Source organism: Paenibacillus anaericanus (assembly GCF_003994475.1).
In the GTDB taxonomy this organism is placed as follows: domain Bacteria; phylum Bacillota; class Bacilli; order Paenibacillales; family Paenibacillaceae; genus Fontibacillus; species Fontibacillus anaericanus.
Map to the genome: position 1 here is coordinate 1 of NZ_RZNY01000003.1, position 57,671 is coordinate 57,671.

Sequence of the window (57,671 nt, forward strand, 5' to 3'; positions counted from 1 at the left end):
TTTGCTGCACAGTTTCAGAAGAAATCTGCTTAATTCGCTAAAGGTAGTGTCCACTTTTTTGACAGAGGTCCAGTTATACAATTAAAATGTGAGGATTGGCAACTTAGCCAAATTTAACTGTACTTTGTGCAACTATTAGTGAAAGGGGACTGGAGTATAAAAAACATCACCCTCAGCAATCCTCTGTAGAACTAGGATGCTATGGGTGATGCCCTTATGTTTCTTCATTTTCTTTTTACAAATTCAAATGTACTACTTCTCCGGTTTTATCGGATTCAAACACAGCTTCCATCAAAGTCATAATGCGTAATACTTCTTCATTAGTTACGATTCGTTCAGCCGTATTTTCAATAGTATCAATAAAATTATAGTAGAAGTCACGTACGTCGCACTCAACTCTAGGTACTGGATACTCTGATACGGTATTCTCTGCACGTGGGGCCATCGTTTTGGTCAGTCCTGCACCAGCTACGATAGGTACGGCATCACTAGTATCTGCTTGATCCCATTTCGCGACTTTCCCGTTCATATCCCAGTCTTCGATTACCGCTGCACCGTTCAAACCTGTTACATACCATAGAGGCAATGTAATGAAATTCGTTGTTCCAACTTCCATCAGGGCCGTTCTTCCACCCTCAAAGGTGAGGTATACTTTCACACCATCATCAACTTCATGGCCTAAAATATAACTTAGTTTTGCGTAAACGCTCGTAACCTTTTCTGGGAACAAAATCAATAAGCGGTCTAGTAAATGTACGCCCCAATCTAGGAGCATGCCGCCACCATGTTTAAGATCATGACGCCAGTCCCCAGGGATTCCACGAGAACCATGAACCCGTGTCTCTACATAAAATACGTCACCAAGCTCTTTTTCATCGACAAGTTTCTTAATCGCTAAATAGTCTTCATCCCAGCGACGATTTTGATGAACCATGAACACTTTTCCAGTCTCTTCTGAAGCGCTCATTACATCCTTAACTTCTTGGCTGTTCATCATAGCTGGCTTCTCACAAATAACATGCTTACCCGCATGCAAAGCTTGTAATGTAATAGGGTGATGACTATCATTTGGAGTGGCAATTAAAATAATATCAACAGAGGGATCATCTAGTACAGCTTGATAATCCTCGTAAACTTTATAACCTTTCGTACGCGCTTCAGCTTGTCTCACTTCTTTAATATCATAGACACCCGTAACCTTAATTCGTGATACTTCTTCTAACTTCCGCCCATGCTGACTGCCCATTCCTCCATAGCCGACAATAACTAAGGAATAGATTTTATTATTCATATCCACTGTCTCCTCCTGCACTTGTAGATTAATCAGTTTAGTTTCTATAATATATCATGAATTTCAAGATGAATATCATGTTTACCTTACTATTATCATGATGTCCATGCATATGATCATCACGTCCATACATAGCGATGCAAACAAATAGTCCCCATAGTTCGGGGACTACTTATATGTATATTATTATGATCCCATGCCTTTTAAAACGAGTCAATGCCCATCACATGATCTTGCGGAACTGGGCCGATCATTCGACTGTCTTTACTATGGTTACGATTATCTCCCATCACAAATATAGATCCTTCGGCAAGAGTCCATACTTGATCAATACCCACTTCCATCTGTTCTTTAATATACGGTTCAAGTAACTCTTCACCGTTACGGTATAGTTTACCATCCTTAACTTCAATCGTATCACCAGGCAATCCGATGACCCGTTTGACATAAAAGATTTCTTCATCTGATTCCCCGGACATTAACCGAATAATAGGATGCTCTCTAATGTCATCCATTAGCGTACGCTTCCGATCAACTCGACTATCGATAATGACAACATCACCGTAATCAGGAAGTTTGTTTAATGTATGTGAAAATTTCCAAGCAAAAATCCGTTGATTATCTTTCAAGGTCGGTTCCATAGAATGACCATCTACCTTGTATGGTTGAATAATAAAAATGCCTATAATCATACTGAGTACAAAACCAAGTATAATCGAGATACTCCATCCTTGAATCTCTTTCCATACTTTCATATATGGCAAACCTCCTGTAGATGCTTTTCCTATATTATACATAAAATCATAGACTAATAAAATAGAGCGGATAATCCAGCCTATATAAGATAGGTTCGGATTGGGTTTTGTGAACTTCACCCCACAACGTTAACCGCCTCTATAGCAATCACTCTGTGGACCAAATAAAAACATACATTAATATTTTGTTTCTGGACACTATAGATCTGTAAACAACTACAAAAAGGAGCGATTTAAATGGGTGTTTTAAGTGGTAATCCAAAAGATGAACCTATGCATTATGGCGAAATTTTTGGTGTATGGGCGGCCTCCGTGGCTGCCAGAGGTGCAGTATCCTGCTATCAGACATATCTAAACCACGCTGGTGACAAAGACCTAAAAAAAATACTTAATGATCTTATTGATCAAGCTAAGTTGGAAATTAAAGAGTTGGACACAATACTCAGTGATAACGGGATTCCTTCAGCACCGATTATGCCTGATAAACCTCCTGTAAAGCTTGAAGACATTCCTGCGGGTGCAAAATTTAGTGATCCTGAAATAGCTGCTAAAATTGCTGTAGATACTTCCGCTGGATTAGTTGCTTGTAGCCAAGCTATGGCTCAATCAATTAGGGAGGATATCGGCGCCTTATTTGCTAAATACCATCTCACTAAAGCTGCTTTAGGACTTAAAATATTGAAGCTAAATAAAGAAAAGGGTTGGCTCATCCCTCCTCCTCTTCAAATAAAGAGACCTGAGTCTGAAAAATAAATTGAATCCCAATCCCGCTCATCGAGCGGGATTTTATTATTTAGCGTGCTATATATTCTTATTGGGATACTATATATAATATATAATTACTATAGGAATTACTTATAGCATAATCTCTTATATCTTTGTCATGGAAGGTGAATTCATGGAACTCAGACAACTCCAATATACGTTACAAATCGCTGAAGAAAGAAATTTCTCCCGGGCTGCTGAAAAGCTTCATATCGCACAACCTTCACTCAGCCAGCAACTATCCAAACTAGAACAAGAACTCGGTGTCAAACTGTTTCATCGGAATACCAGTTCAGTTGAACTAACACATGCGGGTGCTAGCTTTATTACACATGCCAGAAAAATTATGGATGCCGTCGAACAACTGCGTCAAGAGATGGATGATATCTCCCAGCTTCGTGCTGGCCGCGTTATTATCGGAAGTATGCCGATTACTGGCTCCCATCTACTACCTTATGTCCTACCTGCGTTCAAAGAGGCTTATCCAGAAATCAGTGTCACTTTACTAGAAGATACTTCACTCAACTTGGAAAAACTGACGGCAGGCGGTGGGACTGATCTCAGCTTACTTTCACTACCACTGCAAGAACCAACTTTAACTTATGAGACGATCTGCGAAGAGAAAATTGATTTGGCTGTACCACCCAATCATCCCTTAGCAAAGCTTAAATCAAAACCAGGTGGCGTTTCACTAGAACAACTTAAAGACGAACCGTTTATCGTTCTTAAGAAAGGTCAAGGCTTCCGTAAAATAGCACTAGATTTATGCAGAGACGCGGGTTTCGAACCTAATATCGTTTTTGAGAGTAACAATATTGAAACCGTGCAATCCCTTGTAGCAGCAGGCATGGGCATTACACTCGTTCCTAGATTTATCGCTCGGGCGGAACGAAGTGAATTGATTCCAGTGTATGTGCCACTTTCTAGTCCCGTTCCAAGCCGTACTCTAGTTATCGCTTACCGCAAAGGACGTTATTTGTCCAAAGCGGCTGAGGCATTTATTGAAACTTTTAAATTAACGATGAAAGAGCATCTCCAAGATGAAAATGAGACGCAAGGATAAGTTTACTCACACATGCCATTTCCGTAAAGCTGTGGACGCCGATCTTCGAAGACAGGAATTCTATTTCTAACTTGATCAACCAGTGAAAGATCGATCTGGCCTGTAACGATTTCTTCTTCTTCACTACCTTCGGCGACAATCTCGCCCCATGGATCGATAATCATGGAGTGTCCGAAGAAGGAATCGCTACCACTGTCCCCCGTCCGGTTACATGCGACCACATACATTTGATTCTCTATCGCACGTGCCATAAGCAGTGTACGCCAGTGATGCAACCGTGGATGTGGCCACTCAGCCGCAACAAACATCACCTTCGCCCCATTGAGCGATAACGTTCGAGCCAATTCCGGAAACCGGATATCATAACATATCGCAGCTCCTGCAACGACTTCATCCAATTCAAAAGAAAGTGTTGCCTCACCAGGGGCTAAATACTTCTCCTCCTCCATTAAGCGAAACAAATGGATTTTGGAATATGCTCCTACCTCTTCTCCCTTGTTATTGAAGATAATCATCGTATTGTACACTTTACCATCCCGCTGTTCAGCTATAGATCCTGCGATAACATGGATATCATGCTTTTTGGCAAACGTCGAAACCCATCCCCTGATCTCTCTCCCATCAGGGTCAGCAAGCTCGGAAATTTGCTCCAGCGCATAGCCGGTATTCCACATTTCCGGCAGTACAATGACATCTGGTTTGATTGGAGCTGCCGCCGCATCCTCCATCCAGCGCTGCATGGTTTCACGATTGCACTGTGGCTCGCCCACCTCAATATGAGTTTGCAGTAGTGCTATATTCCAAGATGTCTCCCTCTGAGTCATCCTAATCATCCTTTCTATCACATAACTCGCATTTGTTTCATCATAGTGTCCGCTTCATAATCCCGTCAATCCCATCTATACAACCCGGATAAATCATGTTAAATTAGCAATATTATATTTTTGGACCGGAGTGTTGCAGGATGAATTCAAGATCACCACAACCATTTGGCGGAAACTCTTCGTTTCCAATTGAACCCGCCGAAATCATGAAGAGATTGCCAACACAATTTTTCGCTTCATTAGTTGAGCGAGTTAACCATGAAATAGCGAGTGGACATGATGTCATTAATCTTGGTCAGGGTAATCCAGACCGCCCAACACCAGATCATATTGTTGCAGCTGCACAAACTGCGGCCTCGAACCCACTCTATCATAAATATTCCCCCTTTCAGGGATATCACTTTCTAAAGGAAGCCGTAGCGAAACGCTATCAGGAGGATTACGGTGTCACTCTGGACCCAGAAAAAGAGATTGCTATCCTATTTGGTGGAAAGACAGGACTGGTCCAAATCAGTCAAATTTTGTTGAACCCAGGTGACCTCTGCCTGGTCCCGGATCCCGGTTATCCGGACTATTGGTCGGGTGCCGCATTGGCTGGAGCAGAAATGTCGTTTATGCCCCTGCGTGCAGAGAATCATTACCTTCCAGACTATGACGCCATTTCCCCACGAGATCGTGAACGTGCAAAGTTAATGTTTCTGAATTATCCCAACAATCCGACCGCGGCCACGGCACCTCTTTCTTTTTACGAAGATACAGTTAATTTTGCGGCCAAGCATGGCATTGTCGTTGCCAGCGATTTCGCTTATGGTGCTATTGGATTTGACGGCAATCGTCCCATAAGTTTTCTACAAGCGGAGGGTTCTAAAGAAGTCGGTGTAGAATATTATACGCTCTCCAAGACATATAACATGGCAGGTTGGCGTGTTGCTTTTGCTCTTGGTAATGAAAAAATCGTCTCTCTCATCAATTTGCTGCAAGACCACATCTATGTCAGTCTATTCGGAGCCATTCAAGAAGCAGCTAAAGTCGCATTAACTTCTTCACAACAAAATGTGAGCGATCTGATTAGCACCTATGAGTCCAGACGAAACGTATTGTTTACGGCCCTAGATGAGATAGGCTGGGAAGCAGAAAAATCCAAAGGCTCCTTCTTCGCCTGGCTTCCTGTACCCAAAGGCCATGATTCCGACTCATTCGCAAAGCTCTTGCTTGAAAAAGCCAAAGTGGCTGTTGCACCAGGTATTGGATTCGGCCGGCATGGGGAAGGTTTTATACGCGTCGGCTTGCTAAGTGAGGAGGAGCGCATGCGGGAAGCGGTACTACGTATTGGGAAACTCGGATTGTTCTAATTGCCCCCGGTGAAATGGATACATCACTATAGTAAAGCATTTTGTTTTGCATTGCCCTGAAACGCATGTTATTCTATCAGTAATTAATATCGTTCGTCGTTCGTGACACATCAGTAAACGTGTAGACGGGACCAGTAGGAGAGATCAACGGAACCTCAGAGAGTAAATTCCTTAGGCTGTGAGAATTTACGGTTCGTCCCCTTCGAAACCTATCCCCGAGCGGCCGGTACATGATACCGGACAGCGCCCCTGTTACCGGGCTTAAGTTGGATGAGACTCATCATCAATAAAGGTGGTACCGCGGAAGTTAAACTTTCGTCCTTTGCGCTGCAAAGGCGAAAGTTTTTTTATTTTCTACTAAATTAAGGAGTGATCTCCATGCTACCTCGCATTGTCGTCAAAATTGGAAGCAGCTCACTGACCTCGCTAGAAGGGGGATTAAACCGAGAAGCGATATCATACTTTGCTGCCGAACTATCTGCACTTTATCGTGCGGGATATCAACCCTTACTTGTTACCTCTGGAGCGGTTGCGGCAGGATTCCGTGAAATCGGATACCCTGAACGACCCAAGTTGCTCCATGAGAAGCAAGCTGCCGCAGCCGTCGGTCAGGCTTTGCTCATGCAGACCTATCGCGAGGCACTCGCCGTACATGGTATTCTCTCGGCTCAGGTGCTATTAACTCGTTCCGACTTCCATAATGTGAAAAGAACAGGCAACGCCAGTATGGCGGTGGAAGAGTTGCTCAAACATAATGTGCTACCTATCATCAATGAAAATGATACCGTGTCTATTGATGAATTAAAGTTTGGTGACAACGATACCCTATCGGCGCTCGTAGCGAACCTGCTCAAAGCGAGTCACTTGATCATCCTGACGGACATGGATGGACTCTATACCGAGGATCCAAGGATTAATCCCGCTGCAACCCGGATAAATCAAGTCGATGAGATTACAGATGCGATTTATAGCATTGCTGGCGGCGCTGGCTCCTCTGTTGGAACCGGTGGTATGCGCTCCAAATTAGATGCAGCAAAAATCGGTGCCTTTGGTGGCGTACCCGTGTTTATCGGCAAAATGAATCAACCGGGTGAAATTTTATCCATACTTCAGGGAACAGGTAAAGGAACTTATTTTTCGACCCAATCCGCTTCCCTACCGAGAAAGAAACAGTGGCTTGGATTCCTCTCCACCCCTATAGGTTCCCTTGTAGTGGATGCAGGAGCTGAAGAGGCCCTTATCCGTGGCGGACGTAGTCTTCTTCCTGTAGGTGTGCGTAAGGCCAAGGGTCATTTCCATGCTGGAGATGTGGTAGAGGTGTTTAACGGAGATGGTGAAATTTTGGGACGCGGAATTGTGAATTACGATGCGGAACAGTTACAAGATATCCTAGGTTTGTCTAGCGTGGATGTAGTGAAGAAGATTAATAGTGTCCATCGCTTAGAAGTCATCCATCGTGATGAATGGATTTCTTTAAAATCATAAATAAATTTGAGGAGGTTACACAATGAGTGAAGTAAGACAAAAAGCCGAGCTTGCTAAACAAACAACTTCTATACTGAATCGTCTGACGACCGAACAAAAAAATGAGGCTCTGCAGATTATAGCTACAGCACTTATTGCAGGGAGTGATGCCATCATCGCTGCGAATGAAGAAGACTTGATTCGCGGACGGGAGAATGGGACATCTACCTCATTGCTAGACCGACTGGCACTTAATCATGAGCGAATCAAAGACATCGCTGAGGGACTTAGACAAATTGTCGATCTACCTGATCCAGTTGGCGATATCCTTGAAACGACAGATCGCCCTAATGGGTTGCATATTGTTAAGAAACGTGTACCACTCGGTGTGATAGGCATCGTTTATGAAGCTCGTCCAAATGTGACCGTCGATGCCGTGGGTCTATGCTTGAAAACGGGGAACGCCGTTGTCCTTCGTGGTGGTTCATCAGCACTTTCGTCAAATCGCAAAATTGTGGAAATTATCCACAGTGCCTTGGCCACAAGCGCCATCCCAAGCCATGCTGTTCAATTGATTGAAGATCCAAACCGCTCATCCGTGGATGAAATGCTGAAGCTCAACGGTCTGCTCGACGTTGTAATCCCTCGTGGAGGCAGTGCGCTTATCCAGAATGTCGTTCAGAACGCCACAGTTCCGGTCATTGAGACTGGTGCAGGGATTTGTCATACTTACATTGATGGTTCTGCTGATTTGGAAATGAGTGCGGCAATTGCGATTAACGCGAAGGTACAGCGTCCATCCGTATGTAATTCTATCGAAACTCTGCTCGTTCATGAGACCTTCGCTAGAGCACATCTAAATGATCTAGCCCAACGTTTTCGTGAAGCTGGGGTAGAGCTCAGAGGCTGCGATCAAACTAGAAACTTTGTAGATTGGGCAATACCCGCTTCAGATGAGGATTTTGCTACTGAATATAACGATTATATTCTAAATATTAAAGTCGTTCATGATCTAGATGAAGCTCTGGCTCATATCCAACGTTTCGGAACCAAACATTCCGAATGTATTGTTACAAATAACAGACTTCATGCCGAACGATTCCAACAAGAAGTTGATGCTGCCGCTGTATATCATAATGCCTCTACCCGCTTCACTGACGGCTATGAATTCGGCTATGGAGCAGAGATCGGTATTAGCACCCAGAAGTTGCATGCTAGAGGTCCAATGGGTCTTCCTGCTCTGACTTCGAGTAAATATATCATTGATGGTAACGGCCAAATCCGACAATAAACGTAGCAGTAACAGTTGATATGCATCCCTACACAACGACAGGAGGTCCATTATATGAACTCAATTACATCCGTATCCAATTCCCCGCTGTCCATTTGCTTCAATGGTGCTGGTTCAATGGCAGAAGCTATTGTACGTGGACTTATTGCGCGCGACGTAGCGAAACCTGAACATATTTCAATGCTAAATCGCAGTAATCAAGAACGTCTAAAAGAATTGTCCGAGAAATACGGCGTTGTTACTGGTAACACGGAGGAAACTAAACATGAATTATTAGCCCAAGCCTCCGTCATTGTGCTGGCTATGAAGCCCAAGGACGCTGGAGCCGCCCTCAAAGCACTTGGTCCACTACTGAAGGAGGGGCAATTGATCGTCTCTGTCATTGCAGGGCTCTCTATTGATACAATGCAAGCTTTGCTCGGTGTCAAAGCTCCGATAGCTCGTACTATGCCCAATACTTCTAGCTCAATTGGACTTGGCGCAACTGGGATCTCTTTCTCGGCGGAAGCATCCCAAGAACATATCAACCAGGTGCTATCCATGTTCCAAGCTGTGGGTATAGTTAGTGTCATTCCCGAATCCAAAATGGAAATATTGACCGGGATATCCGGCAGTGGCCCCGCCTATATTTACTATATGATGGAAGCTATGATTGCTGCAGGAATCGAAGGTGGACTGACACCGGAGCAAGCGCGTGAGTTGACAGTACAGACTGTACAGGGCGCAGCTTCCATGATGACTGAAACAGGCGAAGATCCAGCCAAACTTCGTGCGGACATTACCTCACCGAATGGCTCCACGCAAGCGGCACTTGAAGTTTTGGCCGCAGGTGATTTCACGGCAACGGTTAAAGCTACTGTTCACCGTTGTGCTGAGCGTTCACGAGAAATGGGTGAGGCTGTAAAAGAGGCTCTACTATGAGTAGTTATTGCACTGCAACCTACAGGATTTATGATGAAAAAGGTGACTTTCAACGTAAAGCCCAGTCTATTGCAGTTGGGATGACTGTGGGTACATGGACGGAACTCCCTGGGACCAAGCAGGATGAAATGCGCAAACACTTAGGTCATGTTGAACGTGTTGAGGTACATGAGCCCGAAAGTGGAAATCAGGTTGAACGGTATGCTGACGTTTCTATTTCTTACCCGGATATCAATTTTAGTCGAGATATTCCTGCCTTACTGATTACCACCTTTGGCAAAATCTCAATGGATGGAAAGATTAAGCTAATCGACTTAACCTTCTCGAAGGATTTTCTCAGTGCATTCCCTGGACCCAAGTTTGGCATCTCCGGTATTCGTGAGTTGCTGGGTGTGAAGGAAAGACCTCTCCTTATGAGCATTTTCAAATCCGTTATTGGTTATGATTTGGATGGGCTTAAGGAGCAATTTATGGCTCAAGCACTTGGCGGAGTGGATCTCATCAAAGACGACGAGATTCTGTTTGAGAACCCTCTTACCCCCATTGAACAGCGTGTTCGAGTATGTCTAGAAGCCGCTGAAGAGGCGGAGCAAATCACAGGGAAGAAGTTACTCTATGCTGTAAATATTACAGGACGCACATCTCAACTCAGAGATCAAGCATTAAAGGCTATCGATACAGGAGCGTCTGCGCTCCTATTCAATGTATTGCCCTACGGTTTTGACGTTCTGCATGAGCTTAGTAGTGACCCTGATATTACGGTCCCCATTGCTGCTCACCCTTCTCTAGCTGGTGCATTCTACCCTTCTCCTCATTATGGTATTTCTGCATCCTTGCTTCTGGGCAAGCTCATGCGGATTGCGGGTGCTGACCTTGTCCTTTTCCCATCACCATATGGATCAGTCGTTATGCCACGAGCAGAAAATTTAGCCATTCAGCGCGAACTGCTTAGTTCTGAACTTGCGCTTAGAACTAGCTTTCCGGTTCCATCAGCGGGGATCCATCCGGGCCTAGTCCCACGCATTCTAGAAGATTTCGGCACCGATGTCGTCGTTAACGCTGGAGGCGGTATCCACGGCCATCCTGGCGGAGCCATCAACGGCGGCCTAGCATTTGTGCAAGCCATTGATGCCGCTCTAAACGGCGTACCATTGGAACAGGCCGCTGAACACATGCCTCAATTAAAAGCAGCACTAGACATCTGGGGAGGATCACGATGACCACAAACAAACAGCCCGTTATTTTCTGTGATTTTGATGGAACGATTACAACAAGCGATAATATCGTAGCCATCATGGAGCATTTCAAGCCAGCCGGCAGTGAAGATGTAATGAAGAGAATATTATCCCACGAGATTTCCATTCGTAAGGGTGTCCATATCTTATTCAACCTAATCCCTTCCACGGAGCGGGAAGAAGTAACTCAATTCGTCCTTCAACAGGCGCGGATTCGTGAGGGTTTTGGTGAATTTCTGAGCTATGTTCGAGAGCGTAACATTCCGTTTTACATCACAAGTGGAGGCATTGATTTCTTTCTTGAGCCGATAGTCGACCCGTATAACATTCCTAAAGAACATATTTATTGTAACGGTGCTGATTTCAGCAGTGACCATATTACCATCACTTGGCCACATCCGTGCGACGAGGAGTGCAATAACGACTGTGGCATGTGTAAAGCAACGGTTATGCGACGTTTTCCCCAAGATCTTTACGAGCGAATCCTCATTGGCGACAGTCTAACCGATTTCGAAGGAGCCAAGCTAGCCGACCAGGTATACTCCCGTGCTTCTCTGACTAAGAAATGTGTAGAATTGGGCGTACCACACACACCATTTGAGACTTTCTTCGATATAAGGGATGATCTGATTAAGCGGGAAGGAGAACGATAGAAGATGAATTTTGCTGATATAACGTTAGAGGAGAAACAAGTCGCGCTTGCTGATCTGCGAAACATCAAAGAGCAGTTCGCTTCCCGGGGCTGGTTCCCTGGTACGAGCGGTAATCTCTCTGTTCGGGTCGGTGATTTCTCTCCTGATAACTTCCACTTTGCAGTAACCTCTAGCGGCAGGGATAAGTCAGTACATACACCTGAGGATTTCCTGTTTGTAAATGCCTCTGGCGAAGCTTGTGAATCAACCAAACTTAAACCGAGTGCTGAAACACTCATTCACGCAAAAATTTACCGCATGACGGGCTGCGGCGCTATTTTCCATGTGCATACGGTATTTAATAGTCTATTAAGTGAACGTTATGGAGATACGGGGTTTGTTCCTGCCCAAGGCATTGAGCTCATCAAAGGGCTCGGCATTTGGGAGGAGAATGCAGCAATACAAATTCCAGTACTACCTAATTATGCAGATATTTCAGCCATTGCAAAATTGATTCCTTCCTCCCTACAATCAGACATTCCAGGTATTCTGTTACGTAATCACGGCATATATGCTTGGGGCAAAAATGTGTTTGAAGCCAAGCGGCACTTGGAGGCATTCGAGTTTATTTTCGAGGTGGAATATCGGAGATTAGCTCTGGGTTGAGGTGAAACCAGAACTTAAGGATCTAATTTGCAATAAGACGCTGCGGAGTCGGATGGTTCATCGCTACGTTTGCACTTTATGCCTAACTTAATTCTAGACTTCAGCTATAAAAGGGTTCCTTTTAAGAGGTACATAACCTCAAAAGGAACCCTTTTCCCTATCAATTATCCTGACTGTTTTTCCAAGCCACGTTTACAACCATTCCTATTTAATCATTATTTAAGATCAATAATCCAAATAACGCTATGAAGCAAACTGTACCGATTAAAGCTATAACATTTAATATTTTATTAGTCTTTATTTCAGTTTTGAATAATTTGTAGAGTACAAAGTAAACTCCAATCCCAAGAAGTCCACCTAATGTATTTCCAATAAAATCGGTTATATCGGTAGCACCAATCGCAAATATGAATTGGAATACTTCAAACACCAAACTTACACTTACTATTGGAGCAACCCTTTTTAAAAATGTCCAATCCGGCTTCAACATACTTATATAAATTCCAAATGGAACAAAAATAAGTATATTATTCATAATTTCATTAAAATCAATTTGATTGTTAATAATAACTGACCCAACAAATGGAATTAAGTTAATTCCTCTAAAATTAGGTAGATCTTGAAACGAAAAACACATTTTAAATAATATGATCCATGTTAGTGCTAAACAATATACAACCAATAAACTCATAGTAAATATCTTTTGATGTCTCTTTAATTTTTCTATCATAATTTACCATTCCTTATAATGGTTCTCATTTTATTCATCTCGTTTTCCATCATCTTCATCAGCAGTGTGAATCAAGTCGCCATTCTCGACATCATCTAAATTCCGCCCGTACAGCGCACATCTGCCGATAGTTAAGTGCATGTTAAAGACTATTTTTTTGGGGAATGGTATCTATCATTTATCTCAATCGGTCATCTTCATCATCCCAATATACGTCATGTTTCTTTGTCTTCGATAATAGCTTCAATCCGCCGCCGATCAGGAGCAGAGAAATCACGGCCGGACGTAAGTATGTGTCGATCCGATGATATAGCCGAAACTCTGGAAAATAATTATTCAATAACGGGACCACTACATTCATGCCAACATAATAAATACCCAGAAGCACCAGTACTATGCCAATCCAATGCTGATGATTGGGTTTACCTTGGATCAAGGGAATGTCTGCTAACGGCTCTCTTTCATAACGGCTCGTCGACTGAAGTCCGTCAAAGAAACTGTAGAACCAGATCACGGGAAGTATGAATAGAAACACCGACATCCTTAGGACGTCAATAATATAGAAACTCCCTAGAAACAAAACCATAAGTTGTAACCCTCTCTTTTGCATACCCAGATACATTTGTCCTGCACCTGGAAAAGCCGAGAGTAAGGTAGCGAGTACTTTACTGCGTTTACCTTCGGTTCTTCCCGATTCCCACTCGTCAAATAGAGTGCGATCCACGAGAAATTCACCCGCTTGCTTACGATGAATAAGTTGAACCGCATCGAACATGCAATATAGCCATATAATTGGCAACAGACCGAGAAATAGAAGAAACACAGATTGATTCGTAACACTAGTAATGAATAACATCATGGTGATCAGTCCAAAGAAGGATATGAGAAACGACAAGCCCCGCTGCATCAGACCCAATTGGAAATGTCCTAGACCAGGGATAAATGACAACAATATGGTATAGAATCGTTCTGCTGACTCATCTCTCCGTATCATGGGATCTTCGGAATACTGGTCCGACAGCTCCCTCTCCCTGGCTTTAGGCTGTTTCAACAACAGAATTAGAAGATCAAGCATAGATATAACCCAGAGAATGAGCCCCCCTGTAGCAGCAACAGCGAAGATCCCACCCTCGTTGAATACCATAGCCAAGAATGCTCCCCCAAGCAATCCCCCAAAGAAAAAGATCGGGTAAATGATCCCCCTTCCTTTTCGACCCCAGTATAAATGGCCCAGGCCAGGAATGAAGTTCAGAATCAAGGCTAACAATCTATTACGATAATATGGCAAATTCATTCATCCTTTCTAGTAAATCACGGTTTAAGTTTATCAATCCATCCCGAAGTCTTATCGAGCAGTTGTTGACTAATCGACGGCCTATCCGTCTGGTGGATAACTTGTTCTGCACCGAAAGTCAAAAAATCGAACAAGCCACAAGACATTAGAATGACAGTTACAGATGCTGCTATAACATAATGGAATAAAGGATGCCTACTCCACTTACGTGGCCACTTTGGCAGACTAGAAACTTTAGGCCCGAGTTCATCGATAGGCAGCGACTTCATAACTTTATCTGTGAATCGCTTCTGATCTAACAAATTAGGCAGTTCATGTTCGAGTGAAGTCAGCGCCGTTATATACGCCTCCAGAGATTCATCATCTTGTAAAAGAAGACTCTCAAGCTCTTCATCACTTTGTTGAATAGCATCTCTACGAATATATTCTTTCCAGACATTTTCCTTGTTGTCGCCCGGCTTATTCATCTCCACTCCTCCTCCTTCTTCCAATGTTCGCGAATCCAAGCTCTTGCACGGTATAATCTCGATTCTACTGTTTTTACAGCGATTTGCTGATCCGCTGCAATTTCTTCATATCCTTTTTCCTCTAGATAAAATGCCGTTACAATATCACGATGTCCCGGCGGAAGTTGTAAGATTTTATCTTGAATTTGTTGGCTATGTTCATTATCTATGAGTCCTTTTAGGATATCATCATCCTGCGCAGGGATTTGAAGAGCGACATCTACGGGGTCCCACTGTTCTTCTCTGCGGCGGTCCCGCCTTCGTTTCATATCGATCGCTTTGTTTACGGTGACACGAGTTAACCAGGATTTAAACCCTTGGGAACGGTAACCGGGGAGAGACTTATAGACTTGTAGGAATGTTTCTTGGGCTGCATCTTCCGCTTCCTTCGCATCATGCAGTACAGAATAGGTTACACGATATACATAGTTCCCGTATTCTTGCACTATTTCGCGAAAAGTATCAGTATCGCCCTGTTGAAATTTCAATATAAGTGATTCTACATCAATAGTTCTCTCCTCCTTCCCCAATATAGTAAACGACACAAGTATGGCTTACCCCTGCATGAAAATAAAACTTTTTAAAAGTTTATTTGGCTCAACACTAATTCAGTGTTTGATAAAAAGCATCATGTAGATCAATACCGCTACGCGGACGGATTATCCTTACGATCGCTGTTGCCTCCAAATTTGTTTGAATATATCTCTATAGCGGTAAAAATTTGGAGGCAAAGGCGACCGCTGCGCTTCTTCAGGACAATTCCGCCCTCTTCGCTCTATGATCTGCATATACTTCTTCTATTAACAAGCACTGATTACGGTTTAGAGCCGTATAGTGCTGACGTCAGATGACCACCCCGCTTCTTCGGAACATTCCGTCCTCTCAGAAGCAATCTATATAGTAGGTTCAACCTATAATAACACACTAAAAAGAGGCGTCTGTATACAGACACCTCTACCAATTTTTGTTGTAGTATAGTTAAAAACGATTAAGACGAACTCTCAGAAAGTTATAGATTTCCTCGGAAATGTTAACATTGCAGCATGATTCAAGTCCTTCAAATCCAGGGGAGGAATTTGCTTCACAAATTTTGTAATGGTCCCCATCGAATAGTAGATCAATCCCGGCAATGTCCAGATTCAGTAGGCGTGAAGTTTCCAATGCCAGCCATTCAATTTCGGCATTGATCTCGAAGGGCTCTACTAAACCGCCACGAGAATAGTTAGCTTTGAAACTATCACTTCCAGAAATACGTTTCATTGCGGCGACAGCTCTACCGCCAATAGTGATAACACGAAGATCTATTCCGCGACTCGACTCTACGAACTCCTGTAAAATCATAGTAGCATTCTCTTTGTAAGCACTAATCATCTCGAGCAAATCAATGAACTTAGATCTCGTCTCTGCTAAGAATACGCCGCTTCCTTGTGAACCAGAAATCGTCTTCACTACGACGGGGAATCCAAGATGCTTCTCAACTAGATCAACATCAACTTTGGAACGGATCAACATAGTCTTGGGTACGGGAAGATTATGTTCCGCCAAAATTTGTAGTGTGAACAGCTTGTCCTTTACAGTATCAATACTCTGTGATGAATTAAATGTTCGAACACCGAGCCTTTCCAGATGACGAATCAGGGCCAGTCCAAAATAATTCGTCCCCGCTCCCATTCGTGGCAACACGAAATCCGGTAATTGCTGCACTTCACCGTCTACCATTACACTTTTGCGATCATCACGTGTCACAATCAGTTCAAACTGTTCGGGTGATAAAACCCGGATATCAATATCTTGCTTCTCAGCCTCTCGAACTAGACGACCGAGTTCAAACGTCTCAGGCTTCACTTCATTTGCGCCACTCTTGTAAATGATCCAGCCTCTCAAGTTCATTGCCTCCCGCCACATAGGCCCCAAAATCTTACTACTTCAGAATAACATACAAAACAAAAAGAAACAGCCCACCTTCGTAAGGTGAACTGCTTCTTTACTTATCATCATCTTCTATTCGTTTTTATGAACGGCCACGGAACTTTTGCGTGTATGCCTTGGCATCCTCAGCGGTTTGCACGCGGTTCCGACTCCACTCAAGAAGGATACGATCAATGTACCGAAAATGTACTTTCCCAGCAAACACAGCTTCCTTAAGCGACAATAGAATAAGTTCCTCCGGATAACCGTCTTGATCAATCCAACCTGAGATTGTTTCACACTCCATTGGCGACAATGGACGAGCGAATTCTTTCTCAAAAATAACGAATAGATTCCGAACCTGTTCCTCTTGCGGCTGTGGCGAAACCTCGCGGTCCCTCATGCTTTGCCGAGCGGCTGCCCGCTCTTCAGCAATATATTGCCCAAGCCGATCATACATCCCAGACAAATTGTATCGCTCGGAATGGATTCCCGTCGTCTCGTCTTTCTCCTCATCAATCGTAATCCATCCATCTTTCATCAGGCGCCGAATCATCGTAGCTACTGTTCCAGTGGATGTTCCCATCCGTTGTTCTAATTCGTCAATAGATGGAAAATCATTATGCTCCACCTGAAGAAAAGCCAGTAATTGCATCAGAAGCATGACTTCAGCATCATTGAGATGAAGCTTACGATAATGAGAGAGAAGTGCATATGGCACATTGACCGTTCCGACTTCCATTCCGAACGATATTCCTTTAGCCCAGACTTTCCAACCTTCAGTCATAGCCATACTTTCTCACCTTTCTTCATTTCACTACAAGTCAGGTGAATAAACTTCCATAACCTAATTACGGATAAAGGCGATACAACGTACGTGGGAACGGAATTGTCTCCCGCACGTGATCTAGTCCACAAATCCAAGCCACAGTACGTTCAAGCCCTAAACCAAAGCCAGAATGCGGTACCGAACCGTATTTACGCAGATCCATGTACCATTGATATGCTTCTGGTGAAAGATCATGTTCCTTGAAACGGGCCTCCATCAGTTCCAGATCGTCAATACGCTGAGATCCTCCGATGATTTCACCATAACCTTCAGGAGCAATCATATCCGCACACAGAACTACTTCTGGGCGATTCGGGTCAGGCTTCATATAGAATGCCTTAAAGCTGGCAGGATAATGAGTAATAAATACTGGCTTATCATAATTCTCTGCAATTGCTGTTTCATGAGGTGCACCAAAATCATCACCCCAAGGAATATCAAAATCTTTGCTGTGCAGGAATTCAATAGCTTCATCGTAAGTGATCCGTGGGAAAGGAACCGTAATATTCTCCAGCTTGGAGATATCGCGACCTACCGCTTCCAGTTCAGCACGGCAATTCGTCAATACGGATTGCACGACATGTGCGATGAACTGTTCTTGCACTTTCAAACTCTCTTCATGATCAACAAAAGCCATTTCCGGTTCAATCATCCAAAACTCGATTAAGTGACGACGTGTCTTAGATTTCTCAGCGCGGAATGTTGGACCGAAGGAATAAACTTTACCAAGGGCCATCGCCGCAGCTTCCATATAGAGTTGGCCACTTTGTGTTAAGTATGCGTCCTCTTCAAAATACTTGGTATGGAATAGGTTAGTTGTACCTTCTGCTGATGTTGGAGTCAAGATCGGTGGATCCACCAAGGTAAATCCATTCTGATCGAAGAACTGTTGCACAGCACGGATAATTTCTGCACGAATGACCATAACAGCCCGTTGTTTCGCCGAACGAAGCCATAAATGACGGTGATCCATAAGGAAATCAACCCCATGCTCCTTCGGAGTGATCGGATAATTCTCGGTTAAATGAATTATTTCAATCTCAGTTACTGTCATCTCATAACCAGATGCACTACGTGGTTCCTCACGAATTACACCTGTCACATACATCGAAGTTTCTTGTGTCAAACTTTTGGCACGATCCCAAGTTTCTTCTGACACTTCGCTCTTCACTACTACACCTTGAATATAACCAGTTCCATCACGAAGTTGCAGGAACTGGATTTTACCACTGGAACGTTTATTGTTCAGCCAACTACCGATAATAACGGTCTGATCGACGTATTCATTAACCTGACGGATCACGGTTTTGCTCGCCATGACACAATCTCTCCTCTAACGTAACAAAATATTTATATTATTTTTCTTCCTGTACGATACGATGTGTATCGCGAGCAATCACTAGCTCTTCGTTCGTTGGAATAACGAGTACTTCAACCTTCGAATTCGGAGTTGAAATACGACGTGGATCCCCAGAGCGAATTTTGTTGAGTTCTTTATCTAACTCCACACCAAGATAAGTCAGGTTCTGACATACTTTCTCCCGAACGATCGCGGAATTTTCACCAACACCTGCTGTAAATACGATCACATCAACACCATTCATTGCTGCAGCATATGAACCAATGTATTTGCGAAGGCGATATTCGTACATTTCAAAAGCAAGCGTCTCATTTGGTTCGCCAGCTTCCCAACCGTCTGTAATATCACGCATATCGCTACTCGAGCCAGAGATAGCAAGCAATCCACTATGTTTGTTCAACATTGAGTTTACTTCGCTTAGCGACAATTCCTCTTTGTTCATAACAAACGTAACAATAGCTGGATCTAGATCCCCACTACGAGTTCCCATCATTAAGCCTTCAAGTGGTGTTAATCCCATAGAAGTATCTACAGATTTGCCACCCTTAACAGCTGTTAAACTTGCACCATTACCAATATGACAAGTAATGATCTTCAAGTCTTCAATTGGACGATCCAAATATTCTGCAGCAGCTTTACTTACATATTCATGAGAAGTACCGTGTGCGCCGTAACGACGAACATGATGTTTCTTATACAATACTTTCGGAATAGGGTACAAATATACTTTCTCATCCATTGTTTGATGGAAAGCCGTATCAAATGCCACAACCTGAGGAACTCCTGGCATATTTCTCTCAGCAGCTGTAATCCCCATAATTGCTGGTGGATTGTGCAAAGGCGCCAAGTCAAACAAACGGCGAATTTCTGATTTCACTTCGCCAGTAACAAGTACAGAACCTTTAAATGCTTCCCCACCATGTACAACGCGGTGACCGACAGCTTGAATCTCTCCCACGGACTCTAACACGCCGTGTTCTGGATCTGTCAGCATATCAAGCACTTTACGAATCGCTGTGTTATGTTCAAGGATTTCACTGACTTCTGTCACTTCTTCTTTACCCGTAGGTTTATGATTCAGAATGGATGAATCCATTCCGATCCGTTCTACTAGTCCTTTTGCCAGAACTGATTCATCAGTCATATCATATAATTGGTATTTCAAAGAAGAACTTCCTGAGTTGATTACTAGTACTTTCATGTCCGGTCACCATCCTTGTCGTATTTGAAAAATCCTTCGCCGGTTTTAACACCAAGATTACCTGCACGAACCATTTTCTTCAACACAAAGGAAGGACGGTATTTCAACTCACCAAATTCACGGAACATACGCTCAAGAGCAGCCAATACAGAATCCAGACCGAAACGGTCAGCCATTTCGAGCGGGCCATACTGGAATTGATAACCGATGCGCATTGCAGCATCAATATCTTCAGCAGTTGCAACGCCTTCACCAAGCACGTGAAGTGCTTCATTGATCATCGTGCAAATAATTCGTGATGTAACAAAACCAGGGGATTCATAAACCATAACACCCCGTTTATCGACAACTTCTTCAACGAAGCGTCTTGTATCTTCAAAGGTCGACTCTGATGTCTTCAAGCCACGAATAATCTCTACCAGATTAATCCGGGATACCGGATAAATAAAGTGCATACCGATTACGCGCTCCGGATACATCGTCGAACCAGCAATTTCTGTTAAGCTAAGCGTTGATGTATTGCTCGCAAGCAGGATATTGCTTGGGCACACTTGATCAAGCTGCTTGAATATTTCCTTTTTTGCATCCAAATCTTCCGAAATGGTCTCGATCACCATATCGCAGGTGCCTAGTTCGGCAAAATGGGTTACTTTATGAATTTTAGATAAGATAAGTTTCTTCTCCGCCTTGGTAATCGCCCATTTCTCAAGCTGCTTATCCAGGCTCGTCTCTATCATGCTGTACGCATGGTTTAATTTTTCTGGAGTTTCTTCTACAAGTAATACATCTAGTCCTTTAGCCGCCAACATTTCGCTGATGCCTTGGCCCATCGTACCGCCACCAATGACACCTATTCTTTTAAAATTCATAATTCAGTCGCTCCATCCTTTCGTGGTCTCTACATATATTGTACCCTTCGTGTCGAATAATACAATGTTTTATACCCAACATCTAATAATATCTTAGCACGAGCAAAAAGTAAAAAAAAATAACCGGCATCATTTTTTATGCCGGTAATGTGATACTGTCACGAAATTGACAACGAAATTGTTCACCAGAGAGTCTTTCCTCGCTCAACAGGATATCCAGTGATTGATCAAATACAGCAGAATGATCCATTAATAGCTGTTTTGTTCTAGAAAATAATTCGTCCAGAATTAAGGCGTTCTCTTTCATAAGCACTTCTTTGGTCACCATATCCATATTGACGATACCGAGCGAAGTCATTCCCGATGTCAACATCGTATGGACAATATTTAATGCCTGCTCAAAATCATTACTTGAACCTGTGCTACGTCCGCCGTAATAAATCTCTTCTGCAGCCGCACCAGCCAGCGTAACCATGATCTGACCTTCTAAATAACCCTTGGTATACAGGTATTTCTCTTCCTGAGGATTATGCCGAACATACCCTAGTGCCCTTCCACGCGGGCTAAGGACGACTTGATTTACACTTCCAGGAGAAACGACTTCAGCAGCTACAGCATGGCCCAATTCATGAACCGCAACACGGCGCTTTTCTTCCTCCGTCGATTCACGGTCCGTCTTCTCACCCATCATGACTTTGTCAATCGCTAGCGATAAATAATTCTGGTTAATCTCAGTTTGATGATCACGCATGGCATAAATAGCTGCTTCATTCATTACACTTTCAAGTTGAGCCCCCGAGAAACCATAGGTTTCCTCAGCAACTTTATCCAGACTTACATTTTGCGCAAGCGGTTTGTTCTTCGCATGAAGTTCCAAAATGTGTCTACGGCCTTTCTTATCAGGAAGATCCACTTGAATATGCCGATCAAACCGACCAGGACGCAGCAGCGCACTATCGAGCATTTCTTTCCGGTTGGTAGCAGCTACGAGCAGAATTCGTGGTGTTTCCGAAGAATACATTCCATCCATTTCAGTGAGTAATTGGTTGAGTGTCTGATCATACTCCCTTTGCTGACCACCTTCCCTTTTACCACCAATCACATCAATTTCATCGATAAAAATAACCGCATTTTCTTTTTTCTCTTTCACAGCACGAGTTCGGGCATCTTTGAACAAATCACGGATGCGTCCCGCACCCACACCAACATACATCTCCACGAATTCACTACCCGAAGCTGTAACGAACACCGCGTCTGTATATTGTGCAGCGGCTTTAGCCAACAACGTCTTCCCAGTTCCGGGAGGACCAGTTAGTAGAATACCCTTGATAGGTCTAATACCAAAGTTCTTAATATCATCATGACGAACTAGAAAATCAAGTGCTTCTCTAAGCTCCTGCTTAGCGCTCTCTTGACCCCCAATTTCTTCAAATGTTAACTTGTCTATCCCCTTCTTCTTTCGATTGCGACCTTGCAGAGCACCAACCGCAATTCCTCCTCGTGATTTAGCTACTGCAAATAGGGCTGCAAGCATGATCAGAACAATAATAATGGGTACAATATTCACCCCTATATAAGCCAAGAAAACCAAAAATACTGGCACAAATCCAATCGCAACCTCAATCATTGATTTACGCATTGGACCATACCCCCATTTTCTGCGGAATGCGAGGCAAGATAATAAATTTGCTATTTTCTCCATTAGTCAAAGTAATGTATACATTTTTATCATCTATTTCCGCACTCGTCTGTAATGAGTTATCTTGTTGCTCAAGCTTCTCCAAGGTAGCTGTGATCTCTGTATATTGTTTGTTCTCCATCGCCTGTGCTACGGAGAACAATGCCTGCTCCCATAATTTATCTAGAGCAGGTGAGGAATTATCCTCAACGTCCAATTTCAGTGTGCGATTTCCGATAAATCCTTTTCCGTCCTGTTCTATATGTTTGACCAAACCACTAATATCGGTTCCTGGTTCTAATTTCAGTTTCAAATCAACCTGAGTGCGGGTAATATCAAACTGAACAGCATTAACACCCTCATATTCTGTCACCAGTTTTTTTAGGGGATTTTCAACCACCCACTGGCGATAAGCAAACCACCCACCAAACAACAACAGTGCTGATACCGCAACCGTTATAACAATCGGCCAGGTACGAAGTTTCACTTTAATGTCCCCCTTATGATGATAATATGTGTTGATATATATTAACTTGTATACTATTTTTCAACTAAATCGATATACTATTCGTATATCATTTCAACAAATAAAAGTATATCACATCATACACGCTAATTCGAATGGAAGGTGTGACTATATTTAAAATTTTATATTATTTCGCAGTTTAAACTATGCATGCACCACACAAATAAGCCATGTGCAAAATGTTCATTATCAACATTCGTGCACATGGCTTATTTAAATGTAATTACCTAGCGATTCGGTAGTGTAAACACCTCAGAGAGTGGTTCGCCGCTGCTGAAATTGTAGAAACGATAATAATGATGTGCGTTCTCTTTATAAAATAACTGCCACACTAATTGATCGTTATAAATTCCAGGAACCAATCTTACAATATCAATTTCCGGAAAGCGTTCATGTATGATCGCTTTGACCTGGGCTTCAGTTGTTCCTTCTGAGAGAGGGACTACTCGGGATTCTTTTCCTTCTTGAATCCATACCATGACTGCTTGCCCCGATTCATCCTTACCTTCTACAACCCAGCACACTTCATCCCAAACCGATTTATATACTTTCTTAACATCGCTAATACCGGCTTCCTGCTGTGCTCGTACTACCGCGGCTTGCTCGCCGCTCCACAAATCCTGTTGGATATAGATATAGAAACGGTGAAGACCAAAGAGCACGATCAGCAGGGTTAGGATAGAGATTAGTATCCATTTGGTTTTCTTCTTCAACCTTCTCTTCCACTCCCCGTTAATGACTTGTTTGAGCTATGACGACGAATTAACGAGATAACAATCCTTCATAAGCTGCTTGCGCTTCATAACGCACTTTTTCTTCGTCAATAGTCAGCGCAGCCCCATTCTTAATCACTTGTTTGCCGTTCACCCAAACATGCTCCACATCTTTCGCTCCGGCCGAATACACTGCATGAGAAATATAATCGGTTCTTGGTAGAAAATGAGCCTGCTCCGTATTCAGAGCAATAAAATCGGCCTTCATTCCCTGGGCCAATTTGCCCGTATCCTGTAAGAAAACTGACTTAGCACCATACTCTGTACCCATCTTGAGTGCTTGTAATGCCGGTACAGCAGTTGGATCACCAGATACCCCTTTATGAATCAATGCAGCCAAACGGATTTCCTCAAACATATCAAGGTTATTATTGCTAGCAGCACCATCTGTACCAAGTGAAACGGTAACACCTGCTTTGAGTAATTCAGGCACTCGAGCAACACCGCTAGCGAGCTTTAGATTGCTACCTGGATTATGGGATACTCCTACTTGATGTGCTGCCAGGATTTCGATCTCCTCATCATTCAAATGCACAGCATGTGCAACAAGTGATGGACGAGAGAACATACCCATATTGAGTAAATGTTGAACCGGTCGCATGCCATAATCACTCACATTTTGTTCCACTTCAGTCTTAGTCTCCGACATATGCGTATGTAACGGCAAATTAAGATCGTGGGCTGCCTGAACAAATTTCTCGAAGAAATTAGGTGCACAAGTATAAGGTGAATGTGGTGAAAGCATCGTTGTGATCCGTCCGTCTGCTTTGCCATGCCAGTCACGAGCAAATCCAACAGCTTCATTTAACTTCTGGCGTTGTTCATCTTCAGAGCAGAACCCAATTGCACCACGCATAAGAACAGCACGTATACCCGATTCTTCTACTACTTTGGCCACTTGGTCCATATGGTCATACATATCTAGAAAGGTCGTCGTCCCACCTTTTAGCATTTCAAGCACGGACAATGAAGTCCCCCAATACACATCACTACCTGTAAATTTAGCCTCCATAGGCCACATTTTATCCTGAAGCCAAACTTGTAGGGCAAGATCATCCCCATACCCACGTAACAGTGACATCGCCGCATGTCCGTGCGTATTTACCAAACCTGGAAGGAAGAGAAGGCCTGCTCCATCAAAAATTTCTGCTCCTTCTGCACCTTCAGGGCGTTCCTCACCAATATACGTTATCGTATCTCCCTCAACCAACATATAACCATTAACTACGGGACGTGCATCGTCCATTACCGCAATCGTCCCATTTTTAATTAACCACTTATGACTCATCCAATTCTGTTTCCTTTCCATTCAAATAATAGGCTAAACTCAGGAGGTCCGTTGTAAAATCAGCCGCATGAATACGCACCTCAGGTGGGACCTTCAGAATTGTAGGAGCGAAATTAAGGATTGCTTCTACCCCTGCAGCTACTAGAACATCAGCTACTCGCTGCGCCTCTGTATCCGGAACTGTAATAATCCCGATTCGGATATTATTCTGTTTGACCGATTCTACTAATTCCTCTATTGGTTGTACCGTAATATTATTGATTTTGCTACCAATCTTCGACGGAAAGGCATCAAAAATACTCACAATTTTCATATTATCCTTCAAGTAAGCATTGTAATTGGAAAGTGCTTGTCCCAAGTTACCAGCTCCGACCAAAGCTACATTAATTTGTTGGTCCAAGTTTAAAATTTGACGAATTTTCTCAATCAGATAAGAAACGTCGTATCCAATCCCTTTACGACCGAAATCACCAAAATAGGCAAGATCCTTACGAATTTGTGCCGGATTGAGTGCCAGTTTCTGACCCAACTCTTGTGAAGAAACTGTAGGTACTTCCCTTTGACTTAATTGATTTAGAAAACGTAAGTAAACGGGTAATCTTCGTACCACGGCATCCGATATTTTTTCTGATTTCATGCATTTTTCCTCCTAATCTGATAAAGAAGAACCTTGTTGTTCTTCAGCGACCAGCCATTCCGAAATACGTGGAACCATCTGTTCAAGTGGCATATGCTCCATCTTCGGTCCGGGTAATGAATATAAAAAGTATTTTCCGTAGTAGGATTCCAAGATGCGCGTATCATAAACAACCACAATTCCACGGTCTTGCGAAGAACGGACCAGCCGTCCAAAACCTTGCTTAAAGCGGATAACCGCCTGCGGCACAGACAACTTCATAAAGGGATTCTTCTTCTCCTTCTGAAGTCGCTCACTCTTCGCTTCAATCAACGGATGGTTGGGAGGTTGGAAAGGTAAACGGACAATTGCCAAGCTGGTTAAAGCTTCACCTGGAATGTCTACACCTTCCCAGAAACTACTCGTTCCAAGCAGAACGGAAGCACTCTGCCCTTGAAACCTGCGAGTTAACTTACTACGATTACCACTATCCATCCCTTGGCCTATTACCGTAATTCCCCGTTGAGACAGCAGTTCCTTAAGAGGATCATACACTTGCCGTAACATTCGATAAGAGGTAAACAACACCAACATTCGACCTTGTGTTACAGTTGCAGTGTCTGCTAAAGACTGCACAAGCGTATTGACAAAATGATCATCTCCTACGCTCCCCTTAACACTCGGGAAATCCCTTGGAATTACTAGGAGTGCTTGATCACGGTAATTAAATGGAGATGGAAGCACTGAAGTAACCAATCTATCTTCGGAGGCAGCCTCCTGAAGTCCAAGCTGTTCAATCATATATTGAAATGATTTATCGACCGACAATGTCGCCGAAGTCATCACTACACTCTTCTTCTTATCAAAGAAATACGATTTTAATTGGGCGCTCACATCAATTGGAACAGCAAAGATCTGTAATGATCGACTACGGTAATTACCATTGCCTTCGATCCAGTACACCGTATCCTCGTCATCCAGTTTGATGAAAGAACGCAAACCATCACGCTCGTTTGCGATATCTTTGAATAATCCACTGATATCCGTCATTAAACCTTCAGATCCGTAATCATCTGGCTCTTCCCTAATCTCACTTAGCATGCGTTCTCCCTTGCGAAGCACATCGCTCAGAATAACATAAATCTGATTCTCTAATGCTTCAATAGCATCCCATTCCTTGGGCTTCCTATTTGGAAGTAACCGAAGAACGAACTGTCCAGGATCTCCTGGAGCTGCATCACTGCGGTCAGGCATGAGCACGAAGAGCATTTCGCTGAGCTTATCCCAGCTCTCTTTCACATCCAGCAGAGAACGATATAAGCCATCAATAATAGAACACCACTCTGATGACTTTTCACTCTTCGTATTCTGAAGGGCGCTTCTAAGACTCGGAAGTTGTCCTGTCTTACTATCTTTGAACAGACGTGTCAAAGTATGCACAACAGTAAAGTACTTTAATTGAAGGCCCAGATGCTTTCCGGCTACGTCTTCTAAATGATGAGCTTCGTCAATAACCAATCGCTCATAGCTAGGAAGCAATTGATGTCCCGCTTGAATATCTGTGAACAATTTGGAATGGTTAGTAATGACTACATCAGCGATACCAGCCTCATGCTTAGCACGATGATAGAAGCATTTGCGGAACCAAGGACAGGAACGACCCAGACAGGAGTCCGACTCACTAGCCACAGTCTCCCAGAAGTCCCCCCCACGATTCCCCATGTTGAGTTCCTCATCGTCTCCGGTCTCCGTTTGGGTCAACCATACAATCATTTGTGCGGCGATCATTACTTCTTCTTTTGGTGTTGCAAAGTCTTTTCTATTTATTTTATGTTCAAATTTTCTCAAACACAAATAATGCTGTCTTCCTTTAAAAATGGCAGCTCTAAATGGAAAAGGCACTACTTCAGTCAGTAATGGAATGTCACGCTCGCGCAGCTGTTCCTGTAGATTAATCGTGTGAGTGCTGACCATAACCTTGTCATCTTGTTTCACACTATGGTAAATGGCAGGCAGAAGATACCCTAGAGATTTACCTGTTCCAGTTCCGGCCTCAATTAATAAATGCTTATCTTCTTGAAAAGCCTGCATGACTTCGTCAAGCATCAAGTTCTGTGCTTCTCGCTCTTCATAATTTGGCAGTTTAGCACGTAGTCGATCTCTTACCCCATCCATAAATTGCTGGAATGTCACATTACCCAATGGATTAGTATCGTCACCATACCTAGCAGGAATCATCTCCGTCCAATCATCTACTTGGAGGGCGAATTGCCGATAATAGGTATGACCTTTCGGATTAGGATCAACCTGTTGTTCCTTTTCTTGCAACATGGCATCAAAGAACCAACCTAAATCACTATCTTCTCCTGCAAATAAATCGGACAAACGTTGCAAGGTGAGCAGCGGCAGACCCTCAATTTCCTCCAAACATTTTATGAAGATCAGAGCTGTTGCCAGAGCATCGCTATCCGCCTGATGTGGACGATCATGCTGAACTTCAAACTCTGAAGAAACTTGGCTTAGCTGATACGAAGTCAGTGAAGGAAAAATAATCTTCAAGAAATCCATCGTATCGAGAATTCGTCCGGTAAATGGTAAGTAACCCGTTCTATCCAATGAGCTCTGCAAAAAGTTGAAATCGAAAGCCACATTATGACCTACAAGCACAACATCATTAAGTAATGGAACCATTTCCATCATAACCACATCAAGATCTGGTGCATCCTTAACAAGTTCATCCGTAATGCCTGTTAACCCCGTTATAAACGGTGGAATTGATACTCCTGGATTAACAAAGGAAGAATAAACGTGGGACACAGTAAGATCATCATCTATAATGGCAAGCCCTACTTGGATAATTTCATCCGAGGACTGATTACCTGTCGTTTCAAAATCAAGTACAGCATATTTCATTGCGTTTATAAGTCCCTTTCATCCCAGTCTCTTTAACAGCATAACAGAAGATTTCAATTTTGAAAATTAGTCCCTCCAACATAACAAAGCGATGCGCACCATACAAAGGGTGTTCGCATCGCTATTCAATGGAAGGATTTCATTCTGCGTTATATCAGCGATGATAATTGATTCCCGAATTGTAGCTTTCCGGAGTGATGCATACATGCTTCCAAATTAGCGAGAGGTTCGGGCAAGGACGGATCGCTGTGATGAGCCATTGTAAAATACTCCTTGGCTTTCACACGCACTCCGCGATTCGCTTCAATACATCCAAGTGCGTTATAAATGATTCCACGTAAACGTTTATTAGCTGCACCTTTTAGTACTTGTTGAAATTGTGAATCTGCCGCCTCATGTTGTCCCATATGCAGATGACACATGCCCAAGTATGCGTGTGTGAGGAAACTATTAGGGAACTGTTCCAATACATGTTCGAATTGCCCCATTGCCTGTGGATACATCAGAAGTTTGTAATAACCTTGCCCCTTCACGAAGGCGTCATTCTTCATCACCAAATCCGGTGGTTCAAGTTCCTGGCTTTCTTCAGGACTCCCCCAATTTTGGCGTAAAATACCCATCTTCTCTTCGAAACAAAGCCATTCCTCAATAATGCCGTCACTCATATGCTTGAGCAGGTTCCATTTATGGCCTAGATCCTGCTTATGCACTCCTTGGGCCACCGGGTAATGCCGTGTTATTTCATCCAGCATATCATTCATTTCCGCAAATACATGCTGAAACATCATTTGCACCCCACCCTTAACGAAGATGAACTCTGTATTTAACTTACGTTCATTTTCTGTTAATGGAGCACTTTTCATTCCCGTAGGTATTAATTGCATAACAAGGGGGCTTTATTTACTGCAAACCACTAAAATTAGCGGATAGTCGAGTGAAGCTCTTGATCCGCTTTTTCCACTGGATGGTTATTCTCGCCTACAAAGACAACCGTTGGTTTATGACTTCTGAGTTCCTCAGCAGACATTTGCGCATAGGAGATAATAATAACGTTGTCTCCTGGTTGTACCAACCTAGCAGCTGCACCATTCAAACAAATCACACCACTGCCTCTTGGGCCAGGGATAACATAAGTTTCTAGTCGTGCACCGTTGTTATTGTTGACAATTTGTACCTTCTCATTTTCCAGAAGATCAGCAGCTTCCATCAAATCTTCGTCAATTGTTATACTCCCGATATAATTCAGATTGGCTTCTGTTACGGTGGCACGATGGATTTTCGATTTCATCATCGTTCTATACATGGTTGATGACACCTTTCTTAGTTAGAATTATATTATCGATTAAGCGTGTCTTACCAAATCGTACGGCAAGTGCAATTAGAACATCCTCTTCACTGTCCTTCAAGGAAGTTATATCATCCAAAGGGATCATCCCTGGAAATTGGGTAAACTCTACATAATCAATTTGAGCTAATGGTTCTGATTGAATCATTTGCTGAATTTCTTGTCTTAACTCCCCCACAGTCACATGCTCAGACTCCTCAGCTTTACTCCTAGCCTGCTGAAGACTTCTGGACAACACTAATGCTGCCTTACGATCCTCAGGGCTTAGATACACGTTCCGTGAACTGAGGGCGAGACCATCATGCTCCCGCACGATGGGACAAGGTATAATTTGAACATCCATATTGAGATCCCCAACCATTTGGGAAATAACTGCAACTTGTTGAGCATCCTTCTGTCCGAAATAAGCATGATTGGGTGAAACGATGTGTAACAGTTTGCCAACCACAGTCGTCACTCCGTCGAAATGACCTGGCCGAGATGCACCACATAATTTAGCAGTCAATTCTTTGACCGAGATCGTCGTCTTGGTCGGACGTGGATACATTTCTTCCACACTAGGTAGAAAAACCACGTCAACTCCCTCTTGTTTAGCCAGTGCCAAATCTTTCTCCGCATCACGTGGATACGTTTCGAAATCTTCATTAGGGCCGAATTGGATTGGATTCACAAATATACTGAGCACGACCAAATCATTTTCCATACGAGCCCTCTTCATTAGACTAGCGTGACCTTCATGTAGGAATCCCATTGTAGGCACTAATCCAACACTCAAGTGCTGTCCAGAGCGAGCAGCGTTAAATTTAGTGTCCTTCAAATAAGCTCTTAAGGCACTGATTTCTGTAAAAACTTTCATGAGTGCGACTCCGCCTTTCCTTTGCCATAAAGTTGATCAAGCACACCTTCTTCTGCAGCAAACACGTGATCTTCCCCTGGAAAAACGCGAGTTTTAACTTCTTTCACGTATTCTGAAATTCCACTTCGTATTTGATCCCCGATATTGGCATAAGTTTTTACGAAGCGCTTTTCCCTATATTCGGAAGTATATTTTAGCACATCATGGTATACCAACACTTGACCATCACATCCACGACCTGCACCGATCCCAATTGTCGGAATAGAGATTTCCGCGGAGATAGCAGCGGCTACTTCCTCAGCAACCAATTCTAGTACGATGGCAAATGCACCAGCCTGCTCCAATGCTTTCGCATCCTTAATCAATCGGCGGGCATCCGGCTCGTCTTTCCCTTGTATACGATATCCTCCAATTTGATTGACCGATTGAGGTGTCAAACCGATGTGGCCTAATACAGGCACACCTGCTTGGACAATGGTTTGAACCGTAGTAGCAATTTCAGCTCCACCCTCCATTTTAACCGCATGAGCATGACCCTCTTGCATCAATCGACGCACATTCCGTAATGTCTCATCTATACTTCCGTGGTATGTCATAAAAGGTAAATCCGTTACGATAAAAGTGTGTTCTGCTCCCCTTGCTACGGAGCGAGAGTGATACACCATGTCATCCAACGTTACCGGAATGGTTGAATCGTAGCCTAGTACCACATTTCCAAGTGAATCACCAACTAATATTATATCGATATCGGCTTCCTCCGCCAGTTTGGCTGAAGGATAATCATAAGCCGTGATCATCGTAATAGGATTACCCTCTTGTTTCATTTTTTTTATTTTGACAATATTCAATGCTCGTTTAACTGACATTTTTGCCCATCTCCTTCATGATTTCTATATCCCCACCGACTTTAACGCCCATGACAAAAAACCTTTTAGTATAGGCACTAAAAAGGTCCGAAATCTAAAGAAGAGTCACTTTCGATCGTCCCTTCTGTCTCGGTCCTTTACGGCTCAGAGCAGAATCCAACGTTACCAATAACAAATTCAAGAAATTTTCATAAGTCACACTGTCATACCGCCATGAGTGCAGTTTAGAATAACTAATACCGCCTCATGCCAACAGTATAACAAAATACGCCTTATATTTCATCCACCAAGTTGTACTTCTCCTGAGTAAATATTTATTCGCTGGCCATCCTTACTAATTAACGTCAGAGCTCCCGAAGGATCCAATCCTTCTGCAATCCCTTGAATGTCGCCACGAGCCGTTTTAACGGTGATTTCTTTACCCATGGTAATCGATAACGCTTCCCATAGATGACAGATCGGACCAAACCCTTGTTCCACATATAATTCATACAACTTTTCTAATTCGTTCATTACTGCACCAATCAGCACGGCCCGATTACAATCTTGACCGCTCTCCATCTTGAGCGAAGTAGCGATTGCTAATAACTCCGGCGGATAATCTTCAGGCTCTAAATTCACATCGATCCCGATACCCGCTATACAATAGCGGATCAGTTCATCCTCACCAACGGACTCAATAAGGATACCACATACCTTGCGTCCTTGAACCAACAGATCGTTTGGCCACTTTATCCCGGCATCTACTCCTGTGACCGCTCTGATAGCCCGACAAACCGCAACAGCACATAATAAAGTGAGTTGGGGAGCACAGGTTAATGGAAGCTCAGGCCTCAGCAGAAGGCTCATCCATATCCCTTTACCTGGAGGTGATAGCCATTTCCTACCTTGACGTCCACGACCACTAGTTTGCTCCTCAGCAATGATAAGACTGCCAGAAGGAGCGCCTTGTTCAGCGAGCAACCGCATTTCCTCCTGAGTCGAGGTTGTCACATCTATAAGTTTCAGACGCCTTCCGAACGAATTTGTCTTCATTGCCTCAATCACTGCAGTAAACTCCAGCTTATCCGGTGTATGAACTAGTCGGTAGCCTTTGCGCGATACGGCTTCAAACTCATAACCTTCTAAGCGAAGCTTGTTGATTTGTTTCCATACTGCTGTCCGGCTGATACCCAAGCGACGGCTAATTTCTTCACCCGATATATACTCCCCAGGATTTTGTAGTAACATATTCAATAGTTTGTTATCTTTCATCTCGGTTCACCACAGCTTTCGCTTGTTCCAATAGTATGTCTTTGTCATTGGGCAAGTCGCCCAAGGCCACACTAAGTAACCATTGTTTCATCAACTTACCGAGCCATGGACCTCCCGGTTTACCGGTGATCAAGAGAACTTCATTTCCGCTTACAGCTAAATCCTGAACCCGATGTACTGACAAACTTTCATGCCATAGTCTCGTCATCTCTAACGAACTAACTTTTGAATCATTCGCTCCTCCATGATCCCCATTGCAGCCTTCAAGCAGTATAGCTTGTCGTTCTAGCCATTTTTCCGTTACAGACTTACCGAACCTAACTTGCAGTGTTGTCCACACTCTACGCAGTTCCTCTTCATTATGGGGACGAACTTTAGCTTCCGTCCACGCTTCATCAAATTGCACAATCTCTGCCGTCCCTTGTGCGACCGCATTGGAGAATGTCCAAGCCTTCATAATGCGTGACGCCTCATCCCCTTGAATTCCTAAACCTTGTATTAATAGAGACCATCGTACTTCTGGTTCATTTCCTTGAATCTTACCTAAGGTCTCAAGCAAATCTTTACGAATATCATTAATTGAAGGTACTGGAACTTTCGTGTAATGCAGCAACCCACTTCGATCTAATAAGGCAAGTCCGCGAAGAGGATGCGGACCAAGAACAATCCGTTCAAGTTCTGCACGAATGCGCTCCATCGCAATGTAAGACAGCTTGTCTCTGCCAGCGAGTAGTCCACGCCACATGCTCTTTACAGGACGAAAACCAAATATGGAAGCAAAACGAATCCCCCGCATCATCCGAAGTGCATCTTCGTCAAAGCGTTCTGAGGCATTTCCTACGCACCGAATTAGCCCAGCTTCAATATCTTCCCGGCCATGAAACGGATCCATCAGAACACCGTTTATGTCACGCGCAATGGCATTCATAGTAAAATCACGGCGCTGTAAATCCTCCGTAATATCATCTACAAATTGCACGCTTAAAGGGCGACGATGATCCGCATAGGAAGACTCCTTACGGAATGTCGTCACCTCAAATTGATAATCTTCCATTAAAACAGTAACTGTTCCATGCTGAATTCCCGTTGGCACGGTACGTTCAAACAAAGAAATGACTTGCTCAGGACTCGCTGAAGTTGCGATGTCCATGTCATGAATCGGACGGTCCATCAGTTCGTCTCGTACACATCCTCCGACAAAAAAGCACTGAAAGCCACTTTCGAGTAACTTACGCAGCACATCTTCCCCCTGACGCAACATCAGGGGGTTCACCTGTTTCCAGGAATTCATGTTGAAACCTCCTTACCCGCAAGTCGGGTTTAAATGAGGTGCCTCCCGATTAAGAACCCGGTAATAAATTGATTCATATTGGGCCGTTATCACATCACTGCTGAATTCATTTCTCGCTCGTAATAAGCAGGACTCTCTCATCTCTCTAGCGAGCTTCTCATTCTTAAGCAACAAAATACTGTAATCCGCCATTTGACGTGTAGCTCCGATCGGAGCAAGAAAACCAGTTTGGCCATGTGACACAAGCTCCGGGATCCCTCCAGCCACCGTTCCAACTGTCGGTACACCACAAGCCATCGCCTCTAAAGCAACAAGACCAAAACTCTCCTTCTCTGAAGGAAGAAGTAATATATCTGCCATGGAAATAACATGTGCGATATCATCCTGCTTGCCGAGAAAATGCACCCTGTTCTCTAAACCCATTTCTTTAATTTTCATTTGAACCTTCGGTAGATCTGGACCTTCCCCTACAAGTAAAAGGCGAGAAGGAACCTGTTCATTTACCATCTTGAAAATGTCGACGACATCGCTGACCCGCTTCACTGGGCGGAAGTTAGAAATGTGCATAAGCACCTTTTCATCTTGTGCAGCGAAGTCACTGCGGCATGCAATTGCATCACGCGGATGATAAACTCGTTCATCTACAAAATTGTAAGTCAGATCAATATCTCTTACTATATCCAATACTTCACGAGTTTCCTTCATCAGATCATGCGACACACTAGTCACAGCGTCACTTTCATTGATGGCTAACCGAATCAAGTCCTTGAGTGATTCATCCTGCGCTAAGACAGTAATATCCGTTCCATGCAAAGTCGTCACAACCTTCAAATTATCCCCGACCATTTGCTTCGCTAGGAAAGCACATACCGCATGAGGTACAGCGTAATGAACATGTAGAATATCGAGCTGTTGTGACTTGGCCACTTGGGCCATTTTTGTTGCTAGAGATAAATCATACGGAGGATATCGAAACACATAATAATCGCTGACATCTACTTCGTGATAAAAAATATTCTTATGAAAACTTCCTAAGCGAAACGGAACGCTATGCGAAATAAAATGAACTTCATGGCCTTTTTCAGCGAGAAGCTTACCCAGCTCAGTCGCCACAACCCCCGATCCGCCTAGTGACGGATAACAGGTAATGCCAATTTTCAAGAATCGGTCCATAAATCGGGGGCCTCCTTAATAATCATGCTTCTCTATAATTTATGTGTTAATGGGCCCGAATAGATTTACTAAGTAAGGTGATTTTACTGCAAAACCTTCGGCATATGAAATAAGCTTACGTTGGCCTAGCAGAGCATCCCTAGCTTTAACCCGCTCCACATATCCCTGATTCAATGGAGTAGGGGCTACGTCTAATCCTGGGGCTGCTTGTCCAAATTGAGATTGATAACATCCAAGTGCTTCTTCCTTCTTCTCATAATAATCAGTAACATCCACGAGTAAATCGGGAGTTCTCCAATCATTAATGAAATAGAAGTATAGATCAGGAGCAGGAACTGCCGGCATATCTGGCATATAACGACGAAGTTTCGCGTTAAATACAGCTTCCTCAACTAGCTTACTGCATGCTATATGATCAGGATGACGGTCTTCCCAATAAGGAGCAAAGATAATACTCGGCGAATACTTACGGATGGCTCCAGTAACTGCAGCAATGTTATCCGGTGTTATGTACAAGCCGCGATCAGGTAGTCCCAAATTGCTACGCATGGTAATACCTAGCACCTCTGAAGCAGCTGCAGCCTCCATTTTGCGCAACTCAACGTTTCCATTAGAGGACAATTCTGCCTCGGTCAGATCACATATCCCAACTCTTGAACCTGCGGCAACTTGCTTGGCAATTAATCCAGCCATTCCAATCTCGGCATCATCTGCATGTGCACCAAAGATTAGAATATCAAGTTCCTGACTCATTACGAAAGTCCCGGCTTATGTTGTTCTAAGAGTTCACGCCAACCGAAATCACCACGATCTAATGCACGAACAAGAATTTCTGCTGTGGCCATATTCGTAGCCACCGGAATGCCGTGTACATCACAAAGACGCAGCAATGCCGTAATATCCGGTTCATGTGGCTGAGCCAACAATGGATCGCGAAGAAATATTACGAGATCCATCTCGTTCTGAGCAATCAGTGAACCGATTTGTTGGTCTCCACCAAGCGGTCCGGATAGAAAACGTTGAATTTGTAAACTTGTGTTTTCCATTATTCTTAATCCTGTAGTTCCGGTTGAATAAAGTTTCTTATCCTTGAAAACATGTTCATATGCTATAACGAAGTTAACAATATCGTCTTTCTTCCGATCATGTGCAATAAATGCTATATTCATCATCTGTTTTATCTCCCTTATCAGTCCACAAAATGTTCGAATCCGTAAATCATACCCTCATATTCCAGCACTTTCTTAATCGCTATATTAACCCCTGGCATATATCCAGCCCGCTCGTAAGAATCATGGCGAATTTTAAGCGTTTGACCAAATCCACCAAAGATAACTTCTTGCTGCGCGAACACCCCTGGGAGACGCACGCTATGAATGCGGAATCCGCTGTAATAACCGCCTCTTGAACCATCAATCAACTCTTCTTCCTCAGGATTCCCTTGACGAAGTTCTTCTCTGTTCTTAGCGATCAATTCAGCCGTCTTCACCGCAGTTCCGGAAGGAGCATCCAGTTTCTGGTCCCCGTGATACTCAATGATCTCTAGATGAGGGAAATATTTAGCTGCTTGAGCAGCGAACTTCATCATTAGAATAGCACCGACGGAGAAGTTAGGAGCTATTAATCCACCAATACCGCGTTCCTGGCACTGCTTGTCCAGATCCTCGATCTGTTCCGGAGTAAAGCCAGTGGTACCAACTACGGGTGATACACCCAATTTAATAGCTAACACAGTATTGCTATAAGCTGATTGCGGCGTGGTAAAGTCAACCAGCACCTGCGGTCTACTCTCAACCAAAGCCAACTCCAAATCCTGACTTAGAGTAACACCACATGGTGGTAATCCGACAAGTGTTCCCGCATCCAAGCCTTCATCAGACAAGTTAACGGCGGCCACGAGCTGTAGTGTCGGGTCCTCCAATACCATCTTCACAACTTCCTTACCCATTCTGCCAGCAGCACCGGCAACAGCTACTCTGATATTTTCTGCCATAATAGTATTCCTCACTTTCTCTTGGATAATGGTTTGTAGGCTCATTCTACTACAGCATATGAACACATCGCCTATTCGGTGTCCTTTTTACTCCAACGATTGGCATCGCGCGTAGCAAATTTGTGCATGACTTTGTCATGTGCTTTATTCAAATCGATCCCCAGGGAATTAGCGAAACAAATCGTAATGAACAAAATATCTCCGAGCTCAAGCTCAATGGAATTATCTGGTTCATTGTCCTTTTTGGGCTTTTCCCCATAAGTATGATTCACTTCACGCGCTAGCTCGCCAACTTCCTCACTCATACGAGCTAACATACTTAGTGGACTGAAGTAGCCTTCTTTAAATTGGGAGATATAATCGTCAACTTCACGCTGTAACTCCGCAAGAGATTTTTCTTTCAAAGATGGGTCCTCCCGTCCATTGGCTAGGTTTTACAACTATGTTATCGTAAAGACGTTTTGAAAACAAATCATTTTTTAATGTGTCCAAAAAAAGGTATACTAAGGAAGAATGGACAAATTTACTTTTACAATTCAAACAGGTGAGGTATCGGATGAATACATCGAAGTTATCAAGTTATGCAAAAACAGTGCTGCCTATCTTCCTTGGAACTGCAATTTACGCTTTTGGGTTACTTTATTTCATTATACCCAATAAGCTGATGGAAGGTGGCCTTACTGGTGTAACTATTCTGCTTAATTATGCGTTTGGCATCTCTCCTTCGATCTCAAACTTTGTACTCAATGTCCCTTTATTTTTCTTGGGATGGAAGATTCTTGGCGGACGCCAGATCATTTATACCGGGGTAGGAATCTCATCGCTCACATTCTTCCTCTGGTTATTTGAACGTTTAATTGAAACCGGATGGATTGTCCCTTTTTCCACAGAGCACGACTATATTCTTGTGGCTCTGTATGCAGGGGTAACTCTGGGAGCCGGTCTCGGCATTGTATTTCGTTTCGGGGGCACGACTGGTGGTTCAGATATCATAGCCCGGATATTAGGACGTAAATATGGATGGAGTATGGGGCAGGTTATATTAATGGTTGATGTTATCATTATTGGCTTGTCGCTTATTTATATCAAAAAGGAAAACATCCTCTATACGCTCGTAGCTGTATACATAGCTTCTAAGGTAATTGACTTTATCCAAGAAGGTGCTTATGCCGCCAAAGCATTCACAATTATTAGTGACTACGCTCCGGAAATTGCAGATGTTATTACGAAAGATATGGAGCGTGGAGTTACGTTGATACCCGCGATTGGGGCTTATTCTAAACAGGCCAAGCACATGGCATATTGCGTTGTCTCAAGGCAAGAGATTCGGCGACTAACAGGGATTGCTAAATCTATCGACCCTAGGGCGTTTATCATTATCAGCGAAGTGCATGATGTTCATGGAGAGGGATTCAAGGAAGAATAAGATTAGTTGATGCTCAACATTAAAATGAGTGCTTAAAATACCAGTAATGCAGATGATCGCTACGATGACGGATTATTCTTACGATCGCTGTTGCCCTTAGATTTCCTGAATTTATTCAACCCTTAGAGGTAGAAATCCAAGGGCAAAGGCGAACGCTACCGCTTCTTCAGGACAATTCCATCCTCTCCGTTATGATCTATGTATGTTACTGATTCAAGCAAACACTTATTTTGGTGTTGTGCCTATTGGAGGGGGGACAAAAAGAAATACGGCTACCTCCTAGGTAGTAGCTTTTAATTTTGGCCCTGTTAAGATTTAATATGATAATTTTAGAATAAGAATGGGAAACCCATTATATAAGGGTTTCCCATTCTTATTCTAAAGTAATGAACGAAATTATTAATTACCATTCCAATGATAGATTAGTTGCACAACTCCAGAAGAGAACGTTCTTGTATTAACCATTTTTAAATTCAATCTACGTTTTATATCAATAAACATCGGTTTTCCTTCTCCTAAAATAACAGGGTGAATAGATAATCTAAATTCATCAACAAGCCCTAAATTTATAAAAGTTGTAATGAGGCTTGCTCCGCCATATAGCCAGATGTCTTTACCAGGTTTATTCTTCAATTTGTTTACTTCTTCAGCAATATTTCCATTGATAAATATTGCTTGATTATCAGTCTCTATTTGTGTTCTGGAGAACACATATTTCGCTTTGCTATGAACCAAATCCCAAATTTCTTTCTCGGTATCAGAGGCTTTGGTTTTGGGAATATATTGTCCCCACAAATCGTAGCTTTTTCTGCCATATAAAATAGTATCAATTTGACTCAAAAAATTTGTGAACCCCATATCAGGGTCCATAATGCACCAATCAACTTCTCCATTTTTCCCTTCAATAAAACCATCTAAAGTAACTGCTAAATCTAAAATTATTCTTCTCTGTTTTATATTATTTGACACAACTCTTCCTCCTTTTTTCATTCAGATATTGTTTCATCTGCCCCGATGAATAAAAGGAACGCTCGTTCTTATTCTGACTATAACAAATATTCAGGGAGGTATCAAATATATACATCTACTTTAACAGAGCCTTCATTTTAAAGATCCCAACATGCAAATAACAATTCTCCATGTGATTGGAGGAATGATTCGTTCACGGGGCACTCGTCCAGCATCTATGGATAAAAATATTGCTTAACTGTGCCCTTACCATTTTCAACTTCTACTTCAGCATATGCTCCGTTTATGAAAGTCATTTGTGGTGGAACGTGACCACAATCGATATCATAGATGATTGGTATTTGAAGTTCCTCGGAAAGTTCTTCATAGACATCCCTAATAGTATAGTCCTGAACAGGTTGATTCGCTTCACTTCGACCAAACATAATACCAGAACAATTTTCAAACCATCCTGCAAGTTTCATTTGGACTAATGACCTACGTAAATCCACTGTTGTCAGTTCGCAATTCTCTAAATACCACAAGATGGGATCATTATTGATAACATGTTGTTGGAAATATTGCACATCACCAAATGGTGTGCCAATCAAATGCCGGATCACATCTACACATCCGCCAAGTAATCTCCCGCTTACTCTTACTTTCATAACATTTGAATCTGAAATTACTTTCCAATAAGTTTGTTCCGTTAAATGAAAGACACACGGTGAGAAGTTATCGTGGTTCCATTCCTTTTGATATTTTTGTGAAGAATGTTGAATGATTGATTCGCCTGTTTTAATTGAGAGAAGCGCTTGCCACATAGCTGTTGTCTCATCCGAATGTACACCTCTTAGATCAATCAAATTCGGTCCATGAGCGGTTGCTATACCTGTTTTTAAAGTAGTTGCTAATAACAATACGCTTATATCCGAGTAACCCAATATCCACTTGGACTTAATATTTTCAAAATCAATATATTCAAGAACCTCGATTAACAATTCTCCACCCCAAGGTGGAATCACAGTATGGATATTATCGTCTTGCATCGTATCATTAAGTTCTGTAGCACGTATCTTTGCAGGAGATGATTTGGCCTTATCTTGTGTCCATACTGTCTCTCCACAAATGACATTGAACCCTTTCGCATTCATACGGTTACAAGCATCCTTAATCAAACCATGTAACTCAGATCCAACTCCTGATGAAGGAGCTGTTATTCCTATGGTTGCCTCTTCTTTTAAAAATGGATATTTTATCATAAGCTACCTCCAAATTTAGATGAGTTTACTAAATGTTTTTGCAACAAAATCCCAGATTTTACGTTTAGTCTTCTGGAGGTGCTTAATTGATGAAATTAATTATTATCATTTTCTCCTTGCTAGGATTAGTTGCATGCGGTCACTCTTCGCAATCTGAAGAACAAACTACTATAAATCACTCTAACCCCAAGGATCAAACCCTTTCAACAATAATTCCTGATCCTGAAATTGAACCTTTTAACGCCAGTATCTCTGTCCCCAATCAAATTAATTCAAATGAAGAGTTCGTTGTTAAGGCAACGCTAGAAAACTTATCTGATAATGATTTAACCATATTACATGCATCAAGAGTTTTTTATTTTTCGATTAAAGACACTAACGGTAAGCTTGTTAATACTTTTGTGATGGCTGAGGTAGGAAAATATCGTCCTTTTCAAGGAAAAGGGATGATATCAGAACAGTATATATACAAATTAGAAAATCCAGGTGTTTATGAAGTGTCCGCAACTGCTAAATTCACAGTTGGTGAAGGGGACAATACCAAAGATTTTGAAATAGAAACAAATAAAGCTAGTTTTGAAGTTATCCCGTTGAACTAACGGTGAACTATACAGCAATATCCATTCGAAAGACAAACAAAATTAACAGTTTCCTTCCGTATGTAAACAGAGACAAACTTATCTATCCACCAATATTTGCTCCGTACCTTGGTGGTAATGCGCTGGACTTCAAATACTTTGAATCACATATTGATGTGGTTGTTACAGACTCCCCTATGTGGGTCCTCATATAGCTGTTGGTAAGGATATTTGGAGACCACAGCGATTGTAGGAACGGTCCGTTCGCGGAGCGTCACTCAGAACACTTAACTTACTCCCAAATAAAAAGAGGGTATCCCAAGCCATTTTTTTGGCTTTTGGGACAACCCCCTTGAAATTTTCATTTATCAAGCGTGGTCCCCTTCAATAGAGAACCCCCTGAGTTACAGTCGATAATGGTTAGAGTCATCTTCTCTTCTCCCTACAGAAGAAACAATTTGGTCACCACGATACTTACGGAATCCCGTATAGAATAACGTCAGCACGATCCAGCCCCCTATGAGGGTACTCCAGTACCATGGGCTCCCATATCCAGTAATCGGTAGAAATACGGGCTCGTCAGCTCTCCGACCAAATAACTCCTTCAACAAGCTTTTGCCCAGATCGATGCCTTGATCAATAGCCCCTAGATCCAACGTCTTGTCATTGCTCAGTCTTTCAACGTAAGATAACCACGATTCAAATTTATTAATTTCTGAAGGATCGCGGGTAATGATGGCTGCAGATCGAATCACCTCATAATGCTCTTTGAATGTCTGAAATACATCCTTTAGTTCGGAAGCATCCCCAGCCACACGCGCTTTCTCCATACTCTGCAAGTTATCTGCCATGACTTTATAATACTGGAGCCATAGAGCCCCTTCTTGATGATTCAAACTGTTCACAGCCAGTCTCAGCCTAGCTGAAGTACCGATCCACTCTTCCTGCGAGACTTCTACCCTGGATAGTGTCTCCCTCGCATCCATAATAGTCTCAGCGAGCGCATGAATACCTTCCACTGATGTTAAGCCTTTAAATGAAAGACCCTCTAGAGCATCAATCAGTGACTCCATCTCCAGCAACGCCCCTTGTGCGTTCCCTTGCTGCATATTGTTATATAGACGTTCCGCTGCCGTCTCAAGCCTTTGCAGCTTCTCAGCTCGCTCTGACGCAGCCGTACCCGTAGCAGCAACGTCTACGGAAAATGCTCTAGCATATGACGGCACAGCTAACGGACTCCATATCAGGAATAGCAGCACCGCTAACCACCCGATCCTTTTCCTCCAACTCATGGACATCCCTCCTTACCATTCATGGTATGGCAGGCTGTCCACAGTTAGAACTCTAGTTCATCGTGTATCTCAAGTTCTTTTTGCACCTTTTAAGGCAATCCATGTAACCACAGCACTAGCAACTGTTAGAAGTACGGTAAAGAGCTTTATTGTGTTTACATCATCATACAAAGTCTGAGGTAACCATGGATAGACATCATAGGTATAGTCCACCAAATCATTTAATAGAGTCCAACAAGTAGCGCTTAGAATCATTAATGTCCCGAATTTGAACATACGAACGAATAATAGCGTTTCAACCGCCATGGCCAAGTGGGAAGCTACTAACATCCAATCTTGCCATACTAGATCTCCTCCCTGATGTGCCCCTGCAAAAATCATAGAGACAGCCCAAACGCCATATTTAACACTCGTTACAACTGCTAGTGCCTCGATCAAGGTACGGATTTTTCCAAACTTGGCCAGAGGTCCAGGAAATAGTAGAAATAACAAAGCAAGCGTGAAGAACAAACTTGCTGTAGGACTGTCTGGGACGAATACGATCAGCCAATGGGGTTGGCTCATCCACGTCTCGCGAAGTTGCCCTCCATACCATATGTATCCGTATACCGTTCCTAGTAAATTAGATATAAAAAATAACCATAGCATGAACCGAGTTGATAAAAATGCTCGGCTCCAAAAATATGACAATCTCAATTTCATGCCCCTTCCTCATCACAGGTCCAATAAATAAAAACCTGATCGTTTGTACGATCAGGTTTTTTACTTTAGTCTAATTTTACTGTTCCGCTTTTTGTTTCGCAAGCCAGTCAGCTAAATGATCAATATCTTGATCCGTGAGCCCCGAAGCAATAGCTGTATCATACATCGCTGGCATCTTATTATTGTATCCTTCTTTAATGATGGCAAGGATAGCTTCCTTATCATGCTTATCACCAACACCACGTAGTGAAGGACCACTTGCCCCTTTAAGATCCGCAGCATGACATGAAATACAAGTCGCTGTCTTATATGTCTCCATGGCAGTATCTTCCTTATCCACGATACCAATTTCCTCTTGCTTAATCGCATTAGAAGTTGGTAGACCTTTTTGCCTATTTTCTAATGCTTGTTCCTCACGTTTGATATGTTCCGGCTTTTCCCCAGCCAATTTCAACTCATGCTGGTAATGCGTCCAAGCGAAATTGGTTAAGTACACAACCGCCGCAAGCGACAGTAACATAAGCGACGAAGCAATTGGCCGACGATAAAATCTACGTTCCTTCCCCCGGTCTAGAAACGGAGCAAGCATGAGTCCCCCAAATGCCGCAGTCGGTATGCCAGCTGTTCCCAGTATCACCCAATCTCCAGAAGCATATGGGTACTTCAGATACTGATACAGAAAGAGAAAATACCAGTCAGGCATGGGTATAACGGACGCACTAGGGTTAGCAGGAAAACCGAGAGGGGCAGGTTCAGATATGGTTAATACTAAGAATCCAACAAGTACAACCACACCAACCATCCATTCTTTCAATAGAAAGTTAGGAATAAACGCTTCCGATTTACCAGGATAAGCCGTGTAGTCGGGAGGAGTGATAAATCCATTCCCTTTTCGAACACGCGAATCACCGACAAATACGACTTTCTCTTTCAACTTATCTCCGTGGGCCATATAAATGCCTCCCTTCTTCTAATTAGAATGTGTTGACTGCCTCTTAAAGTGGTCCGGAAATCCCTTGTCTGCGGATCATAATAAAATGTCCCACCAGAAGGGTAAGCAACACAGCCGGAAGGAAGAACACGTGAATGGCAAAGAACCTAGTTAACGTTTCAGCGCCAACAATCGTACCACCCTGTAGTAACTCTTTCATAATAGGTCCCAGCACAGGTATCGAATTAGCGATCTCTAGCGTAACTTTCGTAGCGAAATAGGCCTTATTGTCCCAAGGCAGCAAATAACCCGTCAATCCGAGTCCAATCATGACAAAGAAAATGAGCATACCGACAACCCAGTTCATTTCGCGTGGTGCTTTATAGGAACCAGTGAAGAAAACGCGAAGGGTATGAAGGAACATCATTACAATTACCAAACTCGCCCCCCAGTGGTGCATACCACGAACGATTTGACCGAAAGCGACTTGGGTCTGCAAATACTCAACACTACCATACGCATTGATAATATCAGGGACATAGTACATTGTAAGAAACATCCCAGATAAAATCTGAATAACGGTAATGAAAAACGTCAATCCGCCAAAACAATAAACGAATGCGGAAAAGTGATGTGCCGGGTTTACATGCTCCGGAACTTCATGATCTGCAACATCTCTCCAAATCGGCGTGATATCAAGACGTTCATCAATCCAGTTATACATGTTTTTTAACATCTGAATCTACGCCCCCTTATTTCACGATCGTGTTCGGGATAATTTCCCCCAGTAAAATCCAGTCATTCTCCAGCTTTACTCGGTATTCATCCAGCGGCTTAGGAGCGACAGCAAGCTGCTTACCCTCTTTTGTATAATGCGCACCATGACATGGACAGAAATATTGTTCTGGGAATTCCTGATTTTTGTTCCACCCTACCGTACACCCCAAGTGCTTGCAGATCGGTGAAAGCGCATAAATTTTTCCCTTTTCGTCTTTGCTGATCCATGCCGTCAGCGTTGCGGTGCTCAAATACCATCCGTCCTGCTGCTTGAGTTCAAAGGTAAACTCCTGCGGTTCAGTCGTTATTTTGCTAGCTTCAACCACTTTGATGTATGCGCCCTCACCTTTTTGCCGTAGAACTGGATCCACAGCGAAACGTACCATCGGAAGTGCCACACCACCCATCATAAAGGCAGTAGCCCCTCCCAAAGTATATGTAAGAAACTGCCGGCGGGACATTTCCTTACGAATAGGCGGTTTATTCGATGATTCATGTTGGTCGCTCTGATTGCTCATTACTTTCTCCAACCCCCTTTGCCAGCCAATTCGTTATTTTCCATTTTCAATGATAAATGTCACTTTTATTAATAAGTCATATTAATAATATATGAGCAATATGAGAGCGTCAAGATTTTCCAGTTGCTTTTTTCTATCAACTAGGCATCCGTTATTATTAATTGTCGATATTTAGTCACATTTACCTTTGATTATCTCTTTGCCAAATACGTTGAATTTCGTTCTGAATTATCATACTATTAGGAAGTGCTTCAGAACCCTCTAAGCTTTGCAGGGAAAGGACTAGATCAACATCAGGAAGATATGAATTATGTAGTAAAACATCCGATGTTATGACAACTACAAACCTGAATCCGGACGACTTGACATTGCGAGAAATTTCATTTATAAATTCAAAAATATTATCTCTTCCATATTGAACTGTTGGATATGTAACTACCCTTCCTTTAAAGGGGATTTCCACTAAATCCATCATATCTCTCAGTCTCAACAAAGCCGCAGTCACTTCATACGGTTGTTCTTTTCCGCTAAGTCCAGCAACTGGAAGAAGACAAGTATCTAAGTATGGCCGGAGTTCTTCCCACGTGTTCGATTCTACTTCACTAAATTTCAATTTTTCTCCTCCTCCTTACCTCTCTTTCATTATAATCAAACAAATGTCCTTGACAAATGTATTCTGAAGACTTGAGAATGAACCGAAGTATGAAACAACTCCACTCACCTACTTCTATTAGATGAACGGTTGGAGCAGTTTCAGAACAAAATGAATACTTTGTTGAGTCATTTATCGTCAGGAGGAAGTTTATAATGGAAGTCGAAACTAGTAAGCCTGCGCGGCCGAAATTGTTGAGTCAATTTACAGCGCCTTTCTTACAATCCCGCTCTTTCCCGTATCTTTGGCTGGGACAGTTAATCTCAATTTTAGGTAGCTCAGTTACTATGGTTATTCTTCCGATTATTGTTTACACGCTTACTGGATCATCGACAACGATGGGATTAATCATGGCTGCGTATACTCTCCCCAGCATCCTAATGCTTCCCATATCAGGTTGGATCGTAGATCGATATAATCGTATCCATATCATGTTATTTGCTGATATCATGCGTTTCATAGTTATGTCAATCATCGCTTCTTTTATCTTCACAGATATCTTATCTATTCAGGCTTTGTTTGTGCTTGTAGCACTTTACGGATTATTGGAGGGCCTCTTTCAACCTGCTTATTCTGCTGTTCGAGCGTCCGTCTTTACACCTGAAATCCGAAATTCTGCCAATGCATTAACGCAAATTAGTAATCAGGCTGTTCGCTTGATCGGTCCTTCTTTAGGAGGCCTACTTATTACTTTCCTTTCGGCCGGTTGGGGTGTTACTTTGGATGCCCTCACTTATGTAGGATCATTTATTTGTTTGTTCTATCTGCGTAAACTTCTCCCCTTTCACAAGAAAGAGACGACCCCAGATAGCGATTGGCGCAAAGACTTCACTGAAGGAATACAGATTTTAAAGAGTAACGCCTGGTTATGGATTACAATCCTCGCTTTTTCATTCATCAATATTTGTTACAGTGGAATTGTTATCGTTCTCATACCCTGGTTGTTCAAAGTTCATCTTGAATTGACTCCTTATGTATATGGTATCGGTATAACCTGCTCAGGGATCGGTGCAATACTTGCTGGACTTCTGTTTGGAACGAGAAGCAAGTGGTCCAATCGTGGACTCATCGCTTATGGTGGAGCATTATTGAGTGGGATTTCACTATTACTTATGGCTTTTACATCTTCTCCCTTCATACTTTGTGCCCTGTTTGTTCTGGAGGGTTTCGGAATAATGGTCTTCGGTTTGATCTGGGAGACTAGTCTTCAGGAGCTTGTCCCGCAGGAAGCCTTTGGCCGAGTCTCAAGTTTAGATATGCTTGGTTCCTTTGCATTACTACCTTTAGGCTATATCCTTGTCGGTTGGCTTGCTGATATTATCGGAGGTACGCAGACGATTGCTATTTTCTCCAGCTTAGGAATCCTCTGTGTAATCTCCATCATGTTTATCCCCGGAGTGCGCAAGTTCGATTAGGCCAATCTATATATAAAAAAGAAGAAATGCCTTAAACGGCATTTCTTTATTTACCCAATATTTTGAGTTCATCCGTCAAGAGTCGGAAGGCCACTTCATCGCCTTTGGCCAATGCATTATCAATTTCACTATATAGCTGTTGATAACGTTGTTTACGCAGAGCTTCGTCCCATACCATTTCCGCTGCTAAACTAAGCATCACTTCATAAGTAACCTTTATCTTATCCATAGGATGCACCTCCAAACACTTGTCAAAGAGAACTTAGTTTCTGCTCTTTCTTAAGCATATTCACCGATTTTTTTACCGTTAGTGACTATAGCCTCTATACACATTAAAGTGCTATAGCCTATGCGATACTTATGATGAATTGTGCCACAAACTTTAAATTTCTATCATCGACCCTTCTGAAGACCAAGGATAGCCGCCCTGCCAAATTGTGTTGTCTGTATGTATCGTACCTGCTGTTCATCTTCACCTATCCGTACCATTCCTAGATGTAGCATCATTCTCAGAATTCTTTCTTCAAATATAGATTCTGACGAATCATAAAAAAACGGTTTGATGAGACGCTCCATGTTCTCATACAACGAGGAAATCGTAACCCATTCCTTGGAACAACGTTCGATCCAGTAAACAAGAGAGAGCAGGTTAGGGATCGGGCCTTTGTATAGTCTTAACCAGAAGCTTACCATTTGCATCTTCGAATCCTGCTTTTCTGCTCCCAGCAACGAAACACCAGCAGCAGATAAACTTAGGCCACCTACATTCTCCCTGATAAGCCGAGAATGATAGGCATAGTCGTACAATAATGCAAATCGGCTAGGATAATCCTTGAAACGACGACCATATCCAAAACGCCAACCTTTGCCTACGAGTGGTTCTGAAATGTGCATTGTCTCCATAATCTGCATTTGATTCCTGCGATACATGATCCCTTCACTATTCAGGGGAATCTCATGAAGTTGAACATATTGAAGGAACAATTGTAGGTCCCCTGGAAGAAGATCAATCTCCTCCCGATACATGGATGGTTCACCCAAGGCTGGAATCAATTCCGATTTAAAACGTCTCTCAAGTACCTCTCTGAATCGATGATTCAAATCTTCTGGTACTTCGAACAAATAACGCGTATTCTGAGTCGAGCCATTGAACAGCCACCCCCGCTGCCTGAATCTTGTAATGACATCCCTTGGACTTTCTTTTTCTCTGGCGTCTTCAGTGAAACGCGACTGTTGTGCACAAGCAATTAACTCTTCTAGACTAAATTGACGGCGGCCATCAAATAGCAACGTATTAAGAAAACGCAAATCTTCCAAACTCAACCTGCCCACATGCTGTTCAATAAATTCTCTGCTTCCTATCGTCTGCAAGATTGACTGAATTAACTCATGCTTGGAATTTTCGTTACAGTCACACTTATAGTGATTTGCTATTCTATTTAGTTGTCCGATATCGGCAAAAGTGAGCATATCCGCCAAGTTCATACTTTACCGCCTCACCGTTTTACTATCATTATTGGAAAATATGCAACTTTTATTCCCTTAATAGCAAAAAAAATCCGACCTAGGTCGGATTATAATCGATCTTCTACAGTTTCTTTCAAATGACGGGTACAATTGTATAATACTAAATCCCAATTCGACTCTTGTTTCTCGACAATCGTGAGGGATAAATTCCCAATTCGTTCACTACACTTATTTTGATATAACGCACTATATAATTGTGCAAGCAGCCCTCCATGCGAGATAACTAGCACATTACGGTCACCATAACGTTCCCCTAAATCATTCATGAAAGCTAATGCCCGTTTACGAATTGCTTCATCCTTTTCCTGTCCAAGGTCCAGTTGATCCCATTCTTTACCCCACAATGTTTCACGTTCCAGGGAAGTTAATCCTTCCACCTGACCAAATGCACGCTCCATAATTCTAGAGTCGGGGTCATACATCGGTATTTTCAACGAGTCAGCAATGATTTTTCCAGTCTCTTGCGCGCGCGACAATCCGCTAGTAATCACGAAATCCCATTGATATGTTGAGTCATCCTTTAATCTTTGAGCAAGTTGATATGCCTGTTTTCTTCCTTCTTCATTTAATGGAATATCACTCTGGCCCTGGATTTTGCCAACTGCGTTCCAATCCGTAAGCCCATGGCGTATTAATCCTACGAGCATCTTCATCCCCCTATACTTGATGTGATAAACACTATGTATTATTGTATCAAGAAATAAAAATAAAAGCCTCTTCCAAATTCTTAGTTAGGAAGAAGCTAATATTCTTATTTATCTCTTTGCGCGCCTGATACCCTTCCACGAAAACAAGGCAAGACCCATTCCCGCCATAGATAAAAGCATCCAATATTGCGGGTAAGATGGTCCCATTTGAGCAACAAATGGCTCGACGATTCCTCGAGATACACTTGGCAATGTCAGTGAGAATTCTTCTTGGGGTTCGATATCAGAAACCACAGCGACTGCTGGCAATATACCAGTCATCGGTTTAACAGCCTCATGGTTATCTTTGGATCCTCCGACCATAACTAACAGGAAGCTGCAGAGGAAAACCGCCAAGAAACAAGCGGCCCAAATTGAAACGCGTTGCCGTAAACGACGTGAAGTCTTACCTTCCCCAGCGTTAGGTGCTAACCAAGGGGATTCTGCATAAATACGCTCCATCACCCTACGGTTTATGCCTTCTGCTTGTTCCTCTGACACTTCTATAGGTAAATCATGCACCGCATTTAAACTTTCTTGCCAAATTTGATATTCTGCAGCGCAAGATTCGCAACCCAAAGTATGCCACTCCAGCATTCTACGCTGGGGATGATTTTCCGGTAATTCCGGCATCAATCCAAACAACTCTTGGGCCTCTTTACAGTTCATCTGCTTTTCATCCCTTCATATTGTTCGTAGATGGGTTCATAAAAGTAGGGTTCAAGCTGGATCTTCACGCTACTGCGTGCCCTAAATAATAGAGATTTCACCGCACTAACACTCTGTCCCATTATGCCGGCGATCTCTTGATAATCCAACTGGTCATATTCACGTAGAATAAGTGCAGATCTTTGTTTTTCAGGAAGATTATTGATGGCTTCGCGCACCATACTTACCTTCTCACTCCGCAGTACAGCTTGCTCCGGAACAACATCATTAGTCGCAACCGGTACATACCCACTTTCCTCTAAAGGAATATTAGCCGTACGCTGCTTACGCAATTCACTAAGCACGGTGTTCCTAGCGATTGTGTACAACCATGTGGAAAAAGAAGCATCCACTTCCCGGAAGGAGTGCAGACTCCTAAATGCTTTGTAGAATGTCTCCGAGCATAAGTCTTCAGCGAGCAACTCCATATGAGCGCTCTTCAACATGTGATACACAAAGGCCAATATTTTGCGTTGGTAACGGCGCATTAACTCCGCGTACAACTCGGTATTGCCTTCTTTAATTTCACGAATCATTTGGGAATCCGTCATTATGAGTGCGATCCTCCTCGCCCATCCATGTACTTATTCCCCGTTCGATTCCACTTATTCTTACCGAACAGGATATAAAAAGTTGCGGTTTATATGTACTATTTTATAAAAAAACAGCCAAAATATTTCTGAAATAGTATGACTTGCTCTAATCGATGAATATTATACCATAGAACTGGGGATTAAAAAACTTCTCTATATTACTCTAGATAACATAAATCGTAAAATTTATAACTATGTTATTGCGGCAGTTTCTCGATGAATTTCCTTAAAATAATGTATAATAGTGTTCAGTTCTAATGAAAGGAAGGTCCCCATGAGATTGTCTATAGGCATGAGAAATATTAAAACCGCCATTGCGATATTTGTTTGTCTCATCATTTCAGAACTCCTACACCTGGAATATCCATTTTATGCTGCTATAGCAACGATAATATCCATGGAGAACTCTGTAACAAATTCATTTACGGTCGGCAAGAACAGAATGATGGGCACTTTTGTTGGTGCAGGTATAGGCTTAATTTTTGCCATTATTGATCCGCAGAATGCCTTTTATTGCGCCATTGGTATCGTACTCGTCATTTACATATGTAATTTACTAAAGTGGAATAAGTCCATATCTATTGCTAGTATCGTGTTTCTCGCGATCATGTTAAATTTACAGGTTGGAGGTAGCCCACTTCTCTATGGTCTAAACAGGATATTTGATACGCTAATCGGCGTTAGTGTGGCTGTTGTCGTTAATTATCTGATCTTCCCTCCAAAACATGAGTACAACCTTCATATCGCACGAAAAACAGTCATGAGGAGACTTGCAGAAACAGCAGAGGAAGTAGTTAACTTTGGGGTCAACGATGACTTAAAACCTCTCAAAAAAGATATTGCTGACTTGGAAAAATATCTCGAGCTTTGTAAACTTGAATTCCACCTCAAGAAGGACCTAAGTCAAACGATGGAACTTATTGAAGAGGAAGTAGAGATTTGTAAAAATATTTATTCGCATATGCGTATGATTCAACGGTTATACATTGAACAAGATCTAGTTATACATCAAAGAGCCTCTCAACAACTTGATTCGGAATCATTGTCCATCGTTATCCGCTATCATATCGATTGTATTATTGTTGAGATCGAAGGCCTAGGACTGATTCTTCCGCAACAACAATAAGGACAAGCGAATAATACTACTATTGAATTCATTCTCAGGGGGTTACACCATGGAGTTCAGACAAATGAAGGAACATGAACTGAAGCAAGCTGCAGTATTAGCGAACAACGTCTTTAGAAAAGATGGAGAAATACAAATGGAAGAGATATTTCCAGCCCTGTTCCAACCCGGTGTAAGTCATTCCTATGGTGCTTTTGATCAATATGGTGATATCGTCTCGTTTATGGGCATGGTTCCACTAATCATCAACTCAGGAAGTGTTAACTTGTCTGCATTTTCCATAGGTGCAGTTTGTACTCATCCAGAATACCGTGGTCAAGGGATTGCCTCAAGACTATTATCCCTATGCCTTCAACATGCAAAAGATGCAGGAGCTTCACTATTATTCATATCAGGTGATAAATCACTGTATTTAAGAGCCGGAAGTGTGTACTTCGGTAAATCCACCCAGTTTATACTTGACCCGCCCGCTGCAAGACACCTTGTTTCAGAACAAAACTTATGGAACTTTCGCGATATGAAGCCGGAAGATATTTTTGCCATGCATGATCTGATCAAATCTCAAACTGGTACGATTCAATGGGGTCTCTCTGACTTACAGCAATTCATCGGAACATCTCCTATGGCTACTCTTTATGGACTGACTCAGTATATTAAAGTAGCGGAAATACCCGGTGAAGGAATTAGCGCTTTTGCTGCGATAGGTATTCCACGACCCGACTCCTCCCCGGAACAGCACCAGGAACAAACTAGTCAAGTTGGAACTGTCATCGAATGGGCCGGATCAAATAAGGCGGTCACAGCGCTCCTGTCCCATTTGCTCTCACACTTCAATCTATCTTCACTAGAAATCAATCTACCGTGGCAGTATACCCAGCTTTCAGCTTCTCTGGAAGAGGCGGGTACAGGACAGATCCCAAGTACTAATGCAGGTACTCTCTTAGTTGCTGACGGAAATACCCTCATCACTCAATCCAGGTTAGATTCAGTTCATGGACACGATCTTACAATCTCCATTGATACGGAGGGTACATATATCCTCAATTCACCTGATGGTGCTTCTGTCATTGGCGGGAATGCTGAACTTTGCTCCCTGTTATTTGATCCTGATACTGAAATTACACAACCATCGAATTTCAAGCTGAAGACACTACCTCTGCCTTATATGTATGGGCTATATTTCATTTAAACAAAGGGTCAAGCCATGTCGAACTTGGCTTGACCCTTTGTTTGTATAATCCATTCTTTACTTTTCAGTAACTCTACCTTGTGCGTCAATATTTGCATTATAAGAGAGCTTGTTCAAGAGCTTATACGTCTTTTTATTATAAGTTTCACTCATATAATTAGGCTGCCCATGGATGATTTTTACTGGTGTTATTTTACTCGTAATGACAGAATCCTTAATTTCAAAATCAACAATCATCGAATCAAGCGTCTTATCTCCGCCACGTGTTGAGCGATTAAACACAAAGTTTCCTAATGAATAATAGATCGGCTTGTGTTTATAATATTCAATCCCCATCAAACAGTGGCTATGTGCTCCAATAATCATATCCGCTCCACTATCGACCATTTGTTGTGCCATCTTACGGGCATACGGCTCAGGATAATCTTTAAACTCCTCATTCCAATGGATATATACAATCGTATAATCATTCTCTTCTGCCGATTTCTTGATTTCACTTAGCATGGGTTCAAGAGTATAGGCCGATGCGGCCCCTCCACTATTCTTCCCTGCATGCCATGAAGTACCTGATAGAACACGACTCACACCAAGTACAGCAATCCTCTTATCTTGTATCGTCTGTACAAATGGAGTAAATGCCTCTTTAATATTCTTGCCTGCTCCTGTATATCCGATTTTGTACTTGTTTAGTTGTACAAATGTGTCCATCATTGCCTCTTTACCATAATCAAGAATATGATTGTTTGCCAAGGATACTCCATCAATTCCTGCATACACTAATCCTGCTAGTGTTGTAGGCTTCGAACGAAAGACGAATGTCTTATCTGCCACAGGTTGGCCTTTGGTCGAGACTGGTGTTTCCAAATTTGCAAAAACCATATCCGCTTCTTTAAACTTCGGTGCCACTTTTTCAAAAGGATAGTTAGCTCCATATTTAGTTATTTGATTTCCTACATATCCGTCAAGCAAAATATCCCCTGCAAATGTAAGCTTAATTCCTTTTTCTTCTTCAGATGTAGACTTGCCTAATGCCATTGAAACAGGTAGCACGAGTAATAATACCAATACAACAAATATGAATCTGCGTAATATACGAGCTACCATTTCACTCTACCTCCCCGTTCACCCGTTCCAAATGCTACCATTATATAATATTAATCCATATTAAAGTCAAGAGCTTCTATCCGCTCGTCCATCATATGCTGAAATAAGCCTAAAAAGACTGGAAATAGCGGGTGAAATTCGGAGACCACGACGACCGCTGTCGCTTTTCCGAAATCGTTACGTCCCATCCGCTACTTCGAGCACATATTCAAACTTTTATTGTTCTTCTCTCATGAAATCCGCAACGACCAGAACATCCACATGTCTCGCTGATCGCAATATCTGTTTGGTGACATCACCGCGAAACCACTTGCGTAACCAAGAGCGCTGGGATTGACCAATAATAATCTGTGTACTCTGTAATTCTTGCGATCTCTCTAGCAATAAGGAAGCTACACGCCCCGGAATCACATTCGGGATCACCTTAAAGATACCACCCAATCTTTCCGTCAATTCCTTCAGTTCACATATATGCTTATCTGTCACTTCCCCACTCTGCTTGATTTCCTGTACATACGTTACATACCAGTTAGCCTTCAGCCGGTAAGCGATACGGAAGCCACGGCGGATGAGCCGTTCTGCATTATGTCCAAGTGTGATACATACATAAATTACTTCTTGACGCCGCCAAGGTCCCCGCAATGAACCGTTACGCTCCCAAGCCTCCAGTCGCTCATCTACATCATCAGCAATTTCGCGTAGCGCCAGTTCCCTAAGCGCGATTAAATTCCCGATTTTGAAAAAATGTCCCAACGCCTGATCAACTTTCACCATCGCATAAATTTTGCCCTCCTTCATCCGTTCCTGAAGGGCTTTAGGAGTCACATCTATAAGCTCCACTTCATCTGCTCGCTGCAGAATGCTGTCCGGTACGGTTTCCCTTACCCTAACACCGGTAATTTGCTCTACTGCATCATTCAGACTCTCCAAATGTTGTACATTCACCGTGGAAATGACCGATATCCCTGCATCTAGTAGCTCCATTACATCCATATATCGTTTCTTATGTTTACTACCCGGCATATTGGTATGCGCGAGTTCATCTACCAGCACTACTTCAGGATTGCGCCTAATGATCGCCGCTGTGTCCATTTCTTCCAGAACCGTTCCACGGTAATCAATACGTTGGCGTTCAACGGTTTCAAGTCCGCCTATTTGCTCCAACGTCTCTTTACGGCCGTGGGTTTCCAACAGTCCCACAACCACGTCGATCCCTCTTTTAAGTAGGTCATTCCCCTCACGTAACATCTTGTAGGTTTTGCCCACACCCGGAGCTGCACCAATATACACCTTAAAAGTACCTCTACGGATATTTTCAATTTCCTTCATTACTTCTTGGCTGCTCAGCCTATGGTAGGAATCAGACTCACGTTTATTACGATTATGTAAAGCCGGCAGTACTCGTTCTCCCTCCTGCTCCGCTCGATCCGCCACAAAGAACACATCCACATTACGGATATGTTTTAATAATGAATTGGCGATGGACCCCCGCCAAAACTCCTGCCATTTATTCTGTTTCGAGTGCCCCATCACAATCCGGGTAATATTATGCTGCAATGCGTATTGCACCAGAAGACGTGGAATCTCCCGCTTATATCGAAAGGGTATTTCCTCCATCAAAGCACCGATTTTATCAGCCAGTTTCCATAGTGAACGCTTAAATGTAGCGGCATCCTTAGATAGCGGAAGTCCTTGCTTCCAGAAAGAGACTACTGCCAATTCCCCGTTTAATCGCTTGGCAATCTGCTGTCCACGGCGGATATGTATCGAGCCGTTCCAGTAATATTGTGCTGATACTAGAACCTTTTCTGCGATGCCCGCAGTTCCAAGCAGTCCTTGTTCCTCGCGGTGCTTCTCTAATGAATAATTTACATCCTCGGCAACCATCCGAAGCGCGAGCTCTCGTAACTTACTAAGATTCCCTTTATTAAAAAGTGGAATATGATCCCTTTGTCCCAAATGTCCTTCAGATAAACGCTGAAGTATTTTTTCCGGAGTCACATCAATCAGAACCAGTTCATCTGCCAGAGCAAGTACATCTGTCGAGATAGAATACTCGACCTCCATTCCCGTCCACTTCCGAGCTAAATCCGCTGCACCTTCCAGCTCATATACGTTCACCGTGGTTATCACGCTAATGCCGCAACTCAGCAAGTAGTTGATATCCTCCAACCGTCCAGGCCGCTCCGCCCCCTCCTGGTTTCGGTGAGCCAACCCATCAGTCAACACGACCTCGGGATTACGCTTCACAATAGCTTCGACATACAGGTCTTTCTTCTCAATATCATCCTTATACCAATGTATACTTGGAATTCGTTCCAAATCGCCAAGCTGATCCCTGGTTTCAGGACTCTGATTAGTAGAAACGGCACAAATCACCACATCGATCCCTTGGGATTTCAGCATCTGACCTTCACGCAGCATCTGATATGTTTTACCCGCCCCGCTAACTGGCCCGATAAAAATCTTCAGGCGACCGCGATGCAGTTCATACATGGACAGCAATAATTCCTCAGGCGTCTTTCTCCGGTACGTTTCCATTAACACCACTCCCACGCAAGCATTAAATCCCCGCCCGATTCCAAGGAATCAGGCAGGGACAACAGATTCATCTTACGATTTCGATAACTCCATCAAATCCATATTAAGTTTCAGTACATTCACGCGTTTCTCACCGAATACCCCTAGATCACGGCCCTCTATGTGCTG

At 42.8% G+C, this 57,671-nt stretch carries 59 protein-coding genes (1 of these 59 running past the window's edge); 14 read left to right on the plus strand and 45 right to left on the minus strand.

Annotated features, from left to right (window positions below; all coding sequences use genetic code 11):
- Positions 1 to 235: 235 nt before the first annotated feature.
- Both EJP82_RS04205 and lepB read right to left on the minus strand, forming a co-directional pair.
- Positions 236 to 1,291 (minus strand): Gfo/Idh/MocA family protein, encoded by a 1,056-nt coding sequence (locus EJP82_RS04205; RefSeq protein WP_127190791.1) that lies wholly within the window; start codon positions 1,289 to 1,291, stop codon positions 236 to 238.
- A gap of 203 nt (positions 1,292 to 1,494) precedes the next feature.
- A complete protein-coding gene (gene lepB, locus EJP82_RS04210) occupies positions 1,495 to 2,046 on the minus strand; it encodes a signal peptidase I (protein ID WP_127190792.1) in 552 nt (183 codons plus the stop codon).
- A 237-nt stretch (positions 2,047 to 2,283) separates the two neighbouring features.
- Here lepB and EJP82_RS04215 point away from each other — a divergent pair, with 237 nt between their 5' ends.
- Together EJP82_RS04215 and EJP82_RS04220 are read left to right on the plus strand one after the other, a co-directional pair.
- Positions 2,284 to 2,799, plus strand: a complete 516-nt coding sequence (locus EJP82_RS04215) for a DUF3231 family protein (protein WP_127190793.1) — start codon at positions 2,284 to 2,286, stop codon at positions 2,797 to 2,799.
- Positions 2,800 to 2,944: 145 nt separating this feature from the next.
- Positions 2,945 to 3,874 carry a LysR family transcriptional regulator gene (locus EJP82_RS04220; protein ID WP_127190794.1) on the plus strand — a complete coding sequence of 310 codons (930 nt, stop codon included), beginning with the start codon at positions 2,945 to 2,947 and terminating at the stop codon, positions 3,872 to 3,874.
- 2 nt (positions 3,875 to 3,876) lie between these two features.
- Here the strand turns inward: EJP82_RS04220 and EJP82_RS04225 are convergent, their stop codons facing one another.
- A complete protein-coding gene (locus EJP82_RS04225; RefSeq protein WP_127190795.1) occupies positions 3,877 to 4,698 on the minus strand; it encodes a carbon-nitrogen family hydrolase in 822 nt (273 codons plus the stop codon).
- Between the two features lie 140 nt (positions 4,699 to 4,838).
- On the opposite strand from EJP82_RS04225, the gene EJP82_RS04230 reads away from it, so the two are divergent.
- From EJP82_RS04230 to mtnB, 7 genes are all read left to right on the plus strand, one after another.
- Positions 4,839 to 6,050, plus strand: coding sequence for a pyridoxal phosphate-dependent aminotransferase (locus EJP82_RS04230; RefSeq protein ID WP_127190796.1), 1,212 nt, complete (start codon positions 4,839 to 4,841; stop codon positions 6,048 to 6,050).
- A gap of 378 nt (positions 6,051 to 6,428) precedes the next feature.
- The gene (gene proB / locus EJP82_RS04235; protein WP_127190797.1) at positions 6,429 to 7,535 is read left to right on the plus strand and encodes a glutamate 5-kinase; all 1,107 of its coding nucleotides are present in this window, start codon (positions 6,429 to 6,431) and stop codon (positions 7,533 to 7,535) included.
- Between the two features lie 22 nt (positions 7,536 to 7,557).
- Positions 7,558 to 8,805 (plus strand): glutamate-5-semialdehyde dehydrogenase, encoded by a 1,248-nt coding sequence (locus EJP82_RS04240; protein WP_127190798.1) that lies wholly within the window; start codon positions 7,558 to 7,560, stop codon positions 8,803 to 8,805.
- A 54-nt stretch (positions 8,806 to 8,859) separates the two neighbouring features.
- A complete protein-coding gene (gene proC / locus EJP82_RS04245; RefSeq protein WP_127190799.1) occupies positions 8,860 to 9,726 on the plus strand; it encodes a pyrroline-5-carboxylate reductase in 867 nt (288 codons plus the stop codon).
- Positions 9,723 to 10,946: a 2,3-diketo-5-methylthiopentyl-1-phosphate enolase gene (locus EJP82_RS04250; RefSeq protein ID WP_127190800.1), complete on the plus strand. Its 1,224-nt coding sequence runs from the start codon at positions 9,723 to 9,725 to the stop codon at positions 10,944 to 10,946. The genes proC and EJP82_RS04250 overlap by 4 nt, the downstream gene beginning before the upstream one ends.
- On the plus strand, positions 10,943 to 11,614 hold the full coding sequence (locus tag EJP82_RS04255) for a 2-hydroxy-3-keto-5-methylthiopentenyl-1-phosphate phosphatase (RefSeq protein WP_127190801.1): 672 nt from the start codon (positions 10,943 to 10,945) through the stop codon (positions 11,612 to 11,614). The genes EJP82_RS04250 and EJP82_RS04255 overlap by 4 nt, the downstream gene beginning before the upstream one ends.
- A 3-nt stretch (positions 11,615 to 11,617) precedes the next feature.
- The gene (gene mtnB, locus EJP82_RS04260; RefSeq protein WP_127190802.1) at positions 11,618 to 12,259 is read left to right on the plus strand and encodes a methylthioribulose 1-phosphate dehydratase; all 642 of its coding nucleotides are present in this window, start codon (positions 11,618 to 11,620) and stop codon (positions 12,257 to 12,259) included.
- Positions 12,260 to 12,467: 208 nt separating this feature from the next.
- On the opposite strand, the gene EJP82_RS04265 is transcribed toward mtnB, so the two are convergent.
- From EJP82_RS04265 to EJP82_RS04390, 26 genes are all read right to left on the minus strand, one after another.
- Entirely contained in the window at positions 12,468 to 12,989 is a 522-nt protein-coding gene (locus EJP82_RS04265; protein ID WP_127190803.1) for a VanZ family protein, read from the minus strand.
- Positions 12,990 to 13,167: 178 nt separating this feature from the next.
- On the minus strand, positions 13,168 to 14,277 hold the full coding sequence (locus EJP82_RS04270; RefSeq protein ID WP_127190804.1) for a hypothetical protein: 1,110 nt from the start codon (positions 14,275 to 14,277) through the stop codon (positions 13,168 to 13,170).
- A 23-nt stretch (positions 14,278 to 14,300) separates the two neighbouring features.
- A complete protein-coding gene (locus EJP82_RS04275; RefSeq protein ID WP_127190805.1) occupies positions 14,301 to 14,750 on the minus strand; it encodes a hypothetical protein in 450 nt (149 codons plus the stop codon).
- Positions 14,747 to 15,334, minus strand: coding sequence for an RNA polymerase sigma factor (locus tag EJP82_RS04280; protein ID WP_211350040.1), 588 nt, complete (start codon positions 15,332 to 15,334; stop codon positions 14,747 to 14,749). The genes EJP82_RS04275 and EJP82_RS04280 overlap by 4 nt, the downstream gene beginning before the upstream one ends.
- 433 nt (positions 15,335 to 15,767) lie before the next feature.
- Positions 15,768 to 16,679 (minus strand): ATP-grasp domain-containing protein, encoded by a 912-nt coding sequence (locus EJP82_RS04285; RefSeq protein ID WP_246053983.1) that lies wholly within the window; start codon positions 16,677 to 16,679, stop codon positions 15,768 to 15,770.
- A gap of 121 nt (positions 16,680 to 16,800) precedes the next feature.
- Complete coding sequence (locus EJP82_RS04290) at positions 16,801 to 17,490, minus strand: DnaD domain-containing protein (protein ID WP_127190808.1); 690 nt, start codon at positions 17,488 to 17,490, stop codon at positions 16,801 to 16,803.
- 58 nt (positions 17,491 to 17,548) lie between these two features.
- The gene (asnS, locus tag EJP82_RS04295; protein WP_127190809.1) at positions 17,549 to 18,844 is read right to left on the minus strand and encodes an asparagine--tRNA ligase; all 1,296 of its coding nucleotides are present in this window, start codon (positions 18,842 to 18,844) and stop codon (positions 17,549 to 17,551) included.
- A 37-nt stretch (positions 18,845 to 18,881) separates the two neighbouring features.
- Entirely contained in the window at positions 18,882 to 20,087 is a 1,206-nt protein-coding gene (locus EJP82_RS04300) for an acetate/propionate family kinase (protein ID WP_127190810.1), read from the minus strand.
- A complete protein-coding gene (locus EJP82_RS04305) occupies positions 20,084 to 20,956 on the minus strand; it encodes a 3-hydroxyacyl-CoA dehydrogenase family protein (protein ID WP_127190811.1) in 873 nt (290 codons plus the stop codon). Before EJP82_RS04305 ends, EJP82_RS04300 begins: the two co-directional genes overlap by 4 nt.
- Before the next feature lie 136 nt (positions 20,957 to 21,092).
- Positions 21,093 to 22,595, minus strand: coding sequence for an AAA family ATPase (locus EJP82_RS04310; RefSeq protein WP_127190812.1), 1,503 nt, complete (start codon positions 22,593 to 22,595; stop codon positions 21,093 to 21,095).
- Positions 22,588 to 23,121, minus strand: coding sequence for a hypothetical protein (locus tag EJP82_RS04315; protein WP_127190813.1), 534 nt, complete (start codon positions 23,119 to 23,121; stop codon positions 22,588 to 22,590). The genes EJP82_RS04310 and EJP82_RS04315 overlap by 8 nt, the downstream gene beginning before the upstream one ends.
- A gap of 266 nt (positions 23,122 to 23,387) precedes the next feature.
- The gene (locus EJP82_RS04320; RefSeq protein WP_127190814.1) at positions 23,388 to 23,873 is read right to left on the minus strand and encodes a cell wall elongation regulator TseB-like domain-containing protein; all 486 of its coding nucleotides are present in this window, start codon (positions 23,871 to 23,873) and stop codon (positions 23,388 to 23,390) included.
- 49 nt (positions 23,874 to 23,922) lie between these two features.
- Positions 23,923 to 25,221 (minus strand): amidohydrolase, encoded by a 1,299-nt coding sequence (locus EJP82_RS04325; RefSeq protein WP_127190815.1) that lies wholly within the window; start codon positions 25,219 to 25,221, stop codon positions 23,923 to 23,925.
- The gene (locus EJP82_RS04330; RefSeq protein WP_127190816.1) at positions 25,211 to 25,858 is read right to left on the minus strand and encodes a redox-sensing transcriptional repressor Rex; all 648 of its coding nucleotides are present in this window, start codon (positions 25,856 to 25,858) and stop codon (positions 25,211 to 25,213) included. The genes EJP82_RS04325 and EJP82_RS04330 overlap by 11 nt, the downstream gene beginning before the upstream one ends.
- Before the next feature lie 12 nt (positions 25,859 to 25,870).
- On the minus strand, positions 25,871 to 28,750 hold the full coding sequence (dinG, locus tag EJP82_RS04335; protein ID WP_127190817.1) for an ATP-dependent DNA helicase DinG: 2,880 nt from the start codon (positions 28,748 to 28,750) through the stop codon (positions 25,871 to 25,873).
- A gap of 149 nt (positions 28,751 to 28,899) precedes the next feature.
- Entirely contained in the window at positions 28,900 to 29,538 is a 639-nt protein-coding gene (locus EJP82_RS04340; protein ID WP_307395710.1) for a tetratricopeptide repeat protein, read from the minus strand.
- 131 nt (positions 29,539 to 29,669) lie between these two features.
- Positions 29,670 to 30,053, minus strand: coding sequence for an aspartate 1-decarboxylase (panD, locus tag EJP82_RS04345; RefSeq protein ID WP_127190818.1), 384 nt, complete (start codon positions 30,051 to 30,053; stop codon positions 29,670 to 29,672).
- On the minus strand, positions 30,046 to 30,951 hold the full coding sequence (gene panC / locus EJP82_RS04350; protein WP_127190819.1) for a pantoate--beta-alanine ligase: 906 nt from the start codon (positions 30,949 to 30,951) through the stop codon (positions 30,046 to 30,048). The genes panD and panC overlap by 8 nt, the downstream gene beginning before the upstream one ends.
- Positions 30,948 to 31,817, minus strand: a complete 870-nt coding sequence (panB, locus tag EJP82_RS04355) for a 3-methyl-2-oxobutanoate hydroxymethyltransferase (RefSeq protein WP_127190820.1) — start codon at positions 31,815 to 31,817, stop codon at positions 30,948 to 30,950. The genes panC and panB overlap by 4 nt, the downstream gene beginning before the upstream one ends.
- 279 nt (positions 31,818 to 32,096) lie before the next feature.
- Positions 32,097 to 33,071 carry a biotin--[acetyl-CoA-carboxylase] ligase gene (locus EJP82_RS04360; RefSeq protein ID WP_127190821.1) on the minus strand — a complete coding sequence of 325 codons (975 nt, stop codon included), beginning with the start codon at positions 33,069 to 33,071 and terminating at the stop codon, positions 32,097 to 32,099.
- Entirely contained in the window at positions 33,061 to 34,362 is a 1,302-nt protein-coding gene (locus EJP82_RS04365) for a CCA tRNA nucleotidyltransferase (RefSeq protein ID WP_127190822.1), read from the minus strand. Before EJP82_RS04365 ends, EJP82_RS04360 begins: the two co-directional genes overlap by 11 nt.
- 12 nt (positions 34,363 to 34,374) lie before the next feature.
- Complete coding sequence (gene bshA, locus EJP82_RS04370; protein ID WP_127190823.1) at positions 34,375 to 35,535, minus strand: N-acetyl-alpha-D-glucosaminyl L-malate synthase BshA; 1,161 nt, start codon at positions 35,533 to 35,535, stop codon at positions 34,375 to 34,377.
- 39 nt (positions 35,536 to 35,574) lie between these two features.
- The gene (gene bshB1 / locus EJP82_RS04375; protein WP_127190824.1) at positions 35,575 to 36,288 is read right to left on the minus strand and encodes a bacillithiol biosynthesis deacetylase BshB1; all 714 of its coding nucleotides are present in this window, start codon (positions 36,286 to 36,288) and stop codon (positions 35,575 to 35,577) included.
- Positions 36,288 to 36,707, minus strand: coding sequence for a methylglyoxal synthase (gene mgsA, locus EJP82_RS04380; protein ID WP_127190825.1), 420 nt, complete (start codon positions 36,705 to 36,707; stop codon positions 36,288 to 36,290). Before mgsA ends, bshB1 begins: the two co-directional genes overlap by 1 nt.
- A gap of 17 nt (positions 36,708 to 36,724) precedes the next feature.
- Complete coding sequence (gene dapB, locus EJP82_RS04385; RefSeq protein ID WP_127190826.1) at positions 36,725 to 37,528, minus strand: 4-hydroxy-tetrahydrodipicolinate reductase; 804 nt, start codon at positions 37,526 to 37,528, stop codon at positions 36,725 to 36,727.
- A 71-nt stretch (positions 37,529 to 37,599) separates the two neighbouring features.
- Positions 37,600 to 37,932: a nucleotide pyrophosphohydrolase gene (locus EJP82_RS04390; protein WP_127190827.1), complete on the minus strand. Its 333-nt coding sequence runs from the start codon at positions 37,930 to 37,932 to the stop codon at positions 37,600 to 37,602.
- Positions 37,933 to 38,084: 152 nt separating this feature from the next.
- Here EJP82_RS04390 and EJP82_RS04395 point away from each other — a divergent pair, with 152 nt between their 5' ends.
- Complete coding sequence (locus EJP82_RS04395) at positions 38,085 to 38,954, plus strand: YitT family protein (protein ID WP_127190828.1); 870 nt, start codon at positions 38,085 to 38,087, stop codon at positions 38,952 to 38,954.
- A gap of 399 nt (positions 38,955 to 39,353) precedes the next feature.
- On the opposite strand, the gene EJP82_RS04400 is transcribed toward EJP82_RS04395, so the two are convergent.
- Entirely contained in the window at positions 39,354 to 39,923 is a 570-nt protein-coding gene (locus EJP82_RS04400; RefSeq protein ID WP_127190829.1) for a dihydrofolate reductase family protein, read from the minus strand.
- 215 nt (positions 39,924 to 40,138) lie between these two features.
- Positions 40,139 to 41,164, minus strand: coding sequence for a S66 family peptidase (locus EJP82_RS04405; protein ID WP_127190830.1), 1,026 nt, complete (start codon positions 41,162 to 41,164; stop codon positions 40,139 to 40,141).
- Positions 41,165 to 41,253: 89 nt separating this feature from the next.
- Here EJP82_RS04405 and EJP82_RS04410 point away from each other — a divergent pair, with 89 nt between their 5' ends.
- Complete coding sequence (locus EJP82_RS04410) at positions 41,254 to 41,763, plus strand: hypothetical protein (protein ID WP_127190831.1); 510 nt, start codon at positions 41,254 to 41,256, stop codon at positions 41,761 to 41,763.
- Positions 41,764 to 42,146: 383 nt separating this feature from the next.
- Here EJP82_RS04410 and EJP82_RS04415 read toward each other — a convergent pair whose 3' ends face one another.
- The 6 genes from EJP82_RS04415 to EJP82_RS04440 all read right to left on the minus strand — a co-directional run bounded on the left by EJP82_RS04415 (position 42,147) and on the right by EJP82_RS04440 (position 46,575).
- Positions 42,147 to 43,034, minus strand: coding sequence for a sporulation protein YpjB (locus EJP82_RS04415; protein ID WP_246053984.1), 888 nt, complete (start codon positions 43,032 to 43,034; stop codon positions 42,147 to 42,149).
- Between the two features lie 69 nt (positions 43,035 to 43,103).
- On the minus strand, positions 43,104 to 43,730 hold the full coding sequence (locus EJP82_RS04420; RefSeq protein ID WP_127191162.1) for a DUF1405 domain-containing protein: 627 nt from the start codon (positions 43,728 to 43,730) through the stop codon (positions 43,104 to 43,106).
- 82 nt (positions 43,731 to 43,812) lie between these two features.
- Positions 43,813 to 44,688, minus strand: a complete 876-nt coding sequence (locus EJP82_RS04425; protein WP_127190833.1) for a menaquinol-cytochrome c reductase cytochrome b/c subunit — start codon at positions 44,686 to 44,688, stop codon at positions 43,813 to 43,815.
- Positions 44,689 to 44,731: 43 nt separating this feature from the next.
- A complete protein-coding gene (gene qcrB / locus EJP82_RS04430; RefSeq protein ID WP_127190834.1) occupies positions 44,732 to 45,403 on the minus strand; it encodes a menaquinol-cytochrome c reductase cytochrome b subunit in 672 nt (223 codons plus the stop codon).
- Between the two features lie 16 nt (positions 45,404 to 45,419).
- Positions 45,420 to 45,962 (minus strand): Rieske (2Fe-2S) protein, encoded by a 543-nt coding sequence (locus EJP82_RS04435; RefSeq protein WP_127190835.1) that lies wholly within the window; start codon positions 45,960 to 45,962, stop codon positions 45,420 to 45,422.
- 181 nt (positions 45,963 to 46,143) lie between these two features.
- On the minus strand, positions 46,144 to 46,575 hold the full coding sequence (locus EJP82_RS04440; protein WP_127190836.1) for a DUF2487 family protein: 432 nt from the start codon (positions 46,573 to 46,575) through the stop codon (positions 46,144 to 46,146).
- Positions 46,576 to 46,769: 194 nt separating this feature from the next.
- Here EJP82_RS04440 and EJP82_RS04445 point away from each other — a divergent pair, with 194 nt between their 5' ends.
- Positions 46,770 to 48,029, plus strand: coding sequence for an MFS transporter (locus tag EJP82_RS04445; RefSeq protein WP_127190837.1), 1,260 nt, complete (start codon positions 46,770 to 46,772; stop codon positions 48,027 to 48,029).
- A gap of 46 nt (positions 48,030 to 48,075) precedes the next feature.
- Here EJP82_RS04445 and EJP82_RS04450 read toward each other — a convergent pair whose 3' ends face one another.
- From EJP82_RS04450 to EJP82_RS04470, 5 genes are all read right to left on the minus strand, one after another.
- On the minus strand, positions 48,076 to 48,258 hold the full coding sequence (locus EJP82_RS04450) for an IDEAL domain-containing protein (RefSeq protein ID WP_127190838.1): 183 nt from the start codon (positions 48,256 to 48,258) through the stop codon (positions 48,076 to 48,078).
- Positions 48,259 to 48,422: 164 nt separating this feature from the next.
- The gene (locus EJP82_RS04455; RefSeq protein ID WP_127190839.1) at positions 48,423 to 49,514 is read right to left on the minus strand and encodes a hypothetical protein; all 1,092 of its coding nucleotides are present in this window, start codon (positions 49,512 to 49,514) and stop codon (positions 48,423 to 48,425) included.
- An 89-nt stretch (positions 49,515 to 49,603) separates the two neighbouring features.
- On the minus strand, positions 49,604 to 50,203 hold the full coding sequence (locus EJP82_RS04460; protein ID WP_127191163.1) for a histidine phosphatase family protein: 600 nt from the start codon (positions 50,201 to 50,203) through the stop codon (positions 49,604 to 49,606).
- A 108-nt stretch (positions 50,204 to 50,311) separates the two neighbouring features.
- The gene (locus EJP82_RS04465; protein ID WP_127190840.1) at positions 50,312 to 50,911 is read right to left on the minus strand and encodes a zf-HC2 domain-containing protein; all 600 of its coding nucleotides are present in this window, start codon (positions 50,909 to 50,911) and stop codon (positions 50,312 to 50,314) included.
- Positions 50,908 to 51,501 (minus strand): RNA polymerase sigma factor, encoded by a 594-nt coding sequence (locus EJP82_RS04470; protein ID WP_127190841.1) that lies wholly within the window; start codon positions 51,499 to 51,501, stop codon positions 50,908 to 50,910. The genes EJP82_RS04465 and EJP82_RS04470 overlap by 4 nt, the downstream gene beginning before the upstream one ends.
- Before the next feature lie 316 nt (positions 51,502 to 51,817).
- On the opposite strand from EJP82_RS04470, the gene EJP82_RS04475 reads away from it, so the two are divergent.
- Both EJP82_RS04475 and EJP82_RS04480 read left to right on the plus strand, forming a co-directional pair.
- The gene (locus EJP82_RS04475) at positions 51,818 to 52,669 is read left to right on the plus strand and encodes an FUSC family protein (RefSeq protein ID WP_127190842.1); all 852 of its coding nucleotides are present in this window, start codon (positions 51,818 to 51,820) and stop codon (positions 52,667 to 52,669) included.
- A gap of 49 nt (positions 52,670 to 52,718) precedes the next feature.
- Entirely contained in the window at positions 52,719 to 53,858 is a 1,140-nt protein-coding gene (locus EJP82_RS04480) for a GNAT family N-acetyltransferase (protein ID WP_127190843.1), read from the plus strand.
- A gap of 57 nt (positions 53,859 to 53,915) precedes the next feature.
- On the opposite strand, the gene EJP82_RS04485 is transcribed toward EJP82_RS04480, so the two are convergent.
- The 3 genes from EJP82_RS04485 to kdpC all read right to left on the minus strand — a co-directional run.
- Positions 53,916 to 54,893 carry a CapA family protein gene (locus EJP82_RS04485; RefSeq protein WP_425464322.1) on the minus strand — a complete coding sequence of 326 codons (978 nt, stop codon included), beginning with the start codon at positions 54,891 to 54,893 and terminating at the stop codon, positions 53,916 to 53,918.
- Between the two features lie 285 nt (positions 54,894 to 55,178).
- Positions 55,179 to 57,503, minus strand: coding sequence for a universal stress protein (locus tag EJP82_RS04490; protein ID WP_127190845.1), 2,325 nt, complete (start codon positions 57,501 to 57,503; stop codon positions 55,179 to 55,181).
- Positions 57,504 to 57,575: 72 nt separating this feature from the next.
- Positions 57,576 to 57,671 carry the 3' end of a potassium-transporting ATPase subunit KdpC gene (gene kdpC / locus EJP82_RS04495; protein ID WP_127190846.1) on the minus strand. 525 nt of this gene lie beyond the right edge of the window, so 96 of the gene's 621 nt are visible here — the last part of the coding sequence; its start codon lies beyond the right edge, outside the window; its stop codon occupies positions 57,576 to 57,578.

Bases quoted from the DNA above. Each gene is read 5' to 3' on its own strand.
- EJP82_RS04205 (WP_127190791.1), bottom strand. From the start codon at position 1,291: ATGAATAATAAAATCTATTCCTTAGTTATTGTCGGCTATGGAGGAATG.
- lepB (WP_127190792.1), bottom strand. From the start codon at position 2,046: ATGAAAGTATGGAAAGAGATTCAAGGATGGAGTATCTCGATTATACTT.
- EJP82_RS04215 (WP_127190793.1), top strand. From the start codon at position 2,284: ATGGGTGTTTTAAGTGGTAATCCAAAAGATGAACCTATGCATTATGGC.
- EJP82_RS04220 (WP_127190794.1), top strand. From the start codon at position 2,945: ATGGAACTCAGACAACTCCAATATACGTTACAAATCGCTGAAGAAAGA.
- EJP82_RS04225 (WP_127190795.1), bottom strand. From the start codon at position 4,698: ATGACTCAGAGGGAGACATCTTGGAATATAGCACTACTGCAAACTCAT.
- EJP82_RS04230 (WP_127190796.1), top strand. From the start codon at position 4,839: ATGAATTCAAGATCACCACAACCATTTGGCGGAAACTCTTCGTTTCCA.
- proB (WP_127190797.1), top strand. From the start codon at position 6,429: ATGCTACCTCGCATTGTCGTCAAAATTGGAAGCAGCTCACTGACCTCG.
- EJP82_RS04240 (WP_127190798.1), top strand. From the start codon at position 7,558: ATGAGTGAAGTAAGACAAAAAGCCGAGCTTGCTAAACAAACAACTTCT.
- proC (WP_127190799.1), top strand. From the start codon at position 8,860: ATGAACTCAATTACATCCGTATCCAATTCCCCGCTGTCCATTTGCTTC.
- EJP82_RS04250 (WP_127190800.1), top strand. From the start codon at position 9,723: ATGAGTAGTTATTGCACTGCAACCTACAGGATTTATGATGAAAAAGGT.
- EJP82_RS04255 (WP_127190801.1), top strand. From the start codon at position 10,943: ATGACCACAAACAAACAGCCCGTTATTTTCTGTGATTTTGATGGAACG.
- mtnB (WP_127190802.1), top strand. From the start codon at position 11,618: ATGAATTTTGCTGATATAACGTTAGAGGAGAAACAAGTCGCGCTTGCT.
- EJP82_RS04265 (WP_127190803.1), bottom strand. From the start codon at position 12,989: ATGATAGAAAAATTAAAGAGACATCAAAAGATATTTACTATGAGTTTA.
- EJP82_RS04275 (WP_127190805.1), bottom strand. From the start codon at position 14,750: ATGAATAAGCCGGGCGACAACAAGGAAAATGTCTGGAAAGAATATATT.
- EJP82_RS04285 (WP_246053983.1), bottom strand. From the start codon at position 16,679: ATGAACTTGAGAGGCTGGATCATTTACAAGAGTGGCGCAAATGAAGTG.
- EJP82_RS04290 (WP_127190808.1), bottom strand. From the start codon at position 17,490: ATGGCTATGACTGAAGGTTGGAAAGTCTGGGCTAAAGGAATATCGTTC.
- asnS (WP_127190809.1), bottom strand. From the start codon at position 18,844: ATGGCGAGCAAAACCGTGATCCGTCAGGTTAATGAATACGTCGATCAG.
- EJP82_RS04300 (WP_127190810.1), bottom strand. From the start codon at position 20,087: ATGAAAGTACTAGTAATCAACTCAGGAAGTTCTTCTTTGAAATACCAA.
- EJP82_RS04305 (WP_127190811.1), bottom strand. From the start codon at position 20,956: ATGAATTTTAAAAGAATAGGTGTCATTGGTGGCGGTACGATGGGCCAA.
- EJP82_RS04310 (WP_127190812.1), bottom strand. From the start codon at position 22,595: ATGCGTAAATCAATGATTGAGGTTGCGATTGGATTTGTGCCAGTATTT.
- EJP82_RS04325 (WP_127190815.1), bottom strand. From the start codon at position 25,221: ATGAGTCATAAGTGGTTAATTAAAAATGGGACGATTGCGGTAATGGAC.
- EJP82_RS04330 (WP_127190816.1), bottom strand. From the start codon at position 25,858: ATGAAATCAGAAAAAATATCGGATGCCGTGGTACGAAGATTACCCGTT.
- dinG (WP_127190817.1), bottom strand. From the start codon at position 28,750: ATGAAATATGCTGTACTTGATTTTGAAACGACAGGTAATCAGTCCTCG.
- EJP82_RS04340 (WP_307395710.1), bottom strand. From the start codon at position 29,538: ATGATGTTTCAGCATGTATTTGCGGAAATGAATGATATGCTGGATGAA.
- panD (WP_127190818.1), bottom strand. From the start codon at position 30,053: ATGTATAGAACGATGATGAAATCGAAAATCCATCGTGCCACCGTAACA.
- panC (WP_127190819.1), bottom strand. From the start codon at position 30,951: ATGAAAGTTTTTACAGAAATCAGTGCCTTAAGAGCTTATTTGAAGGAC.
- panB (WP_127190820.1), bottom strand. From the start codon at position 31,817: ATGTCAGTTAAACGAGCATTGAATATTGTCAAAATAAAAAAAATGAAA.
- EJP82_RS04360 (WP_127190821.1), bottom strand. From the start codon at position 33,071: ATGAAAGATAACAAACTATTGAATATGTTACTACAAAATCCTGGGGAG.
- EJP82_RS04365 (WP_127190822.1), bottom strand. From the start codon at position 34,362: ATGAATTCCTGGAAACAGGTGAACCCCCTGATGTTGCGTCAGGGGGAA.
- bshA (WP_127190823.1), bottom strand. From the start codon at position 35,535: ATGGACCGATTCTTGAAAATTGGCATTACCTGTTATCCGTCACTAGGC.
- bshB1 (WP_127190824.1), bottom strand. From the start codon at position 36,288: ATGAGTCAGGAACTTGATATTCTAATCTTTGGTGCACATGCAGATGAT.
- mgsA (WP_127190825.1), bottom strand. From the start codon at position 36,707: ATGATGAATATAGCATTTATTGCACATGATCGGAAGAAAGACGATATT.
- dapB (WP_127190826.1), bottom strand. From the start codon at position 37,528: ATGGCAGAAAATATCAGAGTAGCTGTTGCCGGTGCTGCTGGCAGAATG.
- EJP82_RS04395 (WP_127190828.1), top strand. From the start codon at position 38,085: ATGAATACATCGAAGTTATCAAGTTATGCAAAAACAGTGCTGCCTATC.
- EJP82_RS04405 (WP_127190830.1), bottom strand. From the start codon at position 41,164: ATGATAAAATATCCATTTTTAAAAGAAGAGGCAACCATAGGAATAACA.
- EJP82_RS04410 (WP_127190831.1), top strand. From the start codon at position 41,254: ATGAAATTAATTATTATCATTTTCTCCTTGCTAGGATTAGTTGCATGC.
- EJP82_RS04415 (WP_246053984.1), bottom strand. From the start codon at position 43,034: ATGAGTTGGAGGAAAAGGATCGGGTGGTTAGCGGTGCTGCTATTCCTG.
- EJP82_RS04425 (WP_127190833.1), bottom strand. From the start codon at position 44,688: ATGGCCCACGGAGATAAGTTGAAAGAGAAAGTCGTATTTGTCGGTGAT.
- qcrB (WP_127190834.1), bottom strand. From the start codon at position 45,403: ATGTTAAAAAACATGTATAACTGGATTGATGAACGTCTTGATATCACG.
- EJP82_RS04435 (WP_127190835.1), bottom strand. From the start codon at position 45,962: ATGAGCAATCAGAGCGACCAACATGAATCATCGAATAAACCGCCTATT.
- EJP82_RS04445 (WP_127190837.1), top strand. From the start codon at position 46,770: ATGGAAGTCGAAACTAGTAAGCCTGCGCGGCCGAAATTGTTGAGTCAA.
- EJP82_RS04450 (WP_127190838.1), bottom strand. From the start codon at position 48,258: ATGGATAAGATAAAGGTTACTTATGAAGTGATGCTTAGTTTAGCAGCG.
- EJP82_RS04455 (WP_127190839.1), bottom strand. From the start codon at position 49,514: ATGAACTTGGCGGATATGCTCACTTTTGCCGATATCGGACAACTAAAT.
- EJP82_RS04460 (WP_127191163.1), bottom strand. From the start codon at position 50,203: ATGCTCGTAGGATTAATACGCCATGGGCTTACGGATTGGAACGCAGTT.
- EJP82_RS04465 (WP_127190840.1), bottom strand. From the start codon at position 50,911: ATGAACTGTAAAGAGGCCCAAGAGTTGTTTGGATTGATGCCGGAATTA.
- EJP82_RS04470 (WP_127190841.1), bottom strand. From the start codon at position 51,501: ATGACGGATTCCCAAATGATTCGTGAAATTAAAGAAGGCAATACCGAG.
- EJP82_RS04475 (WP_127190842.1), top strand. From the start codon at position 51,818: ATGAGATTGTCTATAGGCATGAGAAATATTAAAACCGCCATTGCGATA.
- EJP82_RS04480 (WP_127190843.1), top strand. From the start codon at position 52,719: ATGGAGTTCAGACAAATGAAGGAACATGAACTGAAGCAAGCTGCAGTA.
- EJP82_RS04485 (WP_425464322.1), bottom strand. From the start codon at position 54,893: ATGGCATTAGGCAAGTCTACATCTGAAGAAGAAAAAGGAATTAAGCTT.
- EJP82_RS04490 (WP_127190845.1), bottom strand. From the start codon at position 57,503: ATGGAAACGTACCGGAGAAAGACGCCTGAGGAATTATTGCTGTCCATG.